The 57,671-nt window shown below is 43.5% G+C and carries 53 protein-coding genes (1 of these 53 running past the window's edge); 22 read left to right on the forward strand and 31 right to left on the reverse strand.

Features of this window, described 5'->3' with window-relative positions:
* The 4 genes from PLE34_RS11825 to PLE34_RS11840 all read right to left on the reverse strand — a co-directional run.
* Positions 1–3,412: efflux RND transporter permease subunit (locus tag PLE34_RS11825; RefSeq protein WP_324557161.1), on the reverse strand; the 3,412-nt coding region annotated here is incomplete at its 3' end.
* 38 nt (positions 3,413–3,450) lie between these two features.
* Positions 3,451–4,602 (reverse strand): efflux RND transporter periplasmic adaptor subunit, encoded by a 1,152-nt coding sequence (locus PLE34_RS11830; RefSeq protein WP_324557164.1) that lies wholly within the window; start codon positions 4,600–4,602, stop codon positions 3,451–3,453.
* Positions 4,603–4,646: 44 nt separating this feature from the next.
* Positions 4,647–6,002, reverse strand: coding sequence for a TolC family protein (locus PLE34_RS11835; protein WP_324557167.1), 1,356 nt, complete (start codon positions 6,000–6,002; stop codon positions 4,647–4,649).
* Between the two features lie 7 nt (positions 6,003–6,009).
* Complete coding sequence (locus PLE34_RS11840; protein ID WP_324557169.1) at positions 6,010–6,621, reverse strand: TetR/AcrR family transcriptional regulator; 612 nt, start codon at positions 6,619–6,621, stop codon at positions 6,010–6,012.
* Between the two features lie 338 nt (positions 6,622–6,959).
* On the opposite strand from PLE34_RS11840, the gene PLE34_RS11845 reads away from it, so the two are divergent.
* Positions 6,960–7,586, forward strand: coding sequence for a DUF502 domain-containing protein (locus PLE34_RS11845; RefSeq protein WP_324557172.1), 627 nt, complete (start codon positions 6,960–6,962; stop codon positions 7,584–7,586).
* Between the two features lie 63 nt (positions 7,587–7,649).
* Entirely contained in the window at positions 7,650–8,234 is a 585-nt protein-coding gene (locus tag PLE34_RS11850) for a PhnA domain-containing protein (RefSeq protein WP_324557175.1), read from the forward strand.
* A 169-nt stretch (positions 8,235–8,403) separates the two neighbouring features.
* Here PLE34_RS11850 and PLE34_RS11855 read toward each other — a convergent pair whose 3' ends face one another.
* The 3 genes from PLE34_RS11855 to PLE34_RS11865 form a co-directional block, all read right to left on the reverse strand.
* Entirely contained in the window at positions 8,404–8,634 is a 231-nt protein-coding gene (locus PLE34_RS11855) for a 4a-hydroxytetrahydrobiopterin dehydratase (RefSeq protein WP_324557177.1), read from the reverse strand.
* 108 nt (positions 8,635–8,742) lie between these two features.
* Positions 8,743–9,177 carry an IPExxxVDY family protein gene (locus PLE34_RS11860; protein WP_324557180.1) on the reverse strand — a complete coding sequence of 145 codons (435 nt, stop codon included), beginning with the start codon at positions 9,175–9,177 and terminating at the stop codon, positions 8,743–8,745.
* A 144-nt stretch (positions 9,178–9,321) separates the two neighbouring features.
* Positions 9,322–11,001 carry a M28 family peptidase gene (locus PLE34_RS11865; protein WP_324557182.1) on the reverse strand — a complete coding sequence of 560 codons (1,680 nt, stop codon included), beginning with the start codon at positions 10,999–11,001 and terminating at the stop codon, positions 9,322–9,324.
* A gap of 145 nt (positions 11,002–11,146) precedes the next feature.
* Here PLE34_RS11865 and feoB point away from each other — a divergent pair, with 145 nt between their 5' ends.
* The 3 genes from feoB to PLE34_RS11880 all read left to right on the forward strand — a co-directional run bounded on the left by feoB (position 11,147) and on the right by PLE34_RS11880 (position 14,912).
* Positions 11,147–13,267: a ferrous iron transport protein B gene (gene feoB / locus PLE34_RS11870; RefSeq protein ID WP_324557185.1), complete on the forward strand. Its 2,121-nt coding sequence runs from the start codon at positions 11,147–11,149 to the stop codon at positions 13,265–13,267.
* Between the two features lie 41 nt (positions 13,268–13,308).
* Complete coding sequence (locus PLE34_RS11875) at positions 13,309–13,809, forward strand: hypothetical protein (protein WP_324557187.1); 501 nt, start codon at positions 13,309–13,311, stop codon at positions 13,807–13,809.
* A 65-nt stretch (positions 13,810–13,874) separates the two neighbouring features.
* A complete protein-coding gene (locus PLE34_RS11880) occupies positions 13,875–14,912 on the forward strand; it encodes a Gfo/Idh/MocA family protein (protein WP_324557189.1) in 1,038 nt (345 codons plus the stop codon).
* A gap of 90 nt (positions 14,913–15,002) precedes the next feature.
* Here PLE34_RS11880 and PLE34_RS11885 read toward each other — a convergent pair whose 3' ends face one another.
* The 6 genes from PLE34_RS11885 to porV form a co-directional block, all read right to left on the reverse strand.
* A complete protein-coding gene (locus PLE34_RS11885; RefSeq protein ID WP_324557191.1) occupies positions 15,003–15,821 on the reverse strand; it encodes an SDR family oxidoreductase in 819 nt (272 codons plus the stop codon).
* Between the two features lie 140 nt (positions 15,822–15,961).
* Positions 15,962–17,254 carry a murein hydrolase activator EnvC family protein gene (locus PLE34_RS11890; RefSeq protein WP_324557195.1) on the reverse strand — a complete coding sequence of 431 codons (1,293 nt, stop codon included), beginning with the start codon at positions 17,252–17,254 and terminating at the stop codon, positions 15,962–15,964.
* Positions 17,255–17,328: 74 nt separating this feature from the next.
* Positions 17,329–18,141 carry a lipoprotein insertase outer membrane protein LolB1 gene (gene lolB1 / locus PLE34_RS11895; RefSeq protein ID WP_324557198.1) on the reverse strand — a complete coding sequence of 271 codons (813 nt, stop codon included), beginning with the start codon at positions 18,139–18,141 and terminating at the stop codon, positions 17,329–17,331.
* Positions 18,142–18,159: 18 nt separating this feature from the next.
* Positions 18,160–18,606, reverse strand: coding sequence for a dUTP diphosphatase (gene dut / locus PLE34_RS11900; RefSeq protein WP_324557201.1), 447 nt, complete (start codon positions 18,604–18,606; stop codon positions 18,160–18,162).
* A 742-nt stretch (positions 18,607–19,348) separates the two neighbouring features.
* Positions 19,349–19,831 carry a 2-C-methyl-D-erythritol 2,4-cyclodiphosphate synthase gene (ispF, locus tag PLE34_RS11905; protein WP_324557203.1) on the reverse strand — a complete coding sequence of 161 codons (483 nt, stop codon included), beginning with the start codon at positions 19,829–19,831 and terminating at the stop codon, positions 19,349–19,351.
* A gap of 84 nt (positions 19,832–19,915) precedes the next feature.
* A complete protein-coding gene (gene porV / locus PLE34_RS11910; protein WP_324557204.1) occupies positions 19,916–21,058 on the reverse strand; it encodes a type IX secretion system outer membrane channel protein PorV in 1,143 nt (380 codons plus the stop codon).
* A 449-nt stretch (positions 21,059–21,507) separates the two neighbouring features.
* Here porV and PLE34_RS11915 point away from each other — a divergent pair, with 449 nt between their 5' ends.
* The 6 genes from PLE34_RS11915 (at position 21,508) to uvrB (ending at position 28,353) form a co-directional block, all read left to right on the forward strand.
* On the forward strand, positions 21,508–23,067 hold the full coding sequence (locus tag PLE34_RS11915; protein WP_324557205.1) for an SUMF1/EgtB/PvdO family nonheme iron enzyme: 1,560 nt from the start codon (positions 21,508–21,510) through the stop codon (positions 23,065–23,067).
* Between the two features lie 489 nt (positions 23,068–23,556).
* Positions 23,557–24,561 carry a recombinase RecA gene (gene recA, locus PLE34_RS11920; protein WP_324557206.1) on the forward strand — a complete coding sequence of 335 codons (1,005 nt, stop codon included), beginning with the start codon at positions 23,557–23,559 and terminating at the stop codon, positions 24,559–24,561.
* Between the two features lie 197 nt (positions 24,562–24,758).
* Positions 24,759–25,211: a methylglyoxal synthase gene (locus PLE34_RS11925; protein WP_324557208.1), complete on the forward strand. Its 453-nt coding sequence runs from the start codon at positions 24,759–24,761 to the stop codon at positions 25,209–25,211.
* A gap of 11 nt (positions 25,212–25,222) precedes the next feature.
* Entirely contained in the window at positions 25,223–25,723 is a 501-nt protein-coding gene (locus tag PLE34_RS11930) for a GNAT family N-acetyltransferase (protein WP_324557211.1), read from the forward strand.
* 61 nt (positions 25,724–25,784) lie between these two features.
* Positions 25,785–26,300 carry a hypothetical protein gene (locus tag PLE34_RS11935; RefSeq protein ID WP_324557213.1) on the forward strand — a complete coding sequence of 172 codons (516 nt, stop codon included), beginning with the start codon at positions 25,785–25,787 and terminating at the stop codon, positions 26,298–26,300.
* A gap of 7 nt (positions 26,301–26,307) precedes the next feature.
* On the forward strand, positions 26,308–28,353 hold the full coding sequence (uvrB, locus tag PLE34_RS11940; protein WP_324557216.1) for an excinuclease ABC subunit UvrB: 2,046 nt from the start codon (positions 26,308–26,310) through the stop codon (positions 28,351–28,353).
* Between the two features lie 199 nt (positions 28,354–28,552).
* On the opposite strand, the gene PLE34_RS11945 is transcribed toward uvrB, so the two are convergent.
* The 4 genes from PLE34_RS11945 to PLE34_RS11960 all read right to left on the reverse strand — a co-directional run bounded on the left by PLE34_RS11945 (position 28,553) and on the right by PLE34_RS11960 (position 30,737).
* Complete coding sequence (locus tag PLE34_RS11945; protein ID WP_324557218.1) at positions 28,553–29,383, reverse strand: protein NO VEIN domain-containing protein; 831 nt, start codon at positions 29,381–29,383, stop codon at positions 28,553–28,555.
* Positions 29,384–29,482: 99 nt separating this feature from the next.
* A complete protein-coding gene (locus PLE34_RS11950) occupies positions 29,483–29,719 on the reverse strand; it encodes a hypothetical protein (protein ID WP_324557221.1) in 237 nt (78 codons plus the stop codon).
* Between the two features lie 93 nt (positions 29,720–29,812).
* Positions 29,813–30,142, reverse strand: a complete 330-nt coding sequence (locus PLE34_RS11955) for a hypothetical protein (RefSeq protein ID WP_324557224.1) — start codon at positions 30,140–30,142, stop codon at positions 29,813–29,815.
* A gap of 235 nt (positions 30,143–30,377) precedes the next feature.
* Entirely contained in the window at positions 30,378–30,737 is a 360-nt protein-coding gene (locus tag PLE34_RS11960) for a helix-turn-helix domain-containing protein (RefSeq protein ID WP_324557226.1), read from the reverse strand.
* 430 nt (positions 30,738–31,167) lie between these two features.
* On the opposite strand from PLE34_RS11960, the gene PLE34_RS11965 reads away from it, so the two are divergent.
* The 3 genes from PLE34_RS11965 to polA all read left to right on the forward strand — a co-directional run bounded on the left by PLE34_RS11965 (position 31,168) and on the right by polA (position 35,812).
* Complete coding sequence (locus PLE34_RS11965) at positions 31,168–31,911, forward strand: ParA family protein (protein ID WP_324557228.1); 744 nt, start codon at positions 31,168–31,170, stop codon at positions 31,909–31,911.
* 61 nt (positions 31,912–31,972) lie between these two features.
* Complete coding sequence (locus tag PLE34_RS11970; RefSeq protein ID WP_324557230.1) at positions 31,973–32,701, forward strand: esterase family protein; 729 nt, start codon at positions 31,973–31,975, stop codon at positions 32,699–32,701.
* A gap of 258 nt (positions 32,702–32,959) precedes the next feature.
* The gene (polA, locus tag PLE34_RS11975; RefSeq protein ID WP_324557233.1) at positions 32,960–35,812 is read left to right on the forward strand and encodes a DNA polymerase I; all 2,853 of its coding nucleotides are present in this window, start codon (positions 32,960–32,962) and stop codon (positions 35,810–35,812) included.
* A 3-nt stretch (positions 35,813–35,815) separates the two neighbouring features.
* Here the strand turns inward: polA and PLE34_RS11980 are convergent, their stop codons facing one another.
* Positions 35,816–37,831 (reverse strand): alpha-ketoacid dehydrogenase subunit alpha/beta, encoded by a 2,016-nt coding sequence (locus PLE34_RS11980; RefSeq protein WP_502875873.1) that lies wholly within the window; start codon positions 37,829–37,831, stop codon positions 35,816–35,818.
* Positions 37,832–37,965: 134 nt separating this feature from the next.
* Entirely contained in the window at positions 37,966–38,304 is a 339-nt protein-coding gene (locus tag PLE34_RS11985; protein WP_324557238.1) for a phage holin family protein, read from the reverse strand.
* 95 nt (positions 38,305–38,399) lie between these two features.
* Here PLE34_RS11985 and PLE34_RS11990 point away from each other — a divergent pair, with 95 nt between their 5' ends.
* Complete coding sequence (locus PLE34_RS11990) at positions 38,400–38,759, forward strand: PLDc N-terminal domain-containing protein (protein ID WP_324557240.1); 360 nt, start codon at positions 38,400–38,402, stop codon at positions 38,757–38,759.
* A gap of 216 nt (positions 38,760–38,975) precedes the next feature.
* Here the strand turns inward: PLE34_RS11990 and PLE34_RS11995 are convergent, their stop codons facing one another.
* On the reverse strand, positions 38,976–41,216 hold the full coding sequence (locus PLE34_RS11995) for a PspC domain-containing protein (RefSeq protein ID WP_324557243.1): 2,241 nt from the start codon (positions 41,214–41,216) through the stop codon (positions 38,976–38,978).
* A 14-nt stretch (positions 41,217–41,230) separates the two neighbouring features.
* Positions 41,231–41,596: a PadR family transcriptional regulator gene (locus tag PLE34_RS12000; RefSeq protein ID WP_324557244.1), complete on the reverse strand. Its 366-nt coding sequence runs from the start codon at positions 41,594–41,596 to the stop codon at positions 41,231–41,233.
* A gap of 426 nt (positions 41,597–42,022) precedes the next feature.
* On the opposite strand from PLE34_RS12000, the gene PLE34_RS12005 reads away from it, so the two are divergent.
* The 6 genes from PLE34_RS12005 to PLE34_RS12030 all read left to right on the forward strand — a co-directional run bounded on the left by PLE34_RS12005 (position 42,023) and on the right by PLE34_RS12030 (position 45,724).
* Positions 42,023–42,826: a PI-PLC domain-containing protein gene (locus PLE34_RS12005; RefSeq protein ID WP_324557245.1), complete on the forward strand. Its 804-nt coding sequence runs from the start codon at positions 42,023–42,025 to the stop codon at positions 42,824–42,826.
* A gap of 168 nt (positions 42,827–42,994) precedes the next feature.
* The gene (locus PLE34_RS12010; RefSeq protein WP_324557247.1) at positions 42,995–43,816 is read left to right on the forward strand and encodes a hypothetical protein; all 822 of its coding nucleotides are present in this window, start codon (positions 42,995–42,997) and stop codon (positions 43,814–43,816) included.
* Positions 43,817–43,862: 46 nt separating this feature from the next.
* Positions 43,863–44,630, forward strand: coding sequence for an exodeoxyribonuclease III (locus PLE34_RS12015; protein ID WP_324557249.1), 768 nt, complete (start codon positions 43,863–43,865; stop codon positions 44,628–44,630).
* A gap of 1 nt (position 44,631) precedes the next feature.
* Positions 44,632–44,937, forward strand: coding sequence for a DUF4286 family protein (locus PLE34_RS12020; RefSeq protein ID WP_324557252.1), 306 nt, complete (start codon positions 44,632–44,634; stop codon positions 44,935–44,937).
* Positions 44,938–45,232: 295 nt separating this feature from the next.
* Complete coding sequence (locus PLE34_RS12025; protein WP_324557255.1) at positions 45,233–45,502, forward strand: HU family DNA-binding protein; 270 nt, start codon at positions 45,233–45,235, stop codon at positions 45,500–45,502.
* A gap of 108 nt (positions 45,503–45,610) precedes the next feature.
* Positions 45,611–45,724: a 30S ribosomal protein THX gene (locus PLE34_RS12030; RefSeq protein WP_324557258.1), complete on the forward strand. Its 114-nt coding sequence runs from the start codon at positions 45,611–45,613 to the stop codon at positions 45,722–45,724.
* 115 nt (positions 45,725–45,839) lie between these two features.
* Here the strand turns inward: PLE34_RS12030 and pdxH are convergent, their stop codons facing one another.
* The gene (pdxH, locus tag PLE34_RS12035; protein ID WP_324557261.1) at positions 45,840–46,484 is read right to left on the reverse strand and encodes a pyridoxamine 5'-phosphate oxidase; all 645 of its coding nucleotides are present in this window, start codon (positions 46,482–46,484) and stop codon (positions 45,840–45,842) included.
* Positions 46,485–46,621: 137 nt separating this feature from the next.
* Between pdxH and PLE34_RS12040 the strand changes: the two genes are divergently transcribed.
* Positions 46,622–49,483 carry a DEAD/DEAH box helicase gene (locus PLE34_RS12040; protein ID WP_324557263.1) on the forward strand — a complete coding sequence of 954 codons (2,862 nt, stop codon included), beginning with the start codon at positions 46,622–46,624 and terminating at the stop codon, positions 49,481–49,483.
* Here PLE34_RS12040 and pyrH read toward each other — a convergent pair.
* From pyrH to argC, 9 genes are all read right to left on the reverse strand, one after another.
* Positions 49,480–50,190, reverse strand: coding sequence for a UMP kinase (pyrH, locus tag PLE34_RS12045; RefSeq protein WP_324557268.1), 711 nt, complete (start codon positions 50,188–50,190; stop codon positions 49,480–49,482). The genes PLE34_RS12040 and pyrH overlap by 4 nt on opposite strands.
* A gap of 157 nt (positions 50,191–50,347) precedes the next feature.
* Positions 50,348–50,704, reverse strand: coding sequence for an HPF/RaiA family ribosome-associated protein (locus PLE34_RS12050; protein WP_324557271.1), 357 nt, complete (start codon positions 50,702–50,704; stop codon positions 50,348–50,350).
* Positions 50,705–50,877: 173 nt separating this feature from the next.
* The gene (gene argH / locus PLE34_RS12055; protein ID WP_324557273.1) at positions 50,878–52,179 is read right to left on the reverse strand and encodes an argininosuccinate lyase; all 1,302 of its coding nucleotides are present in this window, start codon (positions 52,177–52,179) and stop codon (positions 50,878–50,880) included.
* Between the two features lie 249 nt (positions 52,180–52,428).
* Positions 52,429–53,517, reverse strand: a complete 1,089-nt coding sequence (locus PLE34_RS12060; RefSeq protein ID WP_324557276.1) for a M20 family metallo-hydrolase — start codon at positions 53,515–53,517, stop codon at positions 52,429–52,431.
* Complete coding sequence (argB, locus tag PLE34_RS12065) at positions 53,510–54,376, reverse strand: acetylglutamate kinase (protein WP_324557278.1); 867 nt, start codon at positions 54,374–54,376, stop codon at positions 53,510–53,512. The genes PLE34_RS12060 and argB overlap by 8 nt, the downstream gene beginning before the upstream one ends.
* Before the next feature lie 61 nt (positions 54,377–54,437).
* Entirely contained in the window at positions 54,438–55,457 is a 1,020-nt protein-coding gene (locus PLE34_RS12070; RefSeq protein WP_324557280.1) for a Rossmann-fold NAD(P)-binding domain-containing protein, read from the reverse strand.
* A gap of 47 nt (positions 55,458–55,504) precedes the next feature.
* Positions 55,505–56,656 (reverse strand): aspartate aminotransferase family protein, encoded by a 1,152-nt coding sequence (locus PLE34_RS12075; protein ID WP_324557282.1) that lies wholly within the window; start codon positions 56,654–56,656, stop codon positions 55,505–55,507.
* Positions 56,657–56,765: 109 nt separating this feature from the next.
* Positions 56,766–57,119: a four helix bundle protein gene (locus PLE34_RS12080; protein ID WP_324557285.1), complete on the reverse strand. Its 354-nt coding sequence runs from the start codon at positions 57,117–57,119 to the stop codon at positions 56,766–56,768.
* A 78-nt stretch (positions 57,120–57,197) separates the two neighbouring features.
* A protein-coding gene (gene argC, locus PLE34_RS12085; protein ID WP_324557288.1) for an N-acetyl-gamma-glutamyl-phosphate reductase crosses the window boundary here: on the reverse strand, positions 57,198–57,671 show its 3' end. It continues 525 nt past the right edge of the window; the window shows 474 of its 999 coding nt (coding positions 526–999); its start codon lies beyond the right edge, outside the window; its stop codon occupies positions 57,198–57,200.

Genomic DNA, 57,671 nt, shown 5'->3' on the forward strand with positions numbered 1-57,671 from the left:
TCAGTCTTTCAGCGATCAGGTACATGCTGGGCACAATGATCAGCGTCATAAAGAAAGCGAAGATCAGACCAAAGATGATCGTCCATGCCAGCGGCTTCCAGAAACGCGCGCTGTCGCCGCCAAAGAAAATATGCGGCTCAAAGCTGGAGAACAGTCCAATAAAATCAATATTAAATCCTACAGCTAATGGAATCAATCCAAAGATAGCGGCTAAGGCTGTGAGCAATACAGGAATGATACGCGTTTTTCCTGCTTCAATCATCGCCTCCCTTGTTTTTAGTCCACGGCTCCTTAATTCATCCGCAAACTCAATCACCAGTATACCGTTCTTAACCACGATGCCTGCCAGTCCCACAATACCCAGCCCGGTAAACGCTACTGATACTTCCATACCTGTTAAGCTGAACCCCAATAACACTCCTATGATGCTAAAAATAATTTCCATTAAAATAATAACCGGTTTGCTAACAGAGTTGAACTGTAATACCAGGATAAACAAGATCAGCATCAACGCAATAACAAGGGCCTTAAAAAGGAATGCTCCGGTTTCCGCCTGCTGCTCCCCTTCACCGGTTTGTTTAATGGTAACGCCATCGGCCCTTCCGGGAAAGGCATCTATATAATTTTTGATCTGCTGATTAACTGCTGTTGGCGTATAGCCCTGCGATGTAAGCACATTGGACCGCAGCGTTATTACCCGCTTCTGATCCTTACGCTTTACGCTGCCAAGGGTATTGGTATAATCTACTGAAACCAATGAGCTGATGGGAACATTTTTGATAGCGCCACCGCTGGCCATATCGCGGAAAGTAATATTCATGTTCAGCAGGTCGGAAAGGCTCTTGCGTTGCATTTCGTTATTGCGCAACTGGATCTTATATTCATCTTCCCCGTCTTTTATTTTAGATACTTCCCTTCCAAACAGCGCTGTACGGATTTCCATACCAATCTGCGCCGAAGAAACCCCTTCTATCAATGCCCTTTCCCTGTTTACAAAAATGCTGATCTCCGGGTTGGTTAAATCCACATCCATTTTCAGCTCTTCCACACCGGGAACCTGTATAGAGTCAAGATAATTCTTTAACGCCACCCCTGTTTTAATCAGCTTATCAAAATCCTCGCTGGCTACTTCAATATTAATGGGTGGATCCGTAGGCGGCCCGCTGGCTTCCTGGTCTACCGAAATTTCGGCGCCGGGAATGCCTTTTATTGCGCTCCGTATAGAGTCCAGCAACGCCGCAGTGGATGCGCCATGCCTTTTCTCAAACTCAACGAACGATACCTGTACCCTGCCCAGTTCCGGTCGTGCGCTTCTGTCGCCGCTCTGCGGATCACCGGCGCCAATGGCCACGTTGGAAATAACACTTTCCACGATCGGGTTCTTTTTTCCGTTCTCCATATCCAGCACCTTGTATACACGCTGCTCGAGGTTGTGCGTAATAGAATCCGTGTATTCCACATCGGTACCAACCGGTAATTTCAGGTACACATAAATAAAATTAGGGTCGGCATTTGGAAAAAAGACAATGGGTACACGCTGGCTGCCTACTGCCGCTATAAATATCACGAAGCTCAGGATCAGCAAACCAATAGTGCCTAATAATAAATGTACAGGTCGCCATCCTTTTAAAGCCCAGCGCAATAAGGTTTCATAATGGCCCATAATCCAGGGCAGCACCCTGTTCTGAAACGCGTGGATCACCCCTTCCAGCACATAGCGGTTCAATAAAACCATCAGTACTAAAAACAACAGGATGTTACCCAAAAAAGGAGCCCCTGAAAGATCGAGCACTATACCCGCGGCAATGGCAACCCAGAAAAAGGGTTTTTTGAATATAGCAGATTTCCTTTCTTTCTCTTCCCCTTCGGGATGATTCATGAAATCAACCGCGAATACGGGGTTCATAATAAACGCTACAATGAGCGATGCAGTTAGTGTAAAAATGAGCATCACCGGCAGGTAGATCATAAACTTGCCGATAATACCCGGCCAAAACAATAACGGAAAGAAAGGCGCCAGTGTAGTGAGCGTACCTGCCAGCACCGGAATAAATACTTCCCCGGCGGCCACAATGGCCGACTTTTCAGAGGTGAGCTTGCCCTTTGCCTGTATAAATATGCGGTGCGTATTTTCTATGACGACAATGGCATCATCAACGATAATACCCAGCCCAAACAGCAGCGCAAACAATACCATGAAATTGAGCGTAACGTTTGCTCCAATGATAAGATCAGCCGCCGGCAAAAACATAAAGGCAACGAACATGCTGAGCGGAACAGAAAGCGCAACAAAAAAGGCATTGGTAACCCCCATAAAAAACATGAGGATGATCAGCACGAGAATAAAACCGATAACAATAGAATTTACCAGCTCATTAAACGAATGCCGGGCGTTTTTACTTTGATCGCCCGTAAGAACAATGTTCAGGTCTTTAGGAAACTCACTGTCCTGCATTTCCTTCACCGCCAGCTTTACCGCATCAGCAGTTTCTATCAGGTTTTCGCCGGAGCGTTTAACGATATTAAGTGTAATTACGTTTTTACCATCCAGCCGGGCATAGCTTTCCCTTTCTTTTGTAGTGTCTTTGATAACCGCAATGTCTTTCAGGTAAATGGAAGCGCCTGTTGGACTTCTCACTACCACTTTTTCTATGTCGGAAGCAGAGCGAAATTGGCCTTTTAATTGCAGGGTACGTTTCATAGTGCCCACTTCTAATAAACCGCCGGAAATATCCATGTTTTCCCGCGATACTGCATTGGCTATATCATCAAAGGTGATATTGGCGCTGCGCATACGGTAATTATCCACATTAATCTGGAATTCCCTTTCAGGAGCGCCCACAATATCAACCCGCGTTATCTGCGAAAGCTCTTCCAGCTTATCCTGCAAATCATCGGCGTACTTCTTCAGCTTCATTTCATCATAATCGCCGCTCATGTTTACATACATGATAGGAATTTCGGATAAGCTCACTTCCATAACCGTGGGCTCTTCCGTAAGATCGGTCGGCAGATCCGTCTTCGCTTTATCCACCGCGTCCTTTACTTTCTGTACCGCCACATCTATATCCACATCCGTATTAAACTCCACTACAATAGCCGAAAAATCCTGTACGGAAGTGCTGGTCGTTTTCTGAATTTTCACACCCGTAATACCCTTGATCTGCTTTTCTATGGGCTGGGTAACCAGGTTTTCTATATCACGCGGTGAGTTACCTACATATACCGTTTGAATATATACCGTGGGAATTACAATATCAGGAAACTGCTCCTTGGGCAAAGTAACGAACTCGTATACGCCAATGGCACTGATAAATAACATCATCAGGTAAATGGAAGTCCTGTTCTTTATGCTCCAGGTAGTGGGTTTAAATTCCTTAAACTTAGCGGTCAGATTTTCTAAAGCACTCATATTTAATTAGTGTTGTATATCCACAAAAGCTTGTCTGTTTAGTTCGTTATAAGGGTCTGTCCTTCATATAATCCCTGGAACCCGTCCGTTATCAGCTGATCACCGGCTTTTAACCCCGACTGTACTTCTACCTTATCGCCATATAACTGCCCGATCACAACAGGTGTTTTATGCGCAATCCATTTGTCGTTCTCCTTTACCGCCATCATCACAAATTTTCCTTTATCATCATTCTGTAAAGTATTAACCGGAATAGTGATCACATCCTTAGCCGTATAGTCCTGGATCTTAACCAGCGCAATCTGGTTCGGCCGCAGCGATTTATTCACCGGCAGTTTGGCTTCCACATAAAATGACCTGCTGTTGGGATCAATCAGCCTGCCCGCAACGGATACCCGGGTAGTAATGATCTTGTCGCCGGCTTCCGGAAAATTAACCAGTATGGTACTTCCAACGCCTACTTTTTCAATGTAGTTTTCAGGAACCTGTGTTACGATCTTAAGATCATTGGTATTAACGATGCGTATTTGTGTACCGCCCTGAAAAAACTCGCCTACTTTTATATTCACCGTTTCCGCAACACCCGCCATTTCCGCATATACATTCGAAAAAGAAGATTGTTCTTTAGCCGTGGCAATTTGTTTTTCAATAGATTCCACATTGTTTTTAGCGCTCAGCAACTGTACTTCTGTGCCTATACGTTCATTCCATAAGTTTTGCTGCCGCTGTAAAATGTCTTTTGCATAAGCCAGTTGTACATTCAACTGGTCAAGCTGTTTTTGGGCCATCGCATCATCAAGCCTTAGCAGCAGTTGTCCTTTTTTCACCTGGTCGCCCTGTTTAACATAGATGGCTTTTACCAGTCCGCCCTGTCCGCGTGGCGCCACATAAGCCACATTAATGGCATCTACGCGGCCCTGCAGATCAATGTAATGGGTGAAATTGCCGGTTTCAAGCGGCGCAATGGCCACCAGCTTTGCATTTTCCTTTTTTTGAGAAGGATCAAGCTTAATGATATCTTCTTCAAGCGCAGTTATTTTTTCGGACAGCGCCCTTTGTTCCGTTTTCATCTTTTCCAACTGCGTCTTCTTAGCCGCTATACCTTTATTCTCATGGTCTGTAGTGCTGCCGCAGGAAGCAAGAAAGGCTATCGCAGCTACCGCTAAAGCAGTTTTAAATACATTTTGCATATACCTGGTTTTATAAGTCATTTCAATAGTTGTATTAAAGTCCGTTATAATTTCCCCGTGGCTTTTTCGTAATCCACGCGGGCTATTATGGCGCTGTATAAAGCGTTGATGTAGTTGGTTTGTGCCGCCTTCATATCTGTTTGTGCCTGGGTAATTTCTGTATTGGAGCCCATACCTGCTTCAAACTTCTTTTTCGTTTGCTGAAATACGGTTTCAGCCAGTTGCATGTTTTCCTTTTGATAATCGAGCGTAGTTATTGCCGTGTTGAAATTATTTCTTGCCGTTTCAATTTCATTATCAATGTTAATCTTCAGCGCATCACGCTGGTTAATGCTTTGCTGTAGGGCCAGCTTTGCTTTGGCTATCCTGGCATTAGCCGAAAAGCCGGTAAAAATGGGTATATTCAGTTGCAGGGTTATGGCAGAAATGTCGAACCAATCGCCATCTCCCAAAAAATCAAACTTATTACGTTGCGCGTTTTTATTATAATACCCGTTGAGCGCCAGTGTAGGTAACTTCGATAACTTATAGCGGCGTATATCATATTCACCCAGTGCTATGCCAAGGTTAGCATATTGATAATCTTTCCGTTGTTCGTAATTAAAATCGTCTATTTCTAATACGCCACTTTTAATCTTTTCGTCACTTAAGGTATCGGTTAACAGAAGCGAATCCCTAACCGGCATGCCGATCAGTACTTTTAGCCCCAGGTAGCCATTGCGGATCTGGTTTAACGCGCCTACTTTTTCTGTGTGCAGGTTAGCCAGTTGCACAATAATTTTATCAAGGTCTAATTTTTCTGCAAATCCGTTCTCCTGCATCACGCGGGTATCATGCTGTAGTTTGTCCAGCAACGCAATATTCGCATCCAGCAGCTCTATCTGCGTTTTACTGGCTACCAGTTGATAATATACCTTATATACATTAGCCCTGATAATTTCCTCTGTTACCTCTGCATATTTTTCCTGGAACTGCACCAATGTTTTCCGCGCCTGCAAACCCACAAATACCTGCCCGTCAAATACGATCTGGTTCAGCGATATGCCGCCTGTTGCACCCCATTTTACACCAAAGGCCAGCTTTTCAAAAGTGCCCGGCTGTCCGCCAAAAAACTCTGCAGGAACAAGGCTTACGGGTAGTTTGGCATTGTATACCAGTGAGCCGCTGGCGCTGATCTGCGGATAAGCAGCTCCGGTAAATTCCCGGTTGGTTTGTTCCTGGATCTGTATATCCAGCAAGGCATTTTTTACCTGCATATTATTTTGCTTTGCGTAATCAAGCGCCTGCTGCAGTGAAAAAGCATGTATTTCCGCCTGTGGCGTTTGCTGTGCCTGCACGCTTGCTGAACATACCATCACAAGTATCATTAATCCCCACTTTGCCGGTTTCCATTCTTTCATCTGTTTATTATTTTTGTCGTTTCAAAAGGTATTTCTGAAGAAGTTTTTGTCCTTTGGCGGTAGTGATGCCATATAAAAAATGGATCGTTACCTCCTCAATTATTGCACCTAAATTATATTTACCAAGGGGATAGAGATCGGGGCTGAACATCATAAATACAGCAGCCAGCCTGAATCGCGACATGATCTCCGTATTGATTTCCGGGCGGTATAACTGCGCTGCGATACCCTGTTCCAGGTTTTCCTTTATCAGCTTATATAAAAACTCGTTCTTGTGATCGGCGATCTTCTTATAGGCAGCCGGGTGATATTTCTGCAGGTCATACATGATGGTAGGATTCATCGTATTTAACATCTCCTGCACCATATCTGTAGCCACCAGAATTTCATGAACCGGGTTTTCGCTTTCTTCTTTGTGGACGCAGCATTCATTGATATTACCACTCACCACAATATCTATAGCACTATCCACCAGGGCATCTTTATCGGCATAAAACTGGTAAATGGTTTTTTTGCTGATGCCCAACTGCGAGGCGATCTCATCCATGCTAATACTGCGGATCCCGTATCTCAAAAACAAATCGTGCGCCTTCTGCGCTATCCTTTCCTGTATCTCCATAGCTTCAAAATCAGCGGCAAAACTATGGAAACTTTTATCGTTACCAAAGTTTCCATAGTTTTTTTATAATTTTTTTGATGAACGGTAAATGCATGATAAGCTTCCGCAGCGCATGCCGCTATTCCGCTTGTTTTATGGCGCTGCCCGGAGTGCATAATCGTGGGGCAACTAACAGGCATACCTCTAAAAACCCGTGGACGTCCGCTACCTCTACATTGCCGTCCAACCCCCTGGGGAACAATATGCATTGCCGGGTTTTGTGATTTTATCTATAATAGCTCCCGTATGGCAGGATTATGCCGGCTTACGTTAATTTTACTATACTAAAACATACATTAATGGCTACAAGAAACTGGTTGAAGAAACTATTACAGATCTTTTTACAGGGACTTATCATCCTGGCGCCAATTGTAATAACCATTTGGGCGGTAACATCGCTCTTTAATTTTGTTGACAGGATATTACCTGATCTTTTTGAAGATACTATTCCCCAGTTTTCCAGGTATTATCTTCCCGGCATGGGATTTATTGTAGCGTTGCTTTTGATTTTTGTGGTGGGCTATATTTCCTCTTCTTTTGTGGTAGGGAAATTAGTGGAATTGTTCGACAGCATACTGGAGAAAACACCGGGAATAAAAATCATTTACAGTACGCTTAAGGATTTTTTTGAGGCATTTGCAGGCAACAAAAGAAAGTTCGATCAATCGGTATTGGTAGCGGTGAATGCCGAAAATGTATGGCAGATCGGCTTTATTACACAGCAGAACGCACGTGAGTTTGGACTGAATGGCTTCGTGGCCGTATACATTCCGCAATCCTACGCTTTTGCGGGACATTTATATTTCGTGGAAAGGCAAAGGGTTAAGCTGTTAACCGACATCAGCTCGGCCGATGCCATGAAATTTGCTATATCGGGCGGGGTAACCAATATTGATGAAGAGGTGCCGGACAATGCGTTGAAATAACAGGTCCGGACAGGCGTTTGTTTTAAAGGATTATCTTCGCGGCCCTGATCAAAAAAAGGAAATATGAAACTGGAAACAATACTACTGGAAAGAAGCGAAAACAAATGTGAGCTATGCAGGTCGGAGGAGGATATACAATTGTATGAGGTGCTCCCGCAGCAAAACAAAGATGCGGAAGACTGTATTATGATCTGCAATGTATGCCGTGCACAGGTTGAAAAGAAAGCGGAGCTCAGCAGCGGTCACTGGCATTGCTTATCGGAAAGCATGTGGAGTGAAGTTCCGGGTGTGCAGGTAGTGGCATGGCGTATGCTGAACCGCCTGCGCAATGAAAGCTGGGCGGCCGATAATTTAGACATTCTTTACCTGGATGATGAAAAGCTTGCCTGGGCTAAAGCTACCGGCGATCATGAAAATGACGCCACGGTGGAACTGCATAAAGATAGTAACGGGCAGGTGCTGCAAAGCGGCGATAGCGTGGTTTTAATAAAATCGCTTGACGTAAAGGGTTCAACCCTGAATGCTAAAATGGGAACAGTGGTAAAAAATATTCGCGTTGTAGAAGATAATACGGAACAGATTGAAGGAAAGATAGAAGGACAAACCATTGTTATTCTTACCAAATATGTAAGGAAACAGGTTAACTGATTACCGGTTTTATTTGTTTTTTGCGATTTGCCTTTTGGTGCTTTACATTTCCCTGTAATTTGTGGCAATCAGATATCAGCAGTCAGATGCAGCTGGGTACCTGCTGGCGACAGGCTGAATACTCCTATCCGGGAGAAGAAGGCCCGGGCTAATAGAAGCATTATAGCATTTACAGTAACTTATCAATCCTCTTCGATAATTTCCTGTCTTTTTCCGTAACGATATCGCCTGCATCATGGGTAGAAAGCCATATTTCCACCTTATTATATACATTGGTCCATAAAGGATGGTGATCCATCTTCTCTGCTTCCAGCGCTACTCTTGTCATAAAAGCAAACGCCTCGGAAAAGTTTTTAAACTCAAATTTTTTATAAAGCTGGTTGTTTTCTTCTTCCCACATGATTGTAAAGTTTGTGGTTTATAATTTGTAGTCTATTGTTACGTTTATGTACAGGAAATACTTTTCAAATCAGCACATCCTCACGTTTCCCGCATTTCCACATTTGTTTTAAAACACCAGGTGCATCTTATTCTTTATCTTTTCCCTTTCCAGTTCAGTGATCAGTTGTATGCCGGGGATGCTTTTTATAGATTGCCGCAGGTAGTGTATATAATTATCCTCTACATCATCGCCTTTCAGCAACCATAAAAAATCGAGGTGCCGGAATTCAGGCAGCAGGTATTCTCCCTCAAACTGGTTATTATAAATATAATGCACAAGTGAAGTACCTGTTTCGCAGTATTCGTATACCGAAAAAAAATACTGGCGGCCTTTTTTTGTAAGCTGTATCTCTATATCGCTGTTTAATCTGAAATCGCATCCTAAAGCCTGGTTCAGTAACCAGCAAAAACGATAATCCTTCACAGGCGCAACAATACCCAGCACTTTCGTATCAGAAAAAAAATCTTCTGCCAGGATACTATTGTCTATTGTCAATTTCATCAATAATCATAAATACCTGCTTGTTATCCGAGCACCGGCAGTAGCTTACCTTATACCCCCCACCTTATACCCCCCACCTTATACCCCACACCTTATACCCCACACCTTATACCTTATACCTTATACCTCACACCCAACACCTCCTCACTTCACAAACGTAATATCAAACTTCAGGTCTTCGTTCCCTCTTTTCACATTCACGGTTGTACTGTCGCCACTTTTAAATTTACTTAACGCCTGCATATAGGTTTCCAGTGAATTTACCGCATATTCACCCAGGCGTACGATCACGTCTCCTGTTTTTAGTCCTGCCTTCTGGGCCGCCCGTCCTTCGCTAACCCCGTCTACCCTAACCCCGGCGCCGCTATAGGTATAATCGGGCATAATACCGAGCGAAACCGAAAACCGGGCACTGGTTGTTGCTTGCGCTTCCCGTGTTGGCGTAAATGCCAGCTTATCTTTTTTGTTCAGGTCTTTTATCAATCCGGCAATATACTTTATGATCTGCAGCTCGCCTGTATAATTGATCTTATCCGCATCGTCGGAAGGTTTGTGATAATCATGGTGGAGCCCGGTAAAGAAAAACAGAACCGGGATATTTTTGCGGTAAAACGAAGTATGATCGCTGGGACCCGTGCCGCTGGAATCAATTTTAATGGAAAAAGGCAGCTTTTTCTGTGCATACAGTACCTCGCTCCATACCGGTGAAGTACCATAACCGCCAACGGTAAGGGTTTTGGAGCTGTCATTCAACCGCCCTATCATATCCATATTGATCATATAATTTACTGAAGAGAGATCAATGGTTGGATTTTCGGTAAAATATTTTGACCCGAACAACCCCAGTTCCTCACCCGAAAAAGCAATAAAGAGATAATTGTTATTTTTTGATTTTGATTTTGATAACAGCTTAGCCAGCTCCACCAGGGCGGCCGTTCCGCTGGCATTGTCGTCTGCACCATTGTGAATTTGCTTTGGACCATTCCGCAGCATTGAATTCCCGTCTTCACCATATCCCAGGTGGTCGTAATGGGCGCCGATAATTATGGTAGAAGGCGCATTGTTATTGATATAGCCGATAACATTATGCCCGGTTCGCTGACTCTCACCGATATCTACCTTAAGCTGTATATCATAAATGGCGGAAGCGTCTTTAAGATAGGTTTCCTTGCCCGATTTAGTAAGATAAATGACGGGGATGGCAAGCGCTGCTGATTTGTCTTTTTTATTAAACTCCACTTCACCGTTTTCTTTATCGCTGTTAAAAAAGATCAGGGCGGTAGCGCCTTTACCTGCCGCTATGCCGGCTTCTTTTTTGATATGCTCGTATATGTCAAAATGCGGGTTATCGAGGTTTTCATCCAGCACGGCTTCAATATCTTTAAACCAGGGCGCGCCTCTTTCAGACAGGGACGTGGCTACGGGTATTTCAGCTACGGATGCGTTGGCGCTAAAGGCAAGCGGAAAATAATCTTTCTGCAAACCAAGCTCCTTCCCGTTTACCATAAGCAGCGTTGTTTTATTGATCTGTTTACCATCCTTTATTTCAAAAGACTGCAGGTAAGTATCCCGGTCTCCTTTTTGTAGTAGTCCTGCCGCTTTATACTGACTTATAATAAATTCGGATGCCTTTTTTTCACCATCAGTGCCGGCCCGCCTTCCTTCAAGCTTATCATCTGCAAGAAAATGAATGCTGCTTTTAAGATTTTCAACGATCACCCTGTCGGACTTTCTTAATCTTTGAGAAAAAACAAAAGCACATTGCGAAGTAAACAGGAGAACAAATAATATTCTTTTCATTACAGGATAAAATTGTTTAGCCATAGCTGCAAAGTTAGGGTTAGTCATTTTAAATTCTATATATGTTCATTTTTCATGCCATATTTATCTATTTTACCACTCCTTTACCGATTTCGTAACTATCGCAATTTGATTTGCCCGTATTTTTGCAAACTTCTAAAAATCAGCATTGAAACAACAACAGCTACATATTGCATTACTCGGTAACCCTAACAGCGGAAAAAGCTCCCTTTTTAATGTGCTCACCGGGTTAAAACAGAAAGTAGGTAATTTCCCGGGGGTTACCGTAGATAAAAAATCAGGGCATTCCAAAATCTCTGCTACGCTAACGGCTAATATCATTGATCTGCCGGGCACGTATAGCTTATACCCGCGGCGCAGCGATGAATGGGTTGCCTATAATGTGATGATGAATCCCGGTTCAACAGAAAAGCCGGAATTATATATTTTAATTGTAGATGCGAGCAACTTAAAACGCAACCTGCTTTTTGCATCGCAGGTAATAGATCTTAAAAAACCGGTGGTGATAGCTCTCACCATGATGGATATCGCTTCTAAAAAAGGGCTTTCGATAGATGTGCAGGGGTTAGAAAGGGAACTGGGCGTGCCGGTGATACCCGTTAATCCGCGGAAGGATAAAGGCATTAATGAGCTTAAAAAAGCAATTGACCAAACAGCCCGGCAGTTATACAAGCCGCCTGCAAGGAACTTTGTTGAAGCAAGCGATTTATCACAGGCAGCTATAGACGATATTAAAAAGATATTTCCCCGGATCAGCGATTATGCCGCCGTGCACTACCTCATTCACCACGAATCATTTGCATTGGATGCCCCTGTGCAGGATACGATTGAGGATATAGAAAGAAAACACGGCTTCAATCATACCAAAGTACAGGCAGAAGAAATTACACAGCGCTATGCCCGCATCCGTCATATTATGCAGCAAACTGTTGTGGAAACCGACCCGCGGGAAAAACAAATGACCACAGACCGGATAGACAATATTTTGCTGCACCGCGTTTGGGGCTACCTCATACTGCTTGGCGTTCTGGCCATCCTGTTCCAGAGCATTTTCTGGCTGGCGCAATATCCTATGAACGCTATTGAATGGATCTTTGGCGAATGGAGCAACTGGCTGGCGGGCGTATTGCCGCAAAACTGGTTTGGCGACCTTATTGTAAACGGACTGGTAGCGGGGCTTGGCGGTATTGTTGTTTTTATTCCGCAGATCATGATCCTCTTTGGGCTCATTACTATTCTGGAAGATACGGGATACATGGCGAGGATCAGCTTTTTAACGGATAAGCTTATGCGCAAAGTAGGACTTAACGGTAAGAGCGTAATGCCTATGATCAGCAGCTTTGCCTGCGCGGTACCGGCCATCATGAGCACCCGTAATATTGAAAACAAAAAAGAAAGGCTGCTCACCATCATGGTAGCACCCTTAATGAGCTGCAGCGCCAGGCTGCCGGTATATATTATCTTAATATCATTGGTTATACCCAATACTTATTACTGGGGCTTTATTAGCCTGCACGGACTGGTTATGACCGGGCTTTACCTGCTGGGCATAGTAATGGCGCTTATAGTATCGTATGTAATGAAATGGTTCATCCGTATCAAAGAAAAAAGCTTTTTCATTTTGGAGCTGCCGGTGTACCGCGCACCACGCTGGAAGAACGTGCTGGTAATAATGGTGGAAAAAGCAAAGATATTTGTATTTGAAGCGGGCAGGGTAATTTTGGTGATCTCCCTTATTCTGTGGGCATTAAGCACCTATGGCCCTCCAAAAAGGATGGAGGCTGTTGAAACCCGTTATGAGCAACTGGCTTTGCAGCAGCCCGGAAATGAGGAACTGGAAGAAGAAAAAAGAACCGCGCTTCTTGAAAATTCGTATGTGGGTATATTGGGCAAAGCGATTGAACCCGCTATTAAGCCCTTAGGCTATGACTGGAAGATAGGCATTGCGCTGATCACTTCCTTTGCGGCACGTGAAGTATTTGTAGGCACTATGGCTACCATTTACAGCGTAGGCGGCAATGCAGATGAAAATGATCTTACCCTGCGGGAAAAAATGAGCGCTGCTACCTGGACAAACGGGGCAAAAATTTACACACTTGCTTCCGGCGTATCCCTTATGGTATTTTATGTATTTGCTATGCAATGTATGAGCACCCTGGCTATTGTGAAACGCGAAACCCGGTCGTGGAAATGGCCGCTTATACAATTGGTATATATGACAGGGCTGGCCTATGTTTTAAGTTTGTTGGCCTATAATTTGTTAAAATAATAAATACTTGATCCCCTGCACCCGATTTAGTATCTTGAAGTATGAATTATAAATTATTATATAAGCTGCTGCCTTTTGCGTTTGTTGCTTTTATTTCCTGCTCATCCCCCGATAAACCGGCCAATATTACCGACTCAACAGATATATCAGAGCCGGAAACCATTATGGAACAGCCGGATACTGTACTTTTCTGGACGGTGAATATTGAACAAAAAGAAAAGACCAGGGTGTATAAAGATACCGTTGCCATTACTGATCCGAAAAGCATCATTAACGGCATCAACGCTATTTATCCTTCCGTTCGCCTTGAGTTTGTAAAGCTTTCGGGAGATACGGTATACGCCCATATTGACAGCTCCTTTACATTTGCCAACGATATTGGCTCCTTTGGTGCAACAGAATACATTGCCGGAGTTGTACTTAACCTTACCATGCTCCCCGGCATTAATTACGTAAATCTCGATTTTCCCGAAGGCAGTCATGCAGCTCCCGGCGTATTTGCCAAAAGCAGCTATGCGGCCTATAAGGAAAAGGACGATTAGGGCTTATCATAGCCGCTTTGAAAAGCACAGTGGCTCTTTAATATATTTATCTTTTTCGTTTAATAATGAGAACCTGGAATTTCGGAATTATAGGAGCCGGCATGGTGGCCGATTTTCACGCCAGATCCATTCAGCATATCAGCAATGCGCATGTGGCAGGCATTTGCGGTGCAGGGTCGGGCAGAGCTGAGGCCTTGGCCAGGCAATACAACTGCCGGGTATACCCCGATTATCATGCCATGCTGCGCAGCCCGGAGATAGACATGGTTACTATAGCCACACCCAGCGGCATGCATATGGAACCCGCTGTGGAAGCTGCCCTGCAGGGTAAACATGTGCTGTGCGAAAAGCCGCTCGATATTTCCCTTGAAAGGATTGATACGATGATTGCGGCACACGCTAAAGCCGGAACCCGGCTCGGGGGAATTTTTAACTATCGCTTTACCGGTACGGTTCATTTGCTGAAAGACGCTGTTGAAAAAGGACGGTTTGGAACCATTACATTTGCCTCAATAGATGTGCCCTGGTGGAGGAGCGCCGAATATTATCAGCATAAATGGCGCGGTACGCTGGCCTTAGACGGAGGAGGCGCCATGATGAACCAAACGATTCACATGGTAGACCTGCTGCAATATCTTATGGGTCCAATTGATTCACTGCACGCGTATACCGCAACGCTGGGGCATCACATTGAAGCTGAAGATACCGCAACCGCTATCCTGCGATTCAAAAATAAAGCGCTGGGCTCGGTGTATGGCTCTACTGCTTCTTTCCCCGGTCAGCTTCGCCGTATAACCATAACCGGAACGAAAGGAACGGTTATATTAGAAGATAACAGCGTTAAGGTTTGGCAGTTTGCAGAAGAAACAGGAGAAGACGCTCAAATCCGTACCCAATACGCCACAACGGATGGCGGCGGAGGCGCTTCCAATCCTTCGGCTATTCCGTTTGAGCTGCATGCAAAAAATATTGCCGCATTTATTGCCGCCGTTGAAACAGGCAAACCTTTTGAAATTGATGGAAAAGAAGCCCGCAAAGCAGTGGAAATTGTGCTGGCTATGTATACATCCGCAAAAGAAAACCGTTCCTTTCAATTTACATAAGAATGGTAGTATTTGAAACGATTTCACAAATACTAACTTATCTGAGAAAAGGCAAAATAAGCACGGGCGGCTGTGTAAGGAGCTTATCTGTTACAAAAACAAGTCGGTATACAATTTCGCTCCGGGTACCACGCTGTATTTTTCAAGATCCGTTATACCTTCCTGTGCCAACACTTCTTCATCAATAAAAAAATTACCCGTGCAGCTTTCGGAAGAACGGGATAAAATGTAATACACCGCATCGGCAATGATTTCAGGCGTACGGCTCATTTTGATCAAGGTATCTCCGCCCAGTAAATTTTGCACTGCGGCGGTAGCGATGGTGGTTCGTGGCCAAAGCGCGTTAACGCCTACCTTATCCTTTTTTAATTCTTCAGCGAGTCCCATTGCGATCATGCTCATATTGTATTTACTAAGCGTATAGGCAAGATGATTGCCAAACCATTTGGGCTGTATGTTAAGCGGGGGCGATAAATTGAGGATATGCGGGTTGTTCCCTTTCCGCAAGTGGGGGATACAGGCCCTGCTTACAAAAAAAGTACCCCGCACATTAATGTCATGCATAAGATCAAAGCGTTTGGGATCTGTTTTTTCCGTAGGGGTAAGCGATATGGCCGAAGCGTTATTAATAAGGATGTCTATCCCGCCAAATACCTCGATGGTTTTGTTTACGGCATTGTCTATCTGGTCTTCAAACCGTATATCACACTGAATGGGTAGCGCTTGTCCGCCCGCTTCCACTATTTCTTTTGCTGCCGAAAAAATTGTTCCGCCGAGCTTAGGATTTTCCTCTACCGATTTGGCAGCTATTGCCACCTGTGCGCCTTCTCTGGCTAACCGCAAAGCTATAGCTTTACCAATGCCCCTGCTGCCGCCTGTAATAAAAACAGTTTTTCCGCTAAATGACATATCGTTTTATTTTGGTGTAAGCTAATGGAATTTTAGTGAAGCATAGCGGGTAATTTCAGATAAAGAATGCCGCAGATGTGTAGGTTAAATCTGCACATCTGCGGCAAAATGATTAATTGAACACCCCCGTAAAGTTATGGCTACCTGGGCTTGATCCAGTCTTCGGGGTTAAGATATTTGGGGCTATTACCCACCACAACAGTAACAACAAAAAGTACTTTGCCTATGCCGTCTTCATCTTCCGATTCGGCGGCTTTGCCAATTACCTGACCCAGTTTTATTTCCTGGTCTTTATTTACGCTTATACCTGTGAGGTTGTAGTAAGTAGTAAGGTATTTACCATGCCGTATGGTTACAGCGGAAACAGGGCCGAAACTATGTACGGATGATACCGTTCCTTCATATACGGCCTTTACAGGTGCGCCGATATTGGTTTGAATGTATACGCCGATATTATCTTCAAATAAACGGGTACCTTCTATTTTGTGCCTGCCGAAGGGGCCGGTTATATCGCCCTTGGCAACGGGCCAGGGGAGCTTCCTGCGATTATTTTCAAATCCCACGGAAACGGCGGTAACCTCCGGTGTGTTCTCCAGCTTATTGGCTGCACGTGAACTGGTGCTGGCAGCAGGGGCAGCCGCTTTTGCTGTTGTTCCCGCCGCTTTGGCGGCAGCGTCACGTTTTGCTTTTTCCGCCCTTTCCGCCTCCATTATTTCTCTTTTAATAATAGCGGCAATGGAGTTCCTGATATTGTTCTCTAATTTTCTTTTGGAAGTGAGTTGTTTATCCAGCTCTCTTTCCTTAAGCTTCAGGCTGGAAACCACCGCGTCTTTTTGTTTTTTTTCCTCTTCCAGCTTTTTCATTTGCTGGCTTTGTTCGGCAAGGGTTTGTGTTTTGAGGGTTTTGTTTGCAGCAAGCGTCTCGTTTTTTTGTGCTAACAGCAACTGGGTTTGGTAAATGTTGTCTACCTGCTTTCCCCTGTATTCGCGGTATGCTTTCAGGTAAGCCACCCTTTTGATGGCGTCATTAAAGCTTACAGCCGAAAAGATGAAATTAAGCATATCGTAGCTGCTCCTGTTCTTGTAAGCGTATTCGATCGTTCTGGCATACTGCACTTTTAGGGTATCGAGCTCATTTTTTAAACGTCCTATTTCCCGGTTATTGGTGTTAATATCATCATTGATCAGTTGCACCTGCCTGTTAATGGTCTCTATAATCGCGTCTCTTTTTTTAATGAGGTTACGTATGCGTGCCAGTTGACCCAGGCTCTCCTTTTTGTTTTTCTGAATAGCGCTTTGCGATTTCCTTAAATCTTCGATTTCCTGTTGTATTTGTTTGCGCTGACTTTCTAATTCATCTTTAGACTGGGCTTGTGATGACATAACCTGGAAGCCACAAAGAAACACGAACAGTAAGAAAAAGAATTTGCGCATGCTGGAGATTTTATATGATTTATACTGCAAATAACGATGGTATATGCATGTGATTGTACTGCGTTTTGTTAAAATTACTGAATGGTATAATTACGCGGTATATTAAAAGGATAGCTGAGGGGCTTATCAAATTCCACCTGCTTGTATTCAAGACTTACGTCTAATCTTGTTTTTTCTGCCACGATAATTTTTCTGTTCGTGGAAAAAAGCCTTCCGCTGGCAATAATGTAATCATTGTAGGAGAAGTCGGCAGTACGGCTGCGCCCCGGATCCACATCATCCAGCTTGCTGTGCAGCACGGCATAATCGTTCTTTCTGATGGACAGTAATTGTTTAAAAAAATCACCCATGGTAGAAAGAGAAACCGAACTTTCCCTTTCCCTGTACATGAGCACCTGTGTGCTGTCTAAGTATACGGGATTGCCTACGATAAGATTTTGTAAGGTATAAAAATCAACCGGCAACTGCACAATCTCCCTGATATATTCCACAGACCGGTACTGCACATTTTTATCTAACTTATCCATCACTTTTACACTATCCGGTGTAATAAAAACCCTGAAAGCTTCAATGCCGAACGCGGCGTTGATAGATAGCCATATAATACTGTCTTTTTGAATACGCACAAAAGCGTTGAAGTCGTAATTTCGTTGCTTGTTGTCTTTATACTGCACTTTTATTTTGGAAGAAAAGGTTTCGAAATCAATATGATTAGCCCTTATTTTTTCAAAAGTTTCATGCACCAGCCTGGCAGAATCGGTTGCCGCGGGATTAACGAGAACGGTAACAAGCGTATCTTTCTTGGTAATAGCCGACTGCAGCTTTTTGGAGCTTCGGCAACTGCATAACACAGCAATAAAGAAAGCTATGGTGAGAATAAACCGCATGAGTGCTTTTTAGCTGAATTAATTTTTCCCGGTATGGCCAAAACCGCCTTCATTCCTGGAGGTTACGCTTATATTTTCCACCGCTTCCCATTGGGCTGTTTCTATCCGTTGTACAATAATTTGAGCGATCCTGTCTCCCGGTTGAATGCTTTGAGGTTCATTGGAAAGGTTAATGAGTATAACCTTTATTTCACCCCTGTAGTCCGAATCTATGGTACCCGGCGTATTTAAGCAGGTGATGCCCTGCTTTACCGCTAATCCGCTACGTGGGCGAACCTGTATCTCATACCCCTGGGGTATTTCAACAAAAAGTCCCGTGGGGATCAATGAGCGCTCCATAGGCTGCAAAACAACCGGCGATGAAATAAAGGCACGGATATCCATGCCGGATGCTCCGGGAGTAGCATATGCGGGGAGCGGATTGCTGGATTGGTTAATGATCTTAACCGTAAGTGTTGCTGACATGCGGCAAAAATAAGATTATTGGTGTAGATATTGGTGTTTTGTGTGGGCTATCGGCGATCAGCTTTCAGGTGAGTAACTGCTATGACGAGATGAATCTCCGGATTTTTTTATTTGTAGTTTATGGTTTACAGTTGCATTTCACTTCGGATTTCGAACTTCCGGTTTCGGACGTCCTTGCGAGACCCTAAACTGATCTGAATGATGTGTAATACTTTTTAAGGGTCGAAGCAATCCCCTAATACCGGAGATGGATGATAATTCTTTGAATTGGCCTACTACTCCGCTGCGCTTCAATGGGCTTGCTTCGGCGTGCATAGTTTCTCAAAGTTCCGGCATTTGCTTACGCCTCGCAAAGACGGGCCTTTTCCGGCTTCGGATTTGGACGTCCTTGCGAGACCCTAAACTGATCTGAATGATGTGTAATACTTTTTAAGGGTCGAAGCAATCCCCTAATACCGGAGATGGATGATAATTCTTTGAATTGGCCTACTACTCCGCTGCGCTTCAATGGGCTTGCTTCGGCGTGCATAGTTTCTCAAAGTTCCGGCATTTGCTTACGCCTCGCAAAGACGGGCCTTTTCCGGCTTCGGATTTGGACGTCCTTGCGAGACCCTAAACTGATCTGAATGATGTGTAATACTTTTTAAGGGTTGAAGCAATCCCCTAATACCGGAGATGGAGGATAATTCTTTTGGACTGACCTACTACTTCGCTTCGCTACAGGGGGCACATTTCCACATTTTCACATTTTCTTTTTCAGCAGTACCGTTGCATAAGCCACCAGTCCTTCTTCCCTTCCGGCAAAACCCATTTGTTCGGTGGTGGTAGCTTTAACCGAAACATCCTTAACCGTAAGTTCCACTATTTGGGCAATCGTTTCGCGCATTTTTAATACATAAGGATTTATTTTAGGCCGTTCTAAGCAAAGGGTGGAATCAATATTTACGATGGTATATCCTTCTTTTTGGATGATGGCATAAGTGCGCTGCAGCAGAATTTTACTGTCAATATCTTTGAACTCCGCGGAAGTATTGGGAAAATGAAGGCCGATGTCACCTAAGCTTAAAGCGCCCAGCATGGCATCGCAAATGGCGTGCAGCAGTACATCGGCATCACTATGTCCCAGGGAGCCTTTATGATGAGGTATTTCAATACCACCGATCCATAATTTTTTTCCTTCGGCTAACTGGTGAAAATCCACCCCTAATCCAATTCGGTACGACATGTTTTTTTTTGCTAAAATAAAAAGAAAGACCCAACAGGTAGTATAAACCTGCCGGGCCTGAAAAAAATAAGCCGGGCTTCCGTTTTAATCGCTTCCCGTTTCCAGTTCACCGCCAAAGTTAAACAGGAGGCTGAAACGGATGGTATTGGAAAGCGGGTTCCTGTTTACCCCGTTACCCGAAGGCAGAAGATAGGAAAAGTTCAACCCGAAAATATTGTAATTGATACCCACGCCGAGGGTAACATAGCTTCTTTTTCCCATATTGGCGCTTTCGCCATAATAGCCTGCTCTTAAAGCAAACTGGTCGTTATACATATATTCACCGCCAACAGAGTAGGCAAGTGCGTTATTGCTGAATGACTTGAACCAGCCGGTTACCACGCCATCGCTGTTATACTTGGCATAGTCGGCAGAATCTGCATTACTTCCGGGCGGAGCCGGTACCAGCAATTTATTGAATTCACCATTCAACGTTATTTTATGTACTTCGTTGGTAACCCAGGTATGCCCAACGCCAACACCAAAATTAGCGGGTATAAAATTCCGCTGGCTGGCGTCGGAAGTATATGAAATTTTGGAGCCCAGGTTGGTAAAGGCAGCGCCAACATTCCAGCCCTGTCCTTCTTCATTGGCTGTTGTGTAATACAATCCAATATCGCCGGCTACGGCGGTACCTGCTTTATAGGAGTATCCATTGGCAGATGCCCCACCCGCAAGGTTGGAATAAATATATCGCAGCGCTACGCCTAAGGATAACTGGTCAGATAATTTACGGGAATAGCCAAGGTCCAGTCCAAACTCCCTCGGGTTAAATTGATTCAGATCATTCCCTAAAGCATCTGTGAACTGTATATTACCCAGGCTAAAATAACGCAGTGAAGCAGAGATCGCCTGTTGCTCATCAAATTTATAGTACCCGGCCAAAGATGCCAGGAACACATCATTTAATCCCAGGTCCTTTAACCAGGGCGTATAGGTAAGTCCAAGTCCGGCACTGCTTTTAGTGAAAGGGTACTTGGCAACATTATAAAATTGTGAGTTGATATCCGGTGTGGTAGCTATGCCCATATCTCCCATACCGCCTGCACGGGCATCGGGTGAAATACGCAGGAAAGGAACCGCGGTGGTAACAATATTGATCGGTTCGGCACTTTGCGCAAGGGAACTAACCGATATTCCTAAAAGCAGCAGGCAGGTACCAGAAAATCTCCTCAATGAATGTTTCATCAGAAATTGTGTTTGATTGAAAAAGAATAAAAAAGTAGCATTCTATTCAATATTCTAATTCCGTTTAATACGTTATGAAATTGATTTGCAAAGTAAGACAGTGTTTTTTGTTTTTCAGGGCTTTTCATCTTCAAATTGTTAACATCCCTCAAAACCGGCCAGATTTAACAATTACCATGCCTCCTTTCAGTTAAACCTTCTCTTACAAACGGGGTAAAAAAATAAATATTGTTTTACCTATGATTTTCACCACTTTGGCTTAATAATAGCTGGGGTTTTGTAAGTTTAGCATTTAATAAACACAAAAGGCCTCCGGCATTTTTGTAAAGTAATTAAATTGCATGTTGTTAATCATGCTTTAGGCCTGTTAAAAGGAAGGGTGTGGCTTTCTTTTAATACAATATTTAGAGTGTATACCCGTTATCTTTTTTTAGTTTAAATCCAGCAAAATGCAAAGACTACTGAATTTTAAGAGTTTGCTTTTTTTATCTGCAGTTGCCCTGCTTTTCAGTTCATGTAAAAATGGACTTTTTGGCAAGAAGAAGTTCGAGAAATCGGACGTAACCGGTTGGAACTACAACGATAAAAACATGGGTGGTTTCAACGTATCCAAGGAAAAAGAGCAAAATACCGGTCCCGGACTGGTGTTTGTACAGGGGGGTACGTTTACTATGGGTGCTACAGACGAGGATGTAATGGGAGACTGGAATAATATACCTCGCCGTGTAACCGTTTCTTCTTTTTATATTGATAAAACAGAGGTTGCCAACGTGCATTACCGCGAATACCTGCACTGGCTGGAATCTGTATTTGATGATCCCCAGTATGCTACAGTTGTAGAAGCAGCCAGGCCTGATACCCTGGTTTGGAGAGAAGAGCTGGCATATAATGAGCCGCTGGTAGAGTACTATTTCCGTCATCCTTCCTATAATTATTACCCGGTAGTGGGTGTAAGCTGGAAACAGGCTAATGATTTTTGCCTTTGGCGCAGCGATAGGGTAAATGAAAGAATACTGGTTGAAAAAGGATACATCAATAAAAACCAGTTGAAAACAACACAGGGGCAGGGACAGGAAAACTTTAACACACAGGCTTACCTGAAAGATTTATACCAGCCGCAACCCGGCAAACCCAAGAAAAATCCTTTAATGGATGCTAACGGCAGACCCAGAACAAAAGTAACTTTTGAAGACGGATATATGCTGCCGAATTACAGGCTGCCCACTGAAGCGGAATGGGAATATGCCGCCTATGGCTATATCAATCAAAACCCCAAACCAAAGAAAAAGTCTAATGGTTCGGGCGAAGAGCTGATTAAAGAAAAACAGGTATACTCCTGGAGCCAGAATGTTAATGGCTTGCGTGATGGACGCCATGGAAGCTGGCAGGGTAAGTTCCTGGCCAACTTTAAACGTGGTAGTGGTGATATGATGGGCGTGGCAGGCGGTTTAAATGATAACGCTTCCATACCGGGTCCTGTAGATGCCTTTTATCCTAATGGCTTCGGTTTATATAACATGTCGGGAAATGTTAATGAGTGGGTGGCTGACGTATACCGTCCGCTTTCCAGCATAGATAATGATGACTTCAATCCTTACCGTGGTAACCGCTTTGAAAAATTCAAGAAAAATGAAAATAGCGAATTTGAAAGAGATAGCTTGGGCAGGGTGGTAAAGGAATTTGTTACCGATGAAGAAAGTAAGAACCGCCGGAACTACCAGAGAGGTAATGTAATTGACTATCTTGATGGTGACTCTGCCTCGCAGGTTACTTATGGCTACGGGAAAACCACGTTAATCAGCGACCATGCTAGGGTAATTAAAGGGGGTAGCTGGAACGACCGTGCTTTCTGGTTAAGCCCGGGCACACGCCGCTTCCTGGATGAAACGCAGGGCAGCAGCACGGTTGGTTTCCGTTGCGCTATGGACAGGGTAGGAAGCCAGGAAGGCAATGGCTTTAAACCAGGTAACAACTGGAGTAAACGCCGTCAGAATTCCCGCAAAAACTAATATGTAATCTTTTTTAATAAAGTAATACCTTCTCTCCGGAGAGGGTATTTTTTTTGGATGGGGCATGAGGTATGAGGTATGAGGTATGAGGTAAAAGGTATGAGGTATGAGGGTATAAGGTATAAGGTATGAGGGTATAAGGTGGGTTACTGCTAATGATAGGGGGAATGCTCCTTTTAATTTGTAGTTTATTGTTTTTAGTTTACAGTTGGGATTTCGCTTCGGATTTCCCCTTCGGCTTTGAAATTTATCCGCCCCGGCGGACAAGCCTGCCTGCCGGTAGCAAGTTTGGTTCCTGTGATTTGGTTCCTGGTTCTTTTCGGCTGTATTTCCCTTCGGATTTCGGATTTCCGTCTTCGGATTTTAAAAGTCATTGAGGTAAAACAAAAAATTTTAGTATTTTTTTACTAAATTTGTTAGTGTTAATAAGTTTATATATATCTTTACATCCAACAGTTAATTTTGAGTACATAAAAACCTCATACAACTATGTCAAGCAATGAAAAATTAAAAGCGCTCAAGCTAACCATGGACAAAATTGAAAAAGACTATGGTAAAGGCAGTGTAATGATGATGAATGAAAAAGGCGTACAGCAGATAGAAGTTATTTCTACAGGATCAATAGGATTAGATGTGGCTTTAGGTGTTGGTGGTGTGCCAAAGGGAAGGGTTATTGAAATATATGGACCTGAATCTTCGGGTAAAACCACTATTGCCATACATATCATTGCTGAAGCGCAAAAAAAAGGAGGAGTATGCGCTATTATAGATGCGGAACATGCTTTTGACAGCGCTTATGCGCAAAAACTGGGTGTGGACATAGACAACCTGCTGATCTCCCAGCCCGATTATGGTGAGCAGGGGCTTGAGATCGCGGATCGCCTGATTCTTTCCGGCGCCTTAGATGTGGTAGTCATAGATTCTGTAGCCGCACTTGTACCTAAAAGTGAGCTGGAAGGAGAAATGGGAGACAGTAAAATGGGGATGCAGGCGAGACTGATGTCGCAAGCCCTGCGTAAACTAACGGCTACCATCAGCAAAACCAATACGGTATGTATTTTTATTAACCAGTTAAGGGAAAAGATCGGTGTGATGTTTGGCAACCCCGAAACCACTACGGGTGGTAATGCATTAAAGTTTTACGCATCAGTGCGGTTAGATATCAGGCGCATGGCGCAGATTAAAGACGGAGATGAGGCCGTGGGTAACCGCGTAAAAGTTAAAGTAGTAAAAAATAAAGTAGCACCCCCTTTCCGTGCGGCCGAATTTGACATTGTGTATGGTGAAGGCATTTCAAAAGCCGGTGAAATTATTGATATGGGGGTTGAAATGAATATCATACAAAAGAGCGGGAGCTGGTATAGCTATAATACGGATAAGCTGGGACAAGGCCGGGACTCCGTAAAGCAGTTGCTGATTGATAACCCGGGACTGGCAAATGAAATTGAAGCTAAGATCAGGGAAAAGATCAAGGAATTGCAGTTGGCATCATAATATTCACCTTTTTAATAATGGACGGTTATTAAGGCTGGCCGTTGAAATTCATTTTTCAACGGCTTTTTTAATCTGTGCTTAACAGCTATCAGGTAGTAAAAAATATGACTTATTATTGCAGGGATAAAATTAATAAATGAGTCAGGCTCTTCTTTATCACTAATTGGGTTTTACTTTTCCCACATAAAACAGTATGCATGACAACCTCCCGCATTTTAGGCGCCCGTAAACGCATAGCGTTAGTGGCACATGATAATAAAAAGAAAGACCTTATGGAATGGGCAGAGTTTAACAAGGCTGTATTGGCGCGGCATGAGCTGATCGCTACGGGCACTACAGGAAAACTGCTTGAAGAAAGGTTAGACCGGCCTGTAAAACAGGTACTGAGCGGCCCATTGGGCGGTGATCAGCAAATTGGAGCCATGATTGCCACAGGGGAAGTTGACGTGCTTATCTTTTTTTGGGATCCAATGGAAGCCCAGCCGCACGATCCGGATGTAAAAGCATTGCTCCGCCTGGCGGTGGTTTGGAATATCCCTGCAGCAAGCAACAGAACCAGTTCAGACTTTTTAATGACCTCTCATCTTATGCATGAAGTGTATGAAGCTGTAATACCCGATTACAGCGGTTATATAAAACGAAAGCTATAAAATTTGCGTTCATGCAGGTTACTTTACGCCCCTGGCAAAAAAAAGACCGTTTTCTTTTAGCTGAGCTGGCTAATAATATTAAGATATGGAACAATGTAAGGGACCGGCTGCCGCATCCATATAAAATGCAGCACGCTGCCGCATTTATAAAATATTGCCGGAAGCAGGATCCGCCGCATGTTTTGGCAATTGAGGCCGAAGGGCAGCTTGCCGGATGCATAGGGCTTGAATTACAGGATGACATTTCGCGGATCAGCGCGGAACTGGGCTATTGGATAGGAGAACCATATTGGGGAAAAGGTATTGCAACCGAAGCAATAAAACATATGCTGGAATATACATTTGAAAATTTTCCGGGGCTCGTCCGGCTTTATGCCCGGGTGTTCGAATATAATAAAGCGTCTATGAAGGTGCTGGAGAAAAACGGTTTCCATCTTGAAGCGGTGCAGCAAAAATCGGCAATCAAAAATGATAAGATCACAGACGAATATGTTTGGGTGAAATTCAGATAAACAACACACTGGAATTTCAGGAACAAGGATCAGCTTATCTTTGCAGGTATAAACGATAAATATGCAAAAAATTGAACTGACCAACAAGCAATACAGGCTGCTATTGCAATTGGTATCTTTGGGCATTGATGTTATTGATAATGCGGCTTTAGGAAATGATGAAGAGGAAGAAGATGACGCCGGTGAGGAGGAATCCCCGCTGTTGAACGATGCTGTTGAACTGGAAGATTTTCTTATGGCACAGTCAAAGCGGTTTGGCATAAAAGATATTATCCAGTACGATGCGGATGAAGATTATCTGGAATACAGCGAACCCTTTAGAGAAGAGCAGGAAACAATAGCCCATAGCGCCTATTTAAATAAAACTGCCGAAATTGCCTCGTTCCAGTTAGGGATGCGGGATTATAAAGAAGCGAATGGACCTGATACGCTTGAAAATATAACGCCCCAGGAGGGCGCGGATAAAATAATGTCCTTCTCCATGAAATACCTTAACGAAATATTTGAAAATGGCTTTGATAATTTTTACCTGAACACCGAAGGCCCTGCAAAAATTATCAGTCTGTCTGCTGAATAAAAATAATATGTCTTTCCGGTTACATTCATCATATACGCCTGCCGGCGATCAGCCGGAAGCCATTCGCCAGTTGACAGAGGGCATCCTGGAAGGAGAGGCGGACCAGGTTTTACTGGGCGTTACGGGTTCCGGTAAAACCTTTACCATGGCCAACGTAATACAAAATGTACAGCGCCCCACGCTGGTGCTTACGCATAATAAAACTTTGGTTGCCCAGTTGTATGGTGAGTTTAAACAATTCTTTCCTGAAAATGCAGTGGGATACTTTGTGTCGTATTACGACTATTACCAGCCCGAGGCATACATGCCGGTGAGTGATACCTACATTGAAAAAGATCTTTCCATCAACGAGGAGCTGGATAAGCTGCGCCTGCAGGCTACAGCACAGTTACTGAGCGGAAGGCGTGATATTATTGTAGTGGCTTCGGTAAGCTGCATATATGGTATTGGTAATCCCGCTGAATTTGCGAATGGCATCATCCGCATTCACCAGGGACAGGTGATCAGCCGGCAGGGATTTTTACATGCGTTGGTAAATTCGTTATATAGCCGCAGCCAGGGCGACTTTAACCGGGGAAATTTCAGGGTGAAAGGCGATACGGTAGATATTAACCTGCCCTATATGGACTATGGTTACCGCATCAGCTTTTTTGGAGATGAAATAGAGACCATAGAAACGCTGGAGATCAGCAGCGGCAAACGGATCAGCACGGTAGAAAACGCGGCTATCTTTCCTGCCAACCTTTACCTGGCTCCCAAAGACCAGTTGCAGCAGGTGCTGTATGAAATACAGGATGAAATGGACAGGCAGGTGGAATATTTTAAAAGGGAGGGTAAATACATAGAAGCGCAACGCCTGAGCGAGCGGGTGAATTATGATGTGGAGATGATCCGTGAGCTGGGCTATTGTAACGGGGTTGAAAATTATTCCAGGTTTTTTGACCGGCGGGCGCCGGGTACGCGGCCATTCTGTTTGATAGATTATTTTCCTGAGGATTTTTTGTGCGTCATTGACGAAAGCCATCAAACCGTTCCGCAGATCAGCGGCATGTATGGCGGCGACAGGAGCCGGAAATTAGTACTGGTTGATTATGGCTTCCGGCTTCCATCGGCAATGGATAACCGCCCGCTGAACTTTCATGAATTTGAATCTATGCTGAACCAAACGGTATATGTATCGGCCACACCGGGCGATTATGAGCTGGAAAAAACCGGTGGTGTGGTGGTAGAGCAGGTGGTACGGCCTACCGGGTTGCTTGATCCTCCCATTGAAATACGGCCAAGCGTGAACCAGATAGATGACCTCTTAGATGAAATAGATAAAAGGATAACAAAGGGCGACCGGGTGCTGGTAACTACCTTAACCAAACGCATGGCCGAAGAGATGGATAAATACCTCCATCGCATCAATGTGAAATCCAAATATATACACAGTGAAGTAGATACCCTGGAGCGGGTAGAAATATTGCGCCAGTTACGGCTTGGGGAAATAGATGTGCTGGTGGGGGTTAACCTGCTGCGTGAGGGGCTTGATCTGCCGGAAGTATCGCTGGTAGCCATATTGGATGCTGATAAGGAAGGTTTTTTGCGTAATGAAAAATCACTGACCCAAACGGCGGGACGTGCGGCGAGAAACGTAGACGGGCTGGTTATTTTTTATGCGGATAAGATGACGGAAAGCATGCAGCGTACCATTGATGAAACGGATCGTCGCCGGGAAAAACAGGTCGCTTATAATATTGAGCATCATATTACTCCAGCAACCGTAATAAAATCAAAGGAGCAGGTATTTGCGCAAACATCGGTGCTGGATATTAAGGGCTATGATGTAAACAAGCCTTATGCAGTGGCCCCCGATGAAGACCTGGTAACTGTTGCCGCGGAAGACCAGGAAACCTATCACACCGTTCCGCAAATGGAAAAAGCCATCTCAAAAATTAAAAAAGAAATGGAAAAGGCTGCCAGAGACCTCGACTTCATGGAAGCCGCCCGGTTAAGGGATGAAATGTTTACCATGCAGAAGAAGCTGGATGAGATGAAGAAAGGCTATTGATCCGGTGCAGGTTGGCGAACTGCGGATAATAGCGTTTCGTTTCGCCCGGCATACCGGGGTTAGTTATAACGTGTACATCCTTTTGCCATGTATCGTTTCAAACGCCGGGTTGATGGGATACGAAAATGAGTTGTCGCATGGCTTTGTTCCCTGTTTTTCATTTGGACTGACAGACGCGGCGCGCAAATAATTCCAATTCTTAAAAATATCCTTTAAAAGTTTGTGGCTGAAGCTGACAAAAACTTTCATACTTACCATGCTTCATAAAAAATTGAGGGACTGAGGCAAAATCAAAAACACGATACAGATAGAAGTTGCTTTCTTTTAAGGTAGCAAAACTTAATTCGGTTTTTGTTAAAAAAATAGGTGTTTCTTTTGAAAGTTTTGTGGTTTTTACCTCTATATATCTATCTGATCCGTTATTGTTTTTTGAAAGGATATCAAATCCTGCACCATCATCTTTATCTTTTGCTATCCATTCCACTTTATCAGCAAAGCTTTCTTTGCCTGCCATTGTTAAACGCCATTTTTCATATTCAATTACCAACTCTTCTCCAGCAGAGCCAAGGGATCGGTTATTTTGCTCCTTTTCAAGATAATTGATCTTCATTGCCATGTAAGTTGGCTCATCTTCTTTTACTTGGGATATTACATCTTCTTCATTTAAAAAATTCTTGAAATCAAAACCTCTATATGGTTGAGTTGTAATTACATCATTAGAGAATCGTTCGAACTCCTTTTCAAGGGAGATTTGATTTTCATTTATAAAATGTTTTATTTCTTCAACTAAAGTTTGCTGAAAATTAAACCGTGGTTTATACCCTTTGATAAAGGGAAGTCCCATATTTATTAATGCAGCACTTATGTTTTGATGTTTAAATTCAACAGAGCCTTTTGTCCTTTCATTTAAAAATGGAATGAGAGAGGCCCTGTGTTCGGATTTATTATAATTTTGGCGTGACAGTTCGAGGAGGAGCATCTCAAAATAATCCTTCACTATTAACCTAACTTCATCTTTTGACCAAGCCATAAAAATTATTCCTTTAAACCATAATGAAATAATCAGAACCTACAAATTTCCTAATCACAACCAATTAATTTTTAGCAAACTCATTAGCTTGGGCGAAAGTTACAAATTTCGCCATTGCTTAATTTTAAATATTGTAAAATGGTTTATTGAATCAATGTATTCCGGAGGAAAATTTACTCCCCATTTAACGTCCTTATGCATGTATTCAAATTCTTGTGCCCATTCAATAAATTGGCAAATCATTTTTCTGCTATCGGCCGTTTCATAATTCTCCTTAGAGGCAATATAAGCGATGTCTGCTACAGCTTCGCATAATGAATATGTTTTGCCATTCATACCTTAAAGTTTTTATGTACACGAATTGTTGCTTTTATATCAATGCGGTAATATCATCTTCTGTCTGGCGAAGGCACCAAACGGTGCGTCCATTCAATATTTGTATTCCCATTTTTTTGCATTTGCAATCACCGAAAGAAAATGATCAATTGTTTCATCTTGCGTGGGGTCACTTTGGGTTTCCTCAACCTCTTCGAATTCGTGCCAATCATGATCAATCTCAGCGTCCGGAAAATATTCTTTGAAGTGCATATCCGGTAATGCCCAATCTTTCGCAACAAACCATTGCCCACTAATCAAATGTTGCTTTATTGCTTGATAAATATACAGAACGTTAATTGCATTAGGATTTGAAAAGATTACCTCATTATATTGTTTATAATTCGAGCCATCTCGATAGAGGTAACTGAATTTGATATTCATGGTTTAAAAAAATTACTTTTCAAAAGGCAATTTGCAATACAGGTTAATTGCCAATATTAATTCATCTCTCGTCCATAATTTTTGGACTTCTTTCATGTGTTTTTAAATTACTCCCCACAATTTAAAGTAATATTCATCATCTTCCCCGAAGTAAAAAAGCCGGCAATTTCCTTACATCCAGGCTATAATGAGAACAAGTAAGTGACTGAACATTCCTTATTAATATTTCACTTTGTTAGTATGCGGCTATTAATGTTTCTGCGGGGATATCCAGTTTATCATGCAATTCCCGGATCATATTGAGCGAGAGTTTTCTGCGGCCACTCAGTATTTCCGATTTGCGGCTGCGTCCACCCAAAATGCTGGTCAGCTCTTTTTCATCTGTCCCCATTTGCTCCAGCCGGAATTTAATGGCTTCTATAGGATGGGGCGGCGGTATGGGATAATGCTTTTTTTCATAAGACTCCACCAGTATGGAAAGCACCTCCAGGTCATCGGAGCGTTTGCTTCCGGCTTTAAGCTCTTTTTGCATCAGTTCATATATACGCTGCAGGGCTGCTTCGTATTCCTTATTTGTTTTAATGGGTTTTAACATACGCTATATTTTTAGCATCAATTTTATCATAAGCCTTATGCGTTCCTGTCCAATATAATAAGGGGCTGTTTCAAAAGTAATATTTTGCCACGAAGGCACGAAAACACGAAGAAAATAAAACCTGAAGACCAGGACTTTGTGCTTGTGCCTTAGTAGCAGATCTTCTATACCGGTCCTTTTGAGACAGCCTCTTATGAAGCACTTTTCTTTAATAGATTGAGCAGTTTTTCCCGTTTGGTGGGCTTTGGTGCGTATTCCCACACTTTAATAATTTCCCATTCATTTTTTTAATGCCACAAGGGATTTGGCATCGTTGGCCCTGATGATACAGAGCATTTTATCCGCAAAAAAAAATTGCGAAACAGAGCAGTACAGGCAATAATTCCCTTCCCGCTTTCCATCAATAGCGGAAAAATGATATATTTATTGTATGGTTACCATTGCACTCTACAATTTGAAAGGAGGCGTAGGCAAAACAGCTTCCTGTGTAAATTTTGCTTATTTGGCCGCGCAGGACGGTTATAAAACCCTCCTTTGGGATATTGATCCGCAGGGTTCCGCCAGCTTTTACTACCAGTCTAAACCCAAACACAAGGGCGGCATCAAAAAGCTGATTGAAAAAGATGCTGATCTCGAAGAAGCGATCATGGCTACGGATTATGAAAACTTAGATATTATCCCGGCCGATCTTTCCGCTAAAAGTTTTGATGTGATCCTGGAAGAAATGAAGTCTTCTAAAAAGAGGCTGAAAAGCATTCTCCAGCCATTGAATAAAGTATATGATTTTGTTTTTATAGATTGTCCGCCCGGGTTTTCTGTGTTATCGGAAAATATTTTTAATGCCGCGGATATTGTATTGATGCCGGTAATACCCACTACGCTTTCTATCCGTACCTACAATATGGTAAAGGATTATTTTAAAGAAAAGAATATTGAATTGTCGAAAATGATGTGCTTTTTTACAATGGCCGACCTGAGAAAGAATATGCATAATGAGATCATGGAGACCCTGTATAAGGACAAAAAGTTTTTTGAGAACTATATCCCTTACCTTTCGGACGTAGAAAAAATGGGCATACACAAAGCGCCTATTGAAACATACGCCCGGTCGGGTTATGCGGCGCAATGTTACAGGGATCTGTGGACGGAAATCAAAGAAGGCGTGCTGGAATGAGCGCAGGAGCAGTGATTGGAATGTTTAAAGGATTAGCTTGCGCTAACACAATAATAATCGTATGAAGAGAGAACTCACTTCATGGTACAGCCACGCGCTGGGAAAAGAAATGCCTGTTGTTACATACGGTCATTACGGATTTGTCTTATTGCTGGTGCCCACCGCGGCAGCCGATTACTTAGAGTATGAGCGTTTTCAGTTGATTGATGCTATTGCCCCTTTTATAAATGAAGGAAAAGTAAAAGTGTTTTCCATTAACAGCATGAATAATGAGAGCTGGCTGAACAGGGATATGGAAGGAGCGCATAAAGGCATACGGCACAACCAGTTCAACGAGTATGTTTTTAATGAAGTGATTCCATTTATTAAAAATCATACTTCATGGGAAACACCGGTAATCATAAGCGGCGCATCTTTCGGCGCCCTGCATTCCATGAACCTCTTCCTGAAACGTCCTGATCTTTTTAACGGAACCATCGCCATGAGCGGTGTATATGATCTTACGGAATACAGCAACGGGTATTATGATGAACAGGTATACTACAATTCCCCCATACATTATATACCCAATCTTACAGACGACTGGTATCTCAGCCGTATAAGGGAAGGTAAAATTATTATCGCTACGGGCAGCGGCGCCTATGAAGACCCGCAGGCCAACCGGCGGTTTTCGGGTGTGCTGCACGATAAGGGAATACCGCATGAGCTGGATATATGGGGTGAAGACATTTCACACGATTGGCCCACCTGGCGTAAGATGCTCCCGCATTTTTTGGGAACAAGGTTTTAGGAGGAAGCGCTGAGCGTTTAAATAACCAAATCACAAGAACCAAACTTGCCGGCAGGCAGGCCTGTCCGCCGGGGCGGATAAATTTCAAATCCGAAGCCGGAAATCCTAAATCCGAAGCGAAATACAACCATAAACTACAAACCATAAATAATAAACGATAAGCCCGGGTTGCAACGAATTTCCCATGAACCCTGCAACCTGAAACATGTAACCTGCATAAATCTCAAATCTCAAATCCAAAACAATTACCTTAGCGGCATGAGTAAAAGGTTATTTCTTTTAGATGCTATGGCGCTGGTTTTCCGCGCTTATTATGCATTGATCCGTAATCCGCGCATTACGTCGAAGGGGCGTAATACCAATGCCCAGTTTGGGTTTACCAATACACTGGTGGAGCTGATCAACAACCAAAAGCCATCTCACATGGCCGTGTGTTTTGATACGCACGCCCCCACGGAACGCCATACTGATTTTGCGGACTATAAAGCCAACCGCCAGGAAGCGCCTGAAGATCTGCTAAGCGCTTTACCCGACATTAAACGTATTATACAGGGGTTCAATATTCCCGTAATTGAGCTCGATGGGTATGAAGCGGATGATATTATCGGCACGTTAAGCATACAGGCGGCCAATACGGGGTACGAAGTATTTATGGTAACGCCCGATAAAGATTACGGACAGTTGGTTAGCGATAAAATAAAAATTTATAAGCCCGGTTACCAGGGCGGTGATGTGGAAATAATGGGACCGGAGGAAATATGTACCAAATGGAATATCAAAACGGTGGATCAGGTAATAGATGTATTGGGGTTGATGGGGGATGCGGTAGACAACATTCCGGGTATTGCAGGTGTGGGTGAAAAAACAGCGGCTAAATTACTGGCTGAATACGGAACCTTAGAAAATATCCTTGAGAATGCCGGTGGCATAAAAGGTGCGCTGGGGGAAAAGATAAGAAACGGAAAAGATGCGGCCATACTGAGTAAAAAGCTGGCTACTATTATAACGAGTGTGCCGGTCACTTTTCACGAAGCCGATTTTAAATTAAAAGACTGGAACCGGGAACTGCTAATGGACGTATTTACGAGCCTGGAGTTCCGCAGCATAGCGCAAAGGATTTTGGGAGAAGCATTGCCTGTTGCCGCCAGGAACGGGCGTGAGAAAAATACAACAGGGGTTGTACAAACCGACCTGTTCCGAAATACAGAGGTGCAGGCTGTTGCAGCAAGTACGCCTCCTGAAAAAAAATCAACAGATGACGAAGCGGTTTCTACGGACGCTTTGCCCGAAGGAAAGAATATTCATAACACGCCGCATTCCTATACTGCCATAAAAGAGGAGCAGGAGTTGGAAGCCTTTGTACAAAAGTTATTAGTGCAGCGCGAAATATGTTTCGATACGGAAACAACGGGACTGGATGCAAATGATACGGAACTTGTTGGATTGAGCTTTTCGTGGATACCCGGTGAGGCCTGGTATATTCCCTGCCCGCCCGAAAGGGAAAAAACACTGGCTGTACTTAATCATTTCCAGCCTTTGTTTTCCAAAAAGGATATCACATGGATAGGGCAGAACATTAAGTTCGATATGCTGGTCTTAAAATGGTATGGGATAGAAATAGAGGGCGGGCTGTTTGATACCATGCTGGCGCATTATGTAATTGAGCCCGATGGAAAGCGGGGCATGGATTTACTGAGCGCGCAGTATCTGGGTTATGAACCGGTGCACATTGAAGAGCTGATCGGGAAAAAAGGTAAGCAGCAGGGCAATATGCGGGATGTTGAGTTGGAAAAGATAACGGAGTATGCCGCTGAAGACGCAGACATCACCCTGCAGTTGAAACTGGCGCTGGAGCCCGAACTGAAAGCGAAAGAAGTAGATAAGGTTTTTTATGAAGTAGAAAATCCGCTGGTAAAAGTGCTTGCCGCTATGGAGTTTGAAGGCGTAAGGATTGATGCGGATTTTTTAAACCAATATGCTGCCCAACTGGAAAAAGAAGCGAAGCAGGCAGAAGAAAATGTATACCAGCAGTCCGGCGTTCGGTTTAACCTGGCTTCCCCAAAACAATTGGGAGAAGTGCTTTTTGAAAAGCTGCGGTTAGATCCCAAAGCCAAAAAAACAAAAACAGGACAATATGCCACGGGTGAAGATGTGTTACTGAAGCTGGCGCAAAGCAGTAAGATTGTAGAAGATATTTTAGCTTACCGCGAGCTGACCAAACTGAAATCCACCTACGTAGACGCTTTGCCGCAATTGGTTAACCGCAAAACAGGCAGGGTGCACACTACCTACGCCCAGGCAGTGGCCGTTACCGGGAGGCTGGCGAGCAATAATCCCAATTTGCAGAACATACCCGTAAGAACAGCCAGGGGCAGGGAGATCAGGAAGGCCTTTGTGCCGCGGGATGACCGGCATATATTGCTTTCTGCCGATTACTCGCAGATTGAGCTGCGCATTGTGGCGGCTATTAGCGGCGATCCTGCCATGTGTGATGCATTCCGGCATGGTAAAGATATTCATGCGGCTACAGCGGCAAAAGTATATAGCGTTGAAGAGCTTGCGGTAACCAAGGAGCAGCGGTATAAAGCCAAAAGTGTAAACTTTGGTATCATTTACGGGCAGGGTGCATTTGGGCTGGCAGATAACCTGGGTATCAGCCGTACCGAAGCAAAGGAGATCATTGACAATTATAAAAGAGAGTTTGCAGGCATTACCAGGTATATGGATGATACCATCAATTTTGCCCGCGAAAACGGTTACGTACAAACGCTGATGGGACGTAAGCGCTGGCTGCGGGATATCAATTCGGCTAATTTTACCGTGCGCAGCTTTGCCGAGCGAAACGCCATTAATTCGCCTATACAGGGCAGCGCGGCGGATATGATCAAGCTCGCCATGCAAAAAGTGTATGCCGCAATTAAAAAAGAAAAGATGCAGAGCAGGATGATCCTGCAGGTACATGATGAACTGATCTTTGACGCGCTGAGGGAAGAAGCCGCTGAATTAAAGGCAATGATCATTGACTCCATGCAAACCGCTATGATCCTGCCCAACGATGTGCCCGTTGTGGCGGAAATAGGCGAAGGAGAGAACTGGCTGGAAGCGCATTAACGTTTAATAATGCATCAACTGCTGAACATACTGGTGCAGACGGGATTTGGCAAGAAAGTTCTTTTCAAGCTCAGCATTAAAAGGTACGGGTGTATCCAAAGAAGCGCAGCGCATAACGGGGGCATCCAGCAGGGAAAAGCAATTTTCCTGAATCCAGGCGCTGATCTCCGCCCCTATGCCACCCATTAAAGTATCTTCATGCAAGATGAGTATCCTGCCGGTGCGTGAAACGGAATCGCGGATGGCATCGTAATCCAAGGGCAGCAGGGTGCGCAGATCAAGGATGTCGAACGATGTATCCATATGTTGGGCGGCATATTCCAGCGCCCAGTGTACGCCTGCCCCGTAGGTTATGATGGAAATGTCTTCGCCTTCTTCCACCCACCGCGCTTTACCGATCGGTATTTCATAGTTTTCTTCCGGCACCGGTCCGCTTATGCTGCGGTATAGTGCTTTGTGCTCAAAGAACATCACGGGGTTAAGATCATTCACCGCCGCTATCAATAATCCTTTTGCATCCATGGCATTGGAAGGATACACTACTTTTAAACCGGGTGTATGCACAAACCAGGCTTCATTGCTTTGCGAATGAAAGGGCCCTGCGCCCACACCCGCACCCGTAGGCATCCGGATCACCACGTCGGCATTCTGCCCCCAGCGGTAATGTATTTTAGCCAGGTTATTTACGATCTGGTTAAACCCTGCCGTTACAAAATCGGCGAACTGCATTTCCACAATGCTTTTGAATCCTTCAATGCTCAATCCTAATGCGGCGCCTATAACCCCGCTTTCACATAAGGGTGTGTTGCGCACCCGGTCTTTACCAAATTTATTCAGTAAGCCTTCTGTTACTTTAAAGGCGCCTCCGTATGCTGCAATGTCCTGCCCCATCAGGATAAGGTTATCATGGGTGAGCATGCTCTGGTATATGCCCTCGGAAATGGCATCTACGAACCGCTTTTCCCGTACATTAAAGCGGGCGTTTTCAAGCGCTGCATCGTTGTCTATAATGGCTGTGGTAAAACCTCCGAATGTTATCCGTTCTGCATACACATCATCCACCTCTTCCTGCGTTGACGGAACAATAGCGGTATGGGCAAATCCTTTTTCTGTTTCGGCATCAATGTAGGTTTTGAATTCCGTTTTGATGCTTTCAATATCGGTGGTGGTTAATATGTTTTCCTGCAGCAGCCATTGTTCAAAATTATGCACGGGATCTTTAGGTTCCCACGTTGCAAATAATGCTTCCGGTATATATTTTGTACCGCTTGCTTCTTCATGGCCACGCATACGAAAGGTCATGCATTCCACCAGGTAAGGTTTCTGACGCTCAATGCAGTATTCCCTTACTCCCTTTATCGTATCGTATACGGTAAGAATATTGTTACCGTCAATCTGGATCCCTTCCATGCCATAGCCTTTCGCTTTGCCGGCAATGCTTTCGCACCTGAATTGTTCCTGCACCGGTGTGCTTAGTGCGTACCCGTTGTTTTCGACTAAAAAAATAACAGGGAGGTCCCATACGGCTGCAATATTCAATGCTTCATGAAAATCGCCTTCGCTGGTAGCGCCTTCGCCACAAAAAGCAAGCACTGCTTTATTTTCTTTTCTTAATTGATATGCCAGTGCTACTCCATCTGCTACAGCCATCTGCGGCCCAAGGTGGGAGATCATTCCGCAGATGTGGTGTTCCCTGCTGCCGAAATGAAAACTTCTTTCCCTGCCTTTGCTATAGCCGTTTTTTGCACCCTGCCATTGCATCAAAAGTTTGCTCAGTGGCATATTACGCGTAGTAAACACACCCAGGTTACGGTGCAAGGGCATGATCCATTCATCCTTTTCCATAGCCAGGGCAGCGCCCACGGCAATGGCTTCCTGCCCTATACCGCTGAACCATTTGCTGATTTTGCCCTGCCGTAATAACAGCAGCATTTTTTCCTCTATCATGCGGGGAAGCAATAAAGACCTGTAGAACTGTTCTAACTGAGTTGCCGTAAAGTTCTTTTGAGCAAAACGCATATACAAACCTATTGGTTTTTTGAAATATGCCGGTTTATCAAAATGTTGTTTCTGCTTTTTAATGGCTTTACGTTTAGTGGTAAACGTAATTTGCATGGGCATTATGATATTACCTGCATATGTATTTTATTGCTTTACTCGCTTTTGCTGCTGAGCAGCAATGAAGAAACAACAGAAAGCAGCAAGCCGAACAATAATGCCCACCAGAACCCGTCAATCGTAATGCCGTCCACCACTTTGGCTGCAAGCAGCACCATGAGGGCATTGATAACGAATAAAAAAAGTCCGAGCGTTATAATAGTCAGGGGAATGGTAAGGATAACCAGCAGCGGCCGGATAATGAGATTAACAATGGCCAGCACCAGTGCAAAAATCAATGCGGTCCAGTACGAATCAATGTGAATGCCTTTCAGCAGGTAGGCCAGCCCATAGGCTACCGCCGCGGTTACTAATAGCCGGATAATAAAATTCATAATGACAATTTTAGCAAAATGTACGAAAAATATGTCAGCATTGCTGATGCTGCACTGCTATTTTCTTTTTGTAACTTACCTGTAAATTTACAGTCATGTCAAAATCAGGAAAAATAGTACTGGGCGTACTGAGTTTTTTACCTTTCGTTTTTCTGCTCGGCTATTTTGTATGGTTCATTGGTCTCTTTGTACATATGATAGGAACTGCAGGTTTTGGTAATGCAAATCCCGGTGAAATGCCTGATTATTTTTTAGGTAACATGATCCGGATAATCATTCTGGCTGCACTGATGGGGATATTTTCTTTTGGACTGCTCATTTATTATATAGTGCATGTAGTTAATAATAAAACGATAGATAGTAATGAAAGGCTGATCTGGATCTTTGTTTTCATATTCGCAAATATGATAGGATTTCCCATTTACTGGTATATGCGTATCTGGCGTGAGGCGTGAGGTATAAGGTATAAGGTATAAGGTATGAGGTATGAGGTATGAGGTATGAGGTATGAAGGTGTGAGGCATGGGGACTTCTTTCAGGGTGTTCACAACTTACCACTTACCACTTTTACCACTCACCACAAACAACTGCCCCGCAATATTATCTTGCAGGGCAGGTTTGTTTCAACTTCAACCTTTCCTATTGAAACGATCTTTCGGGTATGTGATTTATTAACGGCCGGAAAGAAAATGAAAAGGGCTGTGCAGATCTTCCCGGGCCCCGGCTTTTACTACTTTTTCTGTTTTACCGTTATCTATGGAAACCGAAGTTTTTCTTTCCGGAACCGCTGCAGGAGGTGGTGCAGGCGACCTGGGGGGAGCGGGCTTTTTCCCTTTTTCAATGAGGATGGAATCGCCTTCCTTTTTGTAGCGGTAAGTGCCCCTGCCACTATCCATTTCGCCTTCTGCCTCTATTTCTACACTATTGTCATCTGCTTTGAACCTGAATTTTCCGCTTTTCAGCTTCCCTTTATCTTCTTCATTCCTATCCATTCTTTCCAGTCCCTCCGCAGTCATAATATACTGCACATTATTTCTCCATGAATAAGCGTTGTCCCATCTTTCATCCCAGTCAATGTTCCATCTTCTTCTGCGGTCAATATTAATATCAAACCAGTCGAACCAGTCTACACTCCTGTCTATCATTATTTTTTTACCAACCGGTACTTCAACTACCAGCATCACCTGCTGATTGCGGAATTTATCTTCCTTAGATATGGGAAATCCTTTTGGCAAAACGATCACGCTGTCATTTTGTGTTAAAGGGAAATGTACATTGCCTGCATTTTTTTCGGCTATTGCCGGGGTGTTGCCTCTTGCAAGTTTTACCAGTTGAATATGATAGGAAGAGTCGCCGCTTTTTACCACTTTTACCCTAACGGTATTCAGCAGCATGCTGTCTTCATTCATAGATAGAAAAGGAAGCTCTCCGTCAAACCATTCGCTGCTATAGTATCTTATCTTTCCGTCAGATACTTTTACAATCATATTTCCGGTTGATGGCTGCGTAATGCTAACCTGCTCCGTGGCGCTTGTTTTTGTTCTGAAGTTCCGGCTGATCATTCCTATAAGCACAAACACACTAACCAGTCCAATTATCCAAAGGCTTCCAAAAGCATAACCCAGGTAAGGATTTCCTGATTTTACCCGCATCATGCGCCTGGCGATCCATACTATAAAAGCAATGATAGGAACACCAATGAACATCGTTAACACACTCCATACCAAAAAGTTTTCCCAAAACCCTTCTAATAAGAAGTTCTTCAGGGGAAATATTCCGATACCGCTGTACAGCAGGGCAATTAAAGCGATGAGCAATGCAAAAGCTACTATACCGGCAATGAACAGAAAGAAGGCTTTAAACAACACGCCTATCGCGTTCCCTATTCCCGTTCCCGCTTTTTGAGCAAGGGGTCCTACCTCCGATGCAAACGCCTGTGTTTTCTGCTGTATGGTGCTGCTCATCTCCTGTCCCACATCTTTAGCCTTTTCTTTAAATTCAGCGCCCATTTTTTCACCACGGCCTTTTACATTCTGCAGTTCTTCCTGTACCGTATTCTTAATACTTTCCAGGTCAATCTTTTCACCACGCATTTCTAATTTCTCACTGGCGGTAACTGCACGGGGTAAAACGATCCAAAGGATAATATACGTAATGAAGAAGGTACCGCCTAGCCCGCTAAATGCCACCCAGGGGGCCTTCCAGTGCCACCAGAAACCGCTGAACAAATTAGGAAGTAAGCTCAGCATAAAAGGCAAAAGAAATAGCAACCGTGGGATCCATGAATCTATATTAAAATAAGCAGCCAGCCCTCCTGCCACACCGCCTACCATTTTGTTATCCGGGTCGCGGTAAAGCCGTTTGCGCACATTGGTTTGCAATGGCTTTGAAGGTAATATGATCCATAAAATGATATACAATAAAAAACCAAAACCAAACCCGCCGAAAGCAATGAGCGCAAAAATAATACGTACCACTGCCGGATCAATTCTCAGGTAATTGGCTACCCCGGCACATACGCCACCCAGTACCCTGTCGTTCTCTGCACGGTAAAGCCGGCGTGGTGCAGGGGCAGGTTCAGGTATAGCCGATTGCGTATAATTGCCCGTACCCGCATTTGTTGCTGTGCCCGAAGCATATGCAGCTTCTTCCTGCTCAAAATCTTCGGGTCTGCCCATACTTGCCATTACCACGTTCACATCTTCATCGGTAATACAAACCGAACCCTTCTTTAGTTTTTCATCAAACAACTCCGCAATACGGTTCTCAATATCATTGATGATCTCATCTTTACCCTCTTCATTGGCGAAATAGCGGCGCAGGCTTTCTACATACTGCTTCAACGTTTCATAAGCCGTTTCTTCAATGGGTATCACCCTTCCCTGAAAGTTTATATTTATTACCTTTTTCATGATCAGTTCAATTTTTATTGGTTGAAGTTGTTGGGGTTTGTAGCAATAGCCTGTTCATTTTGTGTTAACGCATGTACCGCATTTGCCAGTTCATTCCATGTTGCCTGTAGCTCAGCGTAAAACCCCGCCCCTTTATCAGTTAGTGAAAAATATTTCCTGGGAGGTCCTCCCGTGCTCTCTACCCAGCGATAGGTAAGCAGGTCTGCATTTTTCAATCGCGTTAATAAGGGGTAAAGTGTTCCTTCCAGAATATTAAGGTTGGCCCTTTTCATTTCCTCTATAATATCACTCGGATATACCTCTCCACGCTTAATTATAGACAGGATACAAAATTCCAGTACCCCTTTCCTCATCTGGCTCTGCGTGTTCTCGATATTCATAATCTCAGGGATTTTTCCTGCTTTTCCGGCCGGGCAAAGCAGAACGTTAACAAATTTGTTGTACCAATCTTTACCGCCACATGCTTTTATTCATCTATAAGTACTTCTATCCTTTTATGCCTGATCAGCTATTTATGGCGATTTTGCTATCTTCCGGAACAAAGATAAATACTTATTTAATACTATGCAATACATAGTACCATTTTATTTTTAGTAGTTGGTAGTGGATAGATTGCTTGAATAGATTCAAACTCAATACAGATAAGGATTTGAAAGACTTTTCAGCTAAGAAAGTTTTTATCGCTTAAAAGATAAATGGTTTTTTTTGATGACAGGCGGTACGGTTTTGAAGGTTGGCCTGCATAATCTTTTATACTTTTAAGCTTTAACAGGCATAGCGCATTGCTATTTAACAAATAAACGATCATGAAACGGTTCTCCCTGAAACATCCGCTCTTTTTTGTAGTAATCATTTTTGCCTTTTATACGGGATATGGTCAAACCATAGCATATACTGCAGCTAATGGCCATGCACATAACGACTACGAGCACAATATTCCTTTTATACAGGCTTATCATCTTGGTTTTGGCTCTATTGAAGCAGACGTGATACTGGAAAATGACAGCCTGTATGTAGGGCATAACCACAGTGATATTTTTTCAAAACCCCTCTTTTTTGAGCGGGATTATATAGAACCGCTGTACAAAGCTTTACAGGTGCAAAAAGATACTACCCGGAAAGTGATTTTACTGATAGATCTTAAAACCGAAGCGTTAGTTACACTCAAAAAAGTAATGGCTATTATAGAAAAATATCCCTTACTAACAGAAACTACTGCTGTACAGTTCGTCATTACAGGCAACCAGCCTTCGCCATCTGCTTTTGATCAATACCCCGCGTATATTTATTTTGATGGTAATATCAATAACCCGGAGCATATTCAACACATTAGCCGTATAGCCATATTCAGTGATAATTTCAGGAAGTATTCCAAGTGGAATGGCAAAGGAGATATTCCGGTGAGGGAAAAAAAGGAACTGACTACCGTTATTGAAAAAGCACATGGCTTACATAAACGGATCCGTTTCTGGGGTTGCCCGGATAATCCGCATACCTGGCAGGTATTTATGCAGATGCAGGTGGATTATATCAATACCGATCATATTGAACAGCTTGCCACATTTTTTAAAAAGCATTCCACAGCAATCATTCCTGCAGGCAGGCAATAGCCCGCTTGTGCAAAGCTTTATTGCGGGCTGTATTTGATACAAACAGAAAACAGAAAATAAAAGATAGCACATACCGTTAACAGCTAGTTTTAATTGTATTTACCTAATTTCGCAGCCACAATTGAGTAATGAAGCGTGCGAGGTAAAATAGTTTAAGCTACTGGAATTATGAGCATACAAAAACCCGGATCCTTTCTGATCGCTCTTGGAATGATCTTTTTCTCCTCCGTTGCTGGCGCACAAAACGGAAAAACATATCCTAAAAGCGAATGGTATCTTTCGTGGGGATACAACACCGAATGGTATACCCGCAGTAATGTGCATATTAATCAGCCCGAATTAGGCAACGATTATACCTTTAACCGTATTAAAGGACATGATAAGAAAGGCTGGGATCACGGGCTGCTGCGCAAAGCTATTTCCATACCACAATACAACTACAGGCTGGGCTATTTTTTTAATCCTCAAAAAGGCTGGGGCGTGGAGATTAATTTTGATCATACCAAATTTATTTTTGAAGATGGCCAGGATGCCTCCATTACAGGAAAACGCAATGGAAAAGCTATAGATACTACGGTGCGGTTTTCAAAAGACGATGGCTTTTATTATTACCTGAACAACGGGGCTAATTTTTTGTTGTTCAACCTGGTAAAAAGATCTGAGCTCATTTCTACTAAAGACGGTAAGCTGAAATTAGATTTTTTGGGTAAAGCGGGTATAGGCCCTGTGATCCCGCACGTAGAGAACAGTTTTTTTGGCGAGGCAAATAAACCTAACTTCCAGTTAGGCGGATGGAATGTGGGCCTGGAAGCAACGGTTAAAGCCACTTTCTTTACATATGCTTTCATAGAGTATGCTAACAAGTTGGATTATGCCCGTTATTCCAATCTCAAAATTTATAAAGGAACCGCAAAGCATGCTTTTGGTACATACGAAATGATACTGAGCGTTGGGGTGAATTTACCTGTGGGTAAGCGCGCCGCTTTATAATCTGCCCATTCGTTTTATCAGGTGTTTGCGGTTGTAATTAAACAGTATGCGTATTATCTCCTATAACGTTAATGGCATCAGGGCGGCAATTAAAAAGGGGTTTTTAGACTGGCTGAAAACCGATCCTGCCGATATTATTTGTGTGCAGGAAACCAAGGCCTTGAGGGAAAATATAGATCATGCCCAATTTAATGAGCTGGGCTATTACGACTACTGGTTCAGTGCGCAAAAGAAAGGGTACAGTGGCGTGGCCGTCTTCACCAAAATAAAGCCCGATTATGTGGAATATGGTACGCAGCATAAAGTAAGTGATGATGAGGGAAGAGTTTTGCAGCTCGATTTTGGTGATATCCGGATCATCAACGCCTATTTTCCTTCCGGAACGAGCGGAGAGGAAAGGCAACATTTTAAGTATGCGTGGTTAGAGGAGTTTTTTGTTTATCTCGGCAGGCTGCGCGTACAATACCCGAAATTGATTTTGTGCGGCGACTATAATATCGCTCACAAAGAGATAGACATTCATGATCCGAAAGGCAATAAAAAATCATCCGGATTTTTGCCTGAAGAGCGGGCATGGATGGATGGTTTTTTTGACCGGCAATGGATAGACACTTTCCGCGTCTTTCATCCGGAGCCCCATCGCTATAGCTGGTGGAGCCAGCGTTTTCCCGCTGTTCGTTTAAACAATAAAGGCTGGCGCATTGATTATATAAATGTAACAGAAGGCATGAAAGATCAGTTAGTTGCTGCTGAAATATACCCGGATGTAAAACACAGCGATCACTGCCCGGTATACTTAGAAATAAAGATTTAAGATGATCGTATATAACATTACTACAAAAATTATTCCCCATATTGAAAAGCAATGGTTGCAATGGCAAACGCATGAGCATATTCCCGAAATAATGGCCACAGGCTTGTTTGATTCCTTTAAGAAGTACCGCTTACTTGACCAGGACGATACAGAAGGTATAACCTTTACTATTCAGTATTTCACTTCCTCCCGGCAGCGGTACGAGCAGTATATGGACAGGTTTGCTGCTTCCCTGCAAAAAAAAGCGATAGCAAAATGGGGTGATCAATGTATCGCCTTCCGAACGGTTATGCAGCTTGTGAACTAATTGTGGAAAAGAATTAAAAAGAATTTGAAGCATTGAAATTTATTGTAAATTCCCCTAAAACCCTTAATGCACAAGCATTTCAGCCATTTTGGCGTGAAACACAGTTCCAGCAGGGCTTTGCGTTTATTTTATGGTTTTATTCCCATTTTGCAGGCATTGGCTTTTCCCGTATAATCCTTATCCCATGCGGGTTCGGAAAGGAAACGGCGTGCGTAATAAAAATTCAAAAAAATTTTGTTGGATGCAAAAAGCATCTATATTTGTTTTTCCTAAATAAATTCTAAAACGCTCTATCATGAACAAAGCTGAATTAATCGCAAAGATTGCAGATGATGCAGGCATCACAAAAACACAGGCTAACGAATCATTGGATTCTTTTATTGAAGCGGTTACCAAAACCCTGAAAGGCGGTGGTAAAGTAACCCTTGTTGGCTTCGGTACTTTCTCTGTTTCCAAACGTGCTGCACGTAATGGCCGCAACCCGCAAACTGGCGCTGTTATTAAGATCAAAGCTAAAAAAGTTGCCCGCTTTAAAGCTGGTAAAGAATTATCTGCAAAGTTGTAATTCCAGCCTTTAGAACATTATAAGCAGGATGCACCGGTTGTATCTTGCTTTTTTTATTTTTGTGCCGGGTAATTAACAATCTGTTTAAAAACAATAAATATCAATATTATGGGAAGAGGTGATAAAAAAACAAAGAAAGGAAAAATAGCACAGGGATCATTTGGCAAAAGCCGTCCGGCTAAGCCTGCGAAGGCTAAGGTTGAAAAGAAAAAACCGGAATAGGACCCCTATTAGTTTGGATGTTTAGCGTTTATGGTTTGGAAGTTTGCGGCTTGTTACAGGTTGCAGGGTGCAGGTATGTGATACCTCATACCTTATACCTTACACCTCAAACCTCCTACGGTGCAAGGCGTTCTATATTCCATTCGTTATTGTTTTGTAAAGTATACTGCAAGCGATCGTGTAGCCGGCCGGGTCTTCCCTGCCAGAATTCTATAATGATCGGGCGAACAATATAGCCTCCCCAATAGTCGGGTCTTGGGATAGGTTTGCCGGATAGCAATTTTTTATTTTTTTCAAATTGTTCATCTATCCAGTTCCTGCTTTCTATGACCCTGCTTTGCGGCGATGTAAAAGCTCCGATGCGGCTGTCTTCCGGGCGGGAGTTAAAATACGTGTTGCTTTCCACCGGGGATGCACGGTTTACCAGGCCGGTAATTCTTACCTGTCTTTCCAGCTCCTTCCAGAAAAAAACCAGGCAGGCTTTGGGGTTGCTTTCTAACTGCTGCGCTTTAAAACTTTCATAGTTGGTAAAGAACATGAATCCTTTTTCAGAATAATCCTTTAGCAGAACGATCCGTGCCGAAGGAATGCCATCGGGGGAAGCGGTGGCAAGGGTCATGGCATTTACTTCATCAATTTCGGCATGCACGGCTTCCTGCCACCATTTACTAAATTGTTTGATGGGATTATAGTCTGCATTGGTTTCAAGTAAAACCTGCTTTGAGTAATGATGGCGGATTCCGGCTATTTCACTCTTCATAATGTATAAACGGTTTGATGATCGGAGCAACAAAGGTAATGGCAAACAGGATTGTTTTTATTTAACACATACCTGCTTTTACCGCATCATTCATTTTATTTTTGCAGCATTGTATCTGGCTGTAATACTATTTTTAAATGGAAAAAAATGTGCGTGCCGTATTGCTGCTCTCTCCATGGATTATACCGGAAGGGAAGCCGGCGTTGAGTGTACTGAAAATTGATAAAAAAAATAAAGCGATAAGTTACAGCACGGAAATCCTGGAATGGACGGTGGTAAGAAAAGCTTTCAGGGATTACCCCAAACCGGCCAAAGATATACTGATGAATTGCTGCGCGGAGGCTTTGGCCGAAACCCATACGGCTATAAAAAAAACGTTTGCGTTAAAGCACAAAGAGGAAACATTTGACGGGTTCTCCTCTCAATGCTATATCAAATACTGGCATAGAATGCTTGATGCATTGCATCCCTATTTTCCATTGATAAAATGGTATCATCAAAAGCAGCAGCCGGGTAAAAAAACATTGCTTACTGCCCCCTGCAGCTTCAGCAGCTTTAAACCAGGGCTATCCTTTGAAGTAACAAAGGAGCAGGAAAGAATTCGCCTGAAAATCAATGTGCTTGTTCATAACAGCGTTTACCCGGTATCAATATTTAATCGCACCCATTTTTTATTGGAAAGCAAAAACGAATATTTTATACTGTCTTTCACCGATTATCTTACCCTCGAAAAGCTGCAGTCTGTAAATTGGATGCAGTACGAAAACGCGCCGGATCTGTTTGCCATGCACGTATTGGCTCCGCTGGAGGAACGCTATACCGTAAACCGGAACAATCATTTCCTTAAACAGGAGCTTGCGGTGACTCCCGCCCACCGCCTTATGTTAAGCGAACTGAATAATGCATTTTTAATGCTTACCCCGCAATGGCTGTATGACGGACATTTGATTGATGGTGAATGGAAGGATAGCTTTGAAGTGAAAGCAGAAGGCGCTATCCGGGTGATGAAGAGAAATAAGGAATCGGAAAGGCATTTTATCCAAACGCTGGTTGACCTTCATCCTAATTTTATCAACCAGCGCAACGGTTATTTTTACCTGTCTTTTGCTGAAGCGCAAAAAAAGCAATGGTTTTTAAAAGCATATCACCAGTTGCTTCGTATGGATATTGAAATAACGGGTATGGATATGCTGCGGCATTTCCGCTATTCTTCGCATATGGCCCAAACTACCTTAAAGCGGATAAGTGAAGATGAGCACCTCCTGTTATTTGAAATGGAATTGCTGTTCGGGAAGGAAAAGGTGCCACTGAATGAATTGCAGCGCATGTTATTAGCCGGGCAAAAAGCGATATTATTAAAAGACGGAGCATTGGGTGTACTCGGCGAAGAATGGTTGGGTGAATACGCACCCATTGTTAAACATGGTAAGGTAAAAGGCAATACCATTGAAGTGCTGCGCTGGATGGCGGTAGCAAAGCAGGACGCTGCAATGGCAACACCTGAGCTGAAGCTGGCTATTCAAAATAGCTGGTGGCAGAACTGGAAGCAGTGGCAATCAAACGGGGAACAATTGTATGCACCTCCGGCAAACATAAATGCTACGCTCCGGCCTTATCAGCAAAAAGGATATGAATGGATGCTGTTATTAAATGAAATAGGCGCCGGCGCATGTTTGGCCGATGACATGGGGTTGGGGAAAACGCTGCAGGCCATTTGTGCAATCGTTTATATCATGAACAGGCATCCCGCGTCAAGGCATATTATTATTTGCCCGGCTTCGCTGGTGTACAACTGGCAGCAGGAGCTGGAACGCTTTGCCCCGGGCATACGGGCTGTTGTGTATCACGGCGCCTTACGGCAAAAGGAACAGCTTACGGATCCGCAGGCGCAGGTTATTATTACTACTTACCATACCATGCGCAGCGATATTGATCTGATCAGTGAGCAGGCTTACGGAGTTGCCGTAATTGATGAAAGCCATAATATAAAAAACCCGGCTACCCAGATAGCACAGGCGGTAATGAAACTGCGGGCCGTTTTTCGTTTGGCCTTAAGCGGTACCCCGGTAGTGAACAACACGTTTGACCTGTATATGCAGCTTAATTTTGCTGTGCCCGGTTTATTCGGAAGCCGCGAGTTCTTCAAAAGAGAATACGCGGACCCTATAGATAACAACCAGGATGAAGATAAAATAGCCACGTTAAAAAAGCTTACCGCGCCATTCATATTGCGCCGTACCAAAGAGCAGGTAGCAAAGGATCTGCCGGAGAAAACCGAGTCTGTTTTATGGTGTGAAATGAATGGGGCGCAAAGAAACGTGTATGAGGAGATTTTAGCGCAAACGCGCAGCAGCATTTTCCTGGAGATTAAAAAAAGCGGGCTGGCAAAGAGTAAGCTTTCTATTTTGCAAGCCATGACCAAGCTACGGCAGGTATGCAGTTCCCCGTTGCTTTTGCCGGATAGTGAACTGCAACCCTGTACTGAATCTGTGAAGACGGAAGTATTAATGGATGAGCTGCATAATATTCTGGGTAATCATAAAGCGCTGGTTTTTTCACAGTTCAGCTCTATGCTGCACCTGCTGGCGGCCGAATGTAAAAAGGAAGGACTGGCTTTTTATCATTTCGACGGACAAACGCCTCCTGCCAAAAGAACGGAAATGGTAAATGCTTTCCAGGAAACCAATAATAAGGTAAATCTATTTCTGATTAGTCTTAAAGCCGGTAATACAGGGCTTACGCTTACTTCCGCCGATTATGTTTTTTTATTTGATCCCTGGTGGAACACTGCCGTGGAGTCGCAGGCAATAGACCGTACACATCGTATTGGTCAAACGAAAAACGTGTTTGCCTATAAAATGATCTGTAAAGATACGATTGAAGAAAAGATCATCCATCTGCAGCAAAAGAAAAAGAAACTTTCCGAAGACCTGGTTTCGGCAGAAGAGGGTTTTGCCAAGTTGCTTACGGAAGAAGATGTGCAGTACCTGTTTAGTTAATTTACAAGCGTGCCTACTTTTTCGCCATTTACCACGCGGAGTAAGTTGCCTGGTTTATTCATATCAAAAACAATGATAGGTAATTTGTTTTCCATACAGAGCGTGAAGGCGGTCATGTCCATCACCTTCAGGTTTTTATCAATGCATTCCTTAAAGCTGATGGTTTCGTATTTGGTGGCCGATGGATCTTTTTCGGGATCGGCTGTATAAATGCCATCCACTCTTGTTCCCTTTAAAATTACGTCTGCTTTTATTTCTATTGCCCTTAATGAGCCTGCTGTATCTGTAGTAAAGTAGGGATTACCGGTGCCGGCCCCAAAAATAACGATCCGCTTTTTTTCAAGATGGCGGATAGCCCTTCTGCGGATATAGGGCTCGGCAATCTGTTCCATTTTAATAGCGCTCAGCAGGCGGGTAAATAAGCCTGCTTTTTCAAGCGATGCCTGTAAAGCCATACCATTAATAACTGTAGCCAGCATACCCATATAATCGCCGTGCGCTCTTTCTATCCCTGTTTCCGATTCGTTCATACCGCGGTAAATATTACCGCCGCCAATTACAATAGCCACCTCCACGCCTGCCTCATGCACCGACTTTATTGCCGTAGCAAAATTCGTTAGAATGTCAGGGTCCAATCCAAAACTGCTGTTGCCTATTAGTGATTCTCCGGATAGTTTAAGCAGAATACGTTTGAACTTTTGTTGCATGCGGGTAGAATTTTCGCTGCGAAGATAGGGGATTCATAGCTATCCTGATAAACTCGCGTGGAGAGAAATGCCGGTGGCCGGCAACAATAGCGAAGGCAATTAAAAAGCCGGTATAGGGAATGCCGGCTTTTTAATATTATGGAGGTAGTGACTTTCCTTATGCCTTTTTGCTGGCAGACTTTGCCGAAACTTTCCTGTTCGGCGATTTGCTTTTCTTAGCCAGTTGCAATTGTGTTTTGCGGATGCGGAGTCTTCTTTTAGCCGCTTCCGCCGCTTTTAAAACAGCGTCTTCAAAAATACCGGACCGGGTTTTAATATATTCATCCTTTCCCGGAATGCGGATATTCAGCGTGCAGTTCACCACTTCCTTACTGCCTTTTACTTCGTTCAGCAGGGTTACTTCTATTTCCTGGATGTCTTTATAGTATCTGTCGAGCGAACTCAGTTTCTGCGTTACAAAGGCTTTTAAAGAAGGACTGGCGCGATGCCCCGGCGTTTCAATACGAAATTTCATGATCCAATGTTTTTAAATGACACGTAAATTTTAATTGTTATCAAACCTCAAACATAAGCATGTTGATGAAATAAAAGAATGATTCCCGGCAGATAATCGAATGATGCTTGTCAGGAATTAAAAAACAACGCTGTTCCTGCTTTGAATGAATATACGCATGCGGAACAAATTGTTTACATAAACTTACCTAATACCTTATCCATTGCCTCCGCAATTTTATCATTGCATAAATTTCCTATGCTTCCCTCATGTGTGTGATGGAGTTGCTTTTTATAATCAAAGTTGAATACGCCATTTTCTATATCATTTCCTATCTGGCGATAAGCATCCCGGAAAGAAACGCCTTTATTGACCAGCTCATTTACTGCTTCCACACTGAACAGGTATTTATATTTTTCATCATCCAGTATATGATCCTTCACACTGATATGGGACAACATCAGCACCGTCATCTGGATACACGCTTTTAATTCTTCTATGGCAGGAAATAATATTTCCTTGGTAAGCTGCAGATCGCGGTGGTAACCCGATGGTAAATTATTGATAAGCAGGGTAAGTTCATTGGGTGTTGCCTGTATGCGGTTGCATTTTGCCCTGATCAGCTCAAATACGTCAGGGTTTTTTTTGTGCGGCATGATGCTGCTGCCGGTAGTAAGTTCATTGGGAAAAGAAATAAAGCCGAAGTTCTGGTTAATATACAAACAGGCGTCCATTGCGAGCTTGCTTAAGGTTGCTGCCACCGTACTCAGGCCCATGGCCACTATCTTTTCCGTTTTGCCACGGCTCATTTGTGCATATACGGCGTTATAGTTGGGAGCGGCAAACTGCAGGAGCTGTGTAGTGAGTGTTCTGTTCAATGGAAAGGAAGATCCATAACCCGCACCGCTGCCCAATGGATTTTTATTGGCCACATGATAAGCGGCTGCCAGCATTTCCAGGTCATCCGTTAAGCTTTCGGCGTAAGCGCCAAACCATAGACCGAATGAAGAGGGCATCGCAATTTGCAAATGGGTATAGCCGGGTAATAATTTGTCCTTATATTTTTCGCTTTGGGCAAGCAACAAATCGAACAGTTTTTTTGCCTGGTCTTTTATGTTCAGGATTTCTGCCCTGAGGTACAATTTTAAATCAACAGCTACCTGGTCGTTGCGGCTTCTGCCGCTATGTATTTTCTTCCCTGCTTCGCCTATGCGTTGGGTTAACAGGTATTCTACCTGTGAGTGCACATCTTCAATGCCTTCCGTTATAGTAAATTTTTGCTGGTCAATTTCTTCCAGGATATTTTCCAATTCTTTTACAGCCAATGCTCCTTCCTCTTTGGTCATCAATCCCACCTGCTGCAGCATTTTTACATGGGCAACAGAGCCCTGCACATCGTAGCGGGCAAGCAGCAGATCAAATTCCTTATCGCGGCCTACGGTAAACTTTTCAATCAGCTCGTTGGTAGACGCGTTATCTTTTTGCCAGAGTTTCATGTGTGTAAGTTACAAGTTGCAGGTTACAGGTTACAGGTTTCAGGTTTCAGGTTACAGGGTGGGAATACAGGTGTCTCGGGTTTTGGATACAGGAAATTTGTTAAGGTTTTCCGAAACTCACTCAATATATACTTTAATTTTTTTACTAAGTGATTCATATTCTTTCCTGATTCTTCTATAATTATTTCAATAAAAATACAAAACAAATGTTTGGCACATTACATATTTCCCTGCACCCTGTAACTTATTCTACAACACCTTTTCCAGCAATCTCACATATAGTGCGATCCCTTCTTTTATTTCATCAACATATATATATTCATCTGCCGTATGACTTCTGGCCGAATCGCCCGGCCCTATTTTTAACGCCGGGAAAGGTATCAATGCCTTATCTGAAGTTGTGGGAGAGCCATAACAGGTTCTGCCCGCTTCTAATCCTGCTTTAACAATAGGGTGATCCAGGACAATGGAAGACGATCTCAGGCGCAGGCTTCTGGGTTGTATATCACAGGTTACATTGCTTTTGATGATATCCAGTATTTCTTCAAAGGTATACAATTCATTTACCCTTATATCGGCTACAAAGCTGCACTGTGATGGCACCACATTATGCGCCTTATTTTCGGTTTCAATAACGGTTACGCTCATCTTTACCGGGCCGAGAAAGTCAGATACCCGCGGAAAGCGGAAAGACCTGAACCATTCTATATCTTTTACGGCCTTGTAAATGGCATTGTCTCCTTCTTCCCGCGCGGCATGGCCGGCAATGCCGGTGGCAGTACAATCTATTACCAGCAGTCCCTTTTCGGCTACCGCCATTTGCATTTGCGTAGGCTCGCCTACTAACGCAAAGGCCCACTGTCTTTGAGGCGGATTGAAAGATGGAGTACGAAGCAACAGCTCAATACCGTTCTTCCCCGAAATCTCTTCTTCTGCGCTGGCTGCATATACGAGGTTATATTTCAATCCCGGCCGGTCGTAAAAAAACAAAAAAGCGGCCAGCAACGATACCAGCGGACCGCCGGCATCATTACTTCCCAGTCCATACAATTTACCGTCTTTTTCAACAGGACTGAAAGGATCCAGCGTATAGGCCTTATTGGGCTTTACCGTATCGTGATGGGAATTGAGCAGGATAGCAGGTTTACTTTCATCGAAGTATTTGTTGGTTGCGTATATGTTATTGCCAATGCGGAAATGGGGTATTCCTTTTTTAGCAAAAAACAAACCGATCAGCCCGGCCGTCTGATCTTCTTCTTTGCTGAATGAAGGAACGGCGATCAGTTGCTTTAATAAAAGGACGGCTTCACCGGCTAATATGGAAATGGTTTCACTCATTGGTAATGGTTGTGCCTGCGTTACCGGCAAGCAGTTGTGTTAATGCTTCCGCTTTCCCGATCACCACTTTTTTTACACCACTGCTGAGGGCTGCAAAAGCATTATCTAATTTGGGTATCATGCCGGCAAATATTTTTTGTTCCAGCTTTAATTGCCGGTAGGAAGCAGGGTTAATGGTTGTAATAACCGTGGTATCATCACCGGCATCCAGCAGCACGCCGCTCTTCTCGAACGAATAGATAAGGGTTACATCATAAATATCGGAGAGCGCTTTGGCCGTTTCCTGCGCAATGGTATCGGCATTGGTATTAAGCAGTTGTCCTTTTTTATCGTGTGTAATGGGGGCCAGCACTATGGCGAAATTTTGTTCCAGCAGGGTGCTAAGCAACCTGGCATTCACCTCATCCACATCTCCTGCAAAACCGTAGTCCGTATTTCCGGATACTATTCTTTTGTGCGCCAGAACAGCATTGCCATCCGCGCCGCTCAGTCCTATGGCATTGCAGCCATTGGCCTGCAAGCGGGCCACAATGTTTTTATTGATGTAACCGGCATACACCATAGTTACTATCTTAAGGGTTTCTTCATCGGTAATTCTTCTGCCGTCTATCAGTTGCTGTGGAATGCCCGTCTTTTCCGCCAGCCGGGTTGCTAACTTTCCACCACCGTGCACCAGTATAAATGCAGCGCCTGTTTGGAGCGCAGCGAATGATTCAAGAAAGGAAGAAAGCTTTTCTTCATCATCAATGATATTCCCTCCTATTTTAATTACGTAAAGCGATGGTTTGCCCCCATCCCCTAAAGGGGGGCTTGTAAGCTTCTGTATAGTTTGCGATATTGCTGCTAATGTAAGAGTCAAATTATTAATTATTTCTTCATTTTGTAGTTATGCAAATTATTTTGCTCTTGCCAGCACCCCTTTAGGGGATGGGGGTTAATATTTCCGACAAAACAGCCTGCGCTGCCCACACGCGGTTGGAAGCCTGCTGTGTAACAATACTATTGGGGCCGTCTAATATCTCGTCACTTAGCTCTACGTTGCGTCTTACCGGAAGGCAGTGCATTACTTTTGCGCTGTTGGTTAACGTTAGTTTTTCATTTGTAAGCATCCACTCCGGATCGTTGCAGTATATTTTTCCATAATCGTTATAGGTGCTCCAGTTTTTTACATATACAAAATCGGCAGCTTTCAGCGCTTCTTCCTGGTTATGTATTATCGTAGCACCCTTTGTAAACCGCTCGTCTAATTCATAATCTTCAGGATGGGTGATCGTAAAATCGGCTTCCCCCCATGCGTTTATCCATTGCGAAAAGCTGTTGGCTACACATTGTGGCAAGGCCTTTACATGCGGCGCCCAGGTAAGTACAATTTTGGGTTTGCGATTTGTGGTTTGTTGTTTTTGATTCTGCAGAATTTCGGTAATGGTTATAATATCCGTTAAGCTTTGTAAAGGATGTAATGTGGCACTTTCGAGGCTCACTACAGGAATGCCGGCGTATTTAATAAATTGATTGATGTATAACTCGCTGTAATCGTCTTCCCGGTTTTGTAAAGAAGGGAAAGTACGGATGCAAAGGATATCAAAATATTTGCCCATAATGGGAGCCGCGTCTTTTACATGCTCCACTTTATTTCCGCTCATGATGGCTTCATCTTCAAACTCCAAAGCCCAGCCTTCACTGCCTACATTAAACACGATGGCTTCCATGCCCAGGTTCTGCGCGGCAATTTGCGTGCTTAAACGGGTACGCATACTGGGATTAAGAAATAACAGGCCTATGCGTTTATTAAGCCCCAATGTTTTATGCATGAACGGATCTGCCTTGTAGGTTAAAGCCAGCTTTGCCAAAGCGTTAATATCCTTTACATCGTTTGCTGAAACAAACCGGGGAATGCCGGATGATGGCGCCTGAAGCAGCTCTTTTAATTCGAAACCCATTTCTTTATGATTATAAAAGCATACAATATTTTACAAACCCGTTCCGGCTACACTTCCTGAACTGCCATAGCGGCTATCTCTTCCTTAATCGCATCAATAAAATCTTCCGCATCTCTTTTCTTCAAAGCCAGAGAAGGTAATAAGCGAATAACATTCGGTTTGGCCTCACCAGTGAATATTTTCTGGTTTAATAGTAAATTCTTCTTCAGGTCTTTCAGCGCTTCGGGCACATCAAAGCCGATCATTAAGCCCCTGCCCCGCACATTTTTAAGCTCAGGAATGTTTTTTAATTCTTCTTTTAAATATTTGCCTACCATTACCGCATTACCCAACAGCTTTTCTGACTCCAATACTTCCAGTACAGCCAGTGCTGCCGCACAGGCCAAATGATTGCCGCCGAAAGTGGTTCCCAACTGAAAATGTTTGGGTTTAATGTGTGGTGCGATAATGATGCCCGCTACCGGGAAGCCATTGCCCATGCCTTTGGCCATGGTATAAATGTCGGCTTTTACACCGGCAAAATCATGGCTGAAAAATTTTCCCGTTCTTCCATATCCGCATTGTACGCTGTCGGCAATGTATACTGCACCATATTCATCACATAAACTGCGGATCTTTTTCAAAAAACTGTCTTCGGCCACATTAATGCCGCCAACACCCTGTATGCCTTCTATGATAACCGAAGAAATAGCTTTTCCATTTTTTGCGAAGCAATCTTCTAAAGCCTGTTCATCATTAAAAGGAAGGAAGATCACATTGCCGGTTTCATTTACGGGAGCGATATAGTTCTTATTATCGGTAACGGATACGGCCAACGAGGTACGCCCGTGAAATGACTTACTGAAAGCCACTACTTTTTTTCTCCCGTTATGAAAGGAAGCCAGCTTTAACGCGTTCTCATTAGCTTCGGCGCCGCTGTTGCACAAAAAAAGCTGGTAATCTTCTTTACCTGATAATTTGCCCAGCTTAGTAGCCAGTTCCTGCTGCAAAGGAATTTTAACGGAATTGGAATAGAATGCTATTCTTTTAAGCTGTTCCTCTATACGCTGTACCCAGTGGGGATGCGTGTGCCCTATGGAAATAACAGCGTGCCCACCGTACAGGTCGAGATATTGCTCTCCTTTATCATCCCACACATAAGAGCCTTTGGCTTTTACAATATTGATGTTGTTGATGGGATAAACGTCGAATAAGTTCATGGTATGTTTAAATTATTTAGTTAGTGATTAAGGTATAAGGTATAAGGTGTAGGGTATAGGGTATAAGGTAATAAGGTGTATGGCATAGAAGTGTAATGCTGGCATGATGCTATCGCAAAAATTTTAAGAATGCAATCAGCATTCCCCTGATCTCATTTATCATTTTGTTTACTATTGTGTATTCCTCATGGTTAATATAGCTCAGCTCAGATGCGGCAAAGCAACAATAGTCAGTTTCGTTTACCGATCCTAATGAATTATTAAGAAAGTGAGCAAAGTCTTTCTCTGTATGCCTTCCGCATCCTTCTACAATATTCAGTGGTATAGACAGTGCCGCTCTTTGTAATTGAGAAGTCAGTTCGTATTTTTCTTCCTTAGGAAATTTCACTACAATATATTTTTTAATATGCATATATAATTCATGTGATTTCCTCCATACTTCAAGCTTTTTATAGTCTCTCATAGCTGGTGTTTTAGTTAGCAAACTTTATTGAGAAGCATATTTCTCCCTACTCCCTACACCTTTCACCCTCTATCTTTTTCAGAATCCTGTTGACTTCAGCCTCAATCCGGCCGCTTCTTCCAGTCCAAACATCAGGTTCATATTTTGAACCGCCTGTCCGCATGCGCCTTTTAATAAATTATCGGTAATGGAATGCACCACTAATTTTGTACCTACTTTTTCTAACTGGACAATGCATTTATTGGTATTCACTACCTGTTTTAAAAAAATGGGCGCATCGCTTACTATAGTGAACAGATGCTCTTTATAAAATGTTTTATACAGCCCGGTCAGCTCTTCGTAAGTCCGCTCGCAGTGAATGGTAGAGCTAACAAATATACCCCTCGTAAAATCTCCGCGCCAGGGTACAAAACTAAGCTCCTGTTTAGCCGGCGCACCGGGGGGTGATACCTGCATAAGCGATTGCGCAATTTCTCCCAGGTGCTGATGCGTTAATGTTTTATAGGCCTGTATATTGTTTGCCCGCCAACTGAAATGTGAAGTGGAGGAAAG

It is taken from the genome of Agriterribacter sp., assembly GCF_035445465.1.
Classification (GTDB): domain Bacteria; phylum Bacteroidota; class Bacteroidia; order Chitinophagales; family Chitinophagaceae; genus Agriterribacter.

Bases quoted from the DNA above. Each gene is read 5' to 3' on its own strand.
- pdxH (WP_324557261.1), bottom strand. From the start codon at position 46,484: ATGAAGAGTGAAATAGCCGGAATCCGCCATCATTACTCAAAGCAGGTT.
- PLE34_RS12050 (WP_324557271.1), bottom strand. From the start codon at position 50,704: ATGAAATTTCGTATTGAAACGCCGGGGCATCGCGCCAGTCCTTCTTTA.
- PLE34_RS11915 (WP_324557205.1), top strand. From the start codon at position 21,508: ATGCAAAGACTACTGAATTTTAAGAGTTTGCTTTTTTTATCTGCAGTT.
- PLE34_RS12005 (WP_324557245.1), top strand. From the start codon at position 42,023: ATGAAACGGTTCTCCCTGAAACATCCGCTCTTTTTTGTAGTAATCATT.
- PLE34_RS11875 (WP_324557187.1), top strand. From the start codon at position 13,309: ATGAATTATAAATTATTATATAAGCTGCTGCCTTTTGCGTTTGTTGCT.
- PLE34_RS11850 (WP_324557175.1), top strand. From the start codon at position 7,650: ATGAAACTGGAAACAATACTACTGGAAAGAAGCGAAAACAAATGTGAG.
- PLE34_RS11925 (WP_324557208.1), top strand. From the start codon at position 24,759: ATGACAACCTCCCGCATTTTAGGCGCCCGTAAACGCATAGCGTTAGTG.
- PLE34_RS11960 (WP_324557226.1), bottom strand. From the start codon at position 30,737: ATGTTAAAACCCATTAAAACAAATAAGGAATACGAAGCAGCCCTGCAG.
- PLE34_RS11995 (WP_324557243.1), bottom strand. From the start codon at position 41,216: ATGAAAAAGGTAATAAATATAAACTTTCAGGGAAGGGTGATACCCATT.
- PLE34_RS11840 (WP_324557169.1), bottom strand. From the start codon at position 6,621: ATGGAGATACAGGAAAGGATAGCGCAGAAGGCGCACGATTTGTTTTTG.
- PLE34_RS11990 (WP_324557240.1), top strand. From the start codon at position 38,400: ATGTCAAAATCAGGAAAAATAGTACTGGGCGTACTGAGTTTTTTACCT.
- PLE34_RS11835 (WP_324557167.1), bottom strand. From the start codon at position 6,002: ATGAAAGAATGGAAACCGGCAAAGTGGGGATTAATGATACTTGTGATG.
- PLE34_RS11930 (WP_324557211.1), top strand. From the start codon at position 25,223: ATGCAGGTTACTTTACGCCCCTGGCAAAAAAAAGACCGTTTTCTTTTA.
- PLE34_RS11985 (WP_324557238.1), bottom strand. From the start codon at position 38,304: ATGAATTTTATTATCCGGCTATTAGTAACCGCGGCGGTAGCCTATGGG.
- lolB1 (WP_324557198.1), bottom strand. From the start codon at position 18,141: ATGCGGTTTATTCTCACCATAGCTTTCTTTATTGCTGTGTTATGCAGT.
- PLE34_RS11890 (WP_324557195.1), bottom strand. From the start codon at position 17,254: ATGCGCAAATTCTTTTTCTTACTGTTCGTGTTTCTTTGTGGCTTCCAG.
- argH (WP_324557273.1), bottom strand. From the start codon at position 52,179: ATGAAACTCTGGCAAAAAGATAACGCGTCTACCAACGAGCTGATTGAA.
- ispF (WP_324557203.1), bottom strand. From the start codon at position 19,831: ATGTCGTACCGAATTGGATTAGGGGTGGATTTTCACCAGTTAGCCGAA.
- polA (WP_324557233.1), top strand. From the start codon at position 32,960: ATGAGTAAAAGGTTATTTCTTTTAGATGCTATGGCGCTGGTTTTCCGC.
- PLE34_RS12010 (WP_324557247.1), top strand. From the start codon at position 42,995: ATGAGCATACAAAAACCCGGATCCTTTCTGATCGCTCTTGGAATGATC.
- PLE34_RS11860 (WP_324557180.1), bottom strand. From the start codon at position 9,177: ATGAAATTGACAATAGACAATAGTATCCTGGCAGAAGATTTTTTTTCT.
- recA (WP_324557206.1), top strand. From the start codon at position 23,557: ATGTCAAGCAATGAAAAATTAAAAGCGCTCAAGCTAACCATGGACAAA.
- uvrB (WP_324557216.1), top strand. From the start codon at position 26,308: ATGTCTTTCCGGTTACATTCATCATATACGCCTGCCGGCGATCAGCCG.
- PLE34_RS12025 (WP_324557255.1), top strand. From the start codon at position 45,233: ATGAACAAAGCTGAATTAATCGCAAAGATTGCAGATGATGCAGGCATC.
- PLE34_RS12015 (WP_324557249.1), top strand. From the start codon at position 43,863: ATGCGTATTATCTCCTATAACGTTAATGGCATCAGGGCGGCAATTAAA.
- PLE34_RS11945 (WP_324557218.1), bottom strand. From the start codon at position 29,383: ATGGCTTGGTCAAAAGATGAAGTTAGGTTAATAGTGAAGGATTATTTT.
- PLE34_RS11880 (WP_324557189.1), top strand. From the start codon at position 13,875: ATGAGAACCTGGAATTTCGGAATTATAGGAGCCGGCATGGTGGCCGAT.
- PLE34_RS11865 (WP_324557182.1), bottom strand. From the start codon at position 11,001: ATGGCTAAACAATTTTATCCTGTAATGAAAAGAATATTATTTGTTCTC.
- PLE34_RS11965 (WP_324557228.1), top strand. From the start codon at position 31,168: ATGGTTACCATTGCACTCTACAATTTGAAAGGAGGCGTAGGCAAAACA.
- PLE34_RS11845 (WP_324557172.1), top strand. From the start codon at position 6,960: ATGGCTACAAGAAACTGGTTGAAGAAACTATTACAGATCTTTTTACAG.
- PLE34_RS12080 (WP_324557285.1), bottom strand. From the start codon at position 57,119: ATGAGAGACTATAAAAAGCTTGAAGTATGGAGGAAATCACATGAATTA.
- dut (WP_324557201.1), bottom strand. From the start codon at position 18,606: ATGTCAGCAACACTTACGGTTAAGATCATTAACCAATCCAGCAATCCG.
- PLE34_RS11855 (WP_324557177.1), bottom strand. From the start codon at position 8,634: ATGTGGGAAGAAGAAAACAACCAGCTTTATAAAAAATTTGAGTTTAAA.
- PLE34_RS11830 (WP_324557164.1), bottom strand. From the start codon at position 4,602: ATGCAAAATGTATTTAAAACTGCTTTAGCGGTAGCTGCGATAGCCTTT.
- pyrH (WP_324557268.1), bottom strand. From the start codon at position 50,190: ATGCAACAAAAGTTCAAACGTATTCTGCTTAAACTATCCGGAGAATCA.
- PLE34_RS11955 (WP_324557224.1), bottom strand. From the start codon at position 30,142: ATGAATATCAAATTCAGTTACCTCTATCGAGATGGCTCGAATTATAAA.
- PLE34_RS12020 (WP_324557252.1), top strand. From the start codon at position 44,632: ATGATCGTATATAACATTACTACAAAAATTATTCCCCATATTGAAAAG.
- PLE34_RS11935 (WP_324557213.1), top strand. From the start codon at position 25,785: ATGCAAAAAATTGAACTGACCAACAAGCAATACAGGCTGCTATTGCAA.
- PLE34_RS12040 (WP_324557263.1), top strand. From the start codon at position 46,622: ATGGAAAAAAATGTGCGTGCCGTATTGCTGCTCTCTCCATGGATTATA.
- PLE34_RS12070 (WP_324557280.1), bottom strand. From the start codon at position 55,457: ATGGGTTTCGAATTAAAAGAGCTGCTTCAGGCGCCATCATCCGGCATT.
- PLE34_RS12030 (WP_324557258.1), top strand. From the start codon at position 45,611: ATGGGAAGAGGTGATAAAAAAACAAAGAAAGGAAAAATAGCACAGGGA.
- PLE34_RS12000 (WP_324557244.1), bottom strand. From the start codon at position 41,596: ATGAATATCGAGAACACGCAGAGCCAGATGAGGAAAGGGGTACTGGAA.
- porV (WP_324557204.1), bottom strand. From the start codon at position 21,058: ATGAAACATTCATTGAGGAGATTTTCTGGTACCTGCCTGCTGCTTTTA.
- PLE34_RS11885 (WP_324557191.1), bottom strand. From the start codon at position 15,821: ATGTCATTTAGCGGAAAAACTGTTTTTATTACAGGCGGCAGCAGGGGC.
- PLE34_RS11980 (WP_502875873.1), bottom strand. From the start codon at position 37,831: ATGCGTTTTGCTCAAAAGAACTTTACGGCAACTCAGTTAGAACAGTTC.
- PLE34_RS11970 (WP_324557230.1), top strand. From the start codon at position 31,973: ATGAAGAGAGAACTCACTTCATGGTACAGCCACGCGCTGGGAAAAGAA.
- PLE34_RS11950 (WP_324557221.1), bottom strand. From the start codon at position 29,719: ATGAATGGCAAAACATATTCATTATGCGAAGCTGTAGCAGACATCGCT.
- PLE34_RS12060 (WP_324557276.1), bottom strand. From the start codon at position 53,517: ATGAGTGAAACCATTTCCATATTAGCCGGTGAAGCCGTCCTTTTATTA.
- PLE34_RS12075 (WP_324557282.1), bottom strand. From the start codon at position 56,656: ATGAACTTATTCGACGTTTATCCCATCAACAACATCAATATTGTAAAA.